This window comes from Kitasatospora sp. NPDC088548, from assembly GCF_044753005.1.
In the GTDB taxonomy this organism is placed as follows: domain Bacteria; phylum Actinomycetota; class Actinomycetes; order Streptomycetales; family Streptomycetaceae; genus Kitasatospora.
Window position 1 is genome coordinate 55,801 of record NZ_JBIVMI010000011.1, and the last position, 55,180, is coordinate 110,980.

Sequence of the window (55,180 nt, forward strand, 5' to 3'; positions counted from 1 at the left end):
AGCGGCTGGACTTCTGCCAAACGGAGCCGGCCATGATTGCTTTGCACCTGTCGGCTCCTCCGGCAGTTGCGCGACTGCCTGAACCGGGAGATCGACGAGGAACTGCTGGTTCGGTATCGAGTGCTTCTTCGGGCGCGGGGCGGGCATCAGGTCGTTTGAAGCTCGGTGAGCAGCCGTGCGGCCTCCTGGCGCGCGGGCTCGACCCGGGGGTCCTCCGGATGAGCGTCGGGCTCGGCGAATTTCGCGAACACGAACAGCTTCATCACCTTGCCGTCCCGGCTCTCCAGATCGTGGTGTCGTTCCCGCCGCACGCGCTCCGCGAGAGCCGGGACGGCCATGGAAGCCGCCAGTAGTGAGGCGGCGTCCAGGCCGCGTGGCGCGTTACCCCAGTCCTCCCAGTCGAACAGGCAGAAGCACGGACCGGTGACGTTCGCCCAGTTGAGGTCGGCGTGAGCCGGAAGCCACTGGCGGACGGCCGCGTCGGCCCGGCCCGGAAAGGCGGTCCGGATCGTCTCGGTGACGAGAGACTGTGTGATCGGTTCGGTGTCGGGTGTCGCGATGCGCGTCCGCTGCCTTCCGAGCGAATCCAGCGTGGTGCCCAACTCCTTCCACCACGCGTCCGGAAGGCGCGGATCGGCGGAGAGCACGCTGGTACTGACCGGAGTCCCGGGCAGCAGGGTGGTTTCGTCCGCCCGCCACAGCGCGGCGTCCACGGAGTCGCGCCAGGACACGGACTGCCGCCAGTAGGGCTTGGCGATGCCGGTCAGCGTCTCGGCACACTCGGTGCCGTTCCAGCCCTGCCCGAGAACCTTGTGCAGAGGTCGTCGCTCGACACGAACCCAGGTCTCGCGGCTCGTCCGCGCCCCGACCGAGCGTCGCTTGCGTACCACCGTGTCCGTGTCGAGCCGGACTTGAAGCGTCCGTGCGACGCGATCGAGCACCTCATCGATCGGTTCGACCCGCAGATCCACGACGCGGCCATTGGCTACCGAGGGCGTCATGCCGGTGACCGTAACAGCGGAGTCGGCTCCGTGGAGCGACTTCGTCCCCGAGCATTCCGGACGACCAAGAGCGGAGTCTCGTCGTCGGGACGGGCGACGACGACGAGCAGGCGGGCGGCCATTCGTCGTGACGCGGCGGCCCCTCGCTCGGATGAGCGAGGGGCCGCCTTCGTATGCGGCGCGGGCGGTTGTCCGTGGGGATTCGGCTGCCGCGACGGTCGGAGTTGTGCACGATCACGTTATTCCCCACGGCTGCGGTCACGTAATTCCCCAGGATCTGGTTGGGACTGTATACCCATGCCTGTCGGGTGATCATGAGCCGTGCGATGATGTGGAAATGAGCATTTCTCGAAGGGGCCGTGCCTCGTAAGAAGCCTGTGTCGCTCCGGACTCACGACGTCCCGCGGACGAGTCCCTGGGTGCGCTACCGCGATGTCCGCGGCCTGTCCGGGGCGGCCAACGCCGCCATCCGGCGGCTGGAGAGCCAGCGGTGGCTGCCGGGACATCTATCTGCTGCCGTCAGCGTGTGGACTGCCCACGTCCACGGCACTCAGCGCCGCTGGCGGCCGTGGGAGGCCGAATTCACCTGCCCATGTTGCGGCGAGGAATGGGCCCGAGACTCTCTGGCGGATGCTCTCACCATGCTGCCACCACGATCTGCACGTGAACTACGGCGGGTGGTCGACGCATTGGATGAGGTTCTGCACCGGCGAACCTGCCACGATCCCCATGCACCGTCGGAGTTGCCCTGGTGGCGACGTCGATGCTGAACGTGTCCGTGCTCGATGTCGACTCGATGCGCAGAGGCCTGCGGCGGGGCCAGCTGTTTCCTCGGCGCCGTCACCGCCGCAGCCCTTCTTAACTGGCCCCGATCATGATCGCCCGGACTGAGTCTGGCTGATCGGCGGCTTGTCGGTGGGGTTCTTGGGGCGTTTGTTCGGCCTGTAGCTGGGGCCGTTCATGATGACCTGGTGACTGGTGTTGATGAGCCGGTCCAGGAGGGACTCGGCGACGACGGGGTTGGGGAAGAGCGGATACCAGTCGCTGGGTGCCCGGTTGCTGGTGATGATCAGGGACCGACCCTGCCGCTCGCTGACCAGCTCGTAGAGGTCGTCGGCCCGGGCCGCGGTGAGCTGGCGCATCGCGAAGTCGTCGAGGATGAGGACGTCGGGTCGGATCAGCTCGCGGATCCGCTTCTCCCAGGTTCGGTCTGCGTGGCCGCCGGCCAGGTCCGCCAGGATCCGGCTGGTCTTGGCGAAGCGGACGTTGGCGCCCTGGCGGACGGCCAGGTGGCCTAGGGCCTGAGCGATGTGGGTCTTGCCGACGCCGACCGAGCCGAACAAAATTACGGACTCGCCGGCGTGCAGCCAGCGCAGGGCGGCGAGGTCGCGGATCTGGGCTGCGGGCAGCTTCGAGGAGGCTGCGAAGTCGAACTCCTCCAGGGTGACCTGCTGCTCGAACTTCGCTCTCTGCAGACGCCGTTGGAAGGCGACGGTCTCACGGCGGGTGATCTCGTCCTGGCAGAGGACCTGTAGGAAGTCCAGGTGCCCGAGCTCACCGCCGTGGGCCTGAAGCAGGCGGGCGTCGAGGGTCTCCAGCATCCCGGATAGCCGAAGCGCCTTGAGTGACTCGCGAAGGGCCGTGTTCATCACGCTCATCGGGCGGCCTCCTGACTGTCGTCGCGACCCTGGTCGTCGCGGAGTTCGCCCTGCGTCTGGGTGGGGATGGCGGAGGCGAACAGTTGCTGGGGCCCGTGGAGGAAGGCCGCCGCTCCGGCGTTGCCCGTCTCTGGCTCCGGGTCGGTCTCGGTGTCGGCGATCAGGATGCCTTTGATGGTGCGGTAGGACGGGTCGCCGACCGTCATTGCCTTGGCGCAGGCCGCCTCCAGCCTGCTGTCGCCGTACTTCTTGCGCAGGGCGATCACCCCCTGGGCGGCGCGGAGCCGGTAGATCGCGTTGACCTCCAGCAGCTGGCCGATCACCATGCCGCAGGCGTCGCCGACCTCGGCCGCCTGGGTGCGGCACCAGATCGGCGTGCGCATCTGGAAGGCGATCTTCTCCGGCGGGTAGTCGCTCTTGTCGGTGCGCTTGCCCTGTTCGAGGGCGGCGTGGGTCTTGACCAGCTCGCCGTCGTGGAAGATCTGGACCATGGCGGCGGTGGAACGGACGTCGCCGCACCGACCGATCAGCTTCCAGGGCACCGAGTAGAGGGTGCGGCCGACCTTGATGTGGATGTCCGGGCCCACCGTGGCGGTGGACCAGCAGGCCAGGACGAACGGTGTGTCCGGCAGTGGCAGAAGGGCCTGGACCTCGATGGCCTCGAACACCGACAGCGGGGCGGCCCCGCCCGGCGGCCGGCACTGCCGCCCGCCGGCGACGCCCTTCGCCCGGGTGACGGCCTCGGACTGCATGTGCTCGACCGAGGTGAACTGGCGCCCGCTCCAGAACGAGTCGCGGAGGTAGGGCATGGGCCGCTCGACCCGCGGCTTGCCCTTCGGACGCAGGGCTCTCGCCGGGTCCACCAACGCCCCGTAGTAGGTGGCGAGTTCGGCATACGCTCTGTTGATCTTCGGGTGGTAGAGGTCGGGCTTGTCGACACCCGTGCGCAGGTTGTCCGGCACCAGCCGACGCGGGACGCCGCCGAAGAACCGGAACGCCTCGACGTGGGCCTCGGTCCAGGCGTGCTGGTTCATGTGCAGCACCGGGCGGACGAACATGTGCCGCGAACATGGCAGCACCATCACGAACGCCCAGACCCGGTGCCGCTTGCCGGTGCGCGGGTTCGTCCACTGCCCCATGAACCCGTAGTCGATCTGGGCCTCCGAGCCCGGCTCGACGACTCTCCTGAGGTGGAGCAGGGGGTTGGCGCTCGCGGGCCGACCCCACGCGGTGCGCTCACCAGTGTGTCTGGGCCGCGGGCCCCGGGGCGATGGATGACACGGCCGGCAGCCCACGCCCGGACAGGTTTCGGGGCGAGCTGGGCACTGACGCGAGGTAGGTCAGTGCGAGATGGCGTCGATCAGGTCGCGGGCACCGTCGCGGATCAAGGTGGCGGCGACTCCCATGCCGAGGGCCTCCGGGCTGAGCCGGCCAGCCGATTGCCGGGCCTCCAGCACGGTGGCGCCGTCCGGCGAGAAGACCATCGCGCGAAGGCCGAGGCGCCCGTCTGCGAAGGACCGGGCGAACCCGGCGATCGGACTGTTGCAGTGCCCGCGCAGGACGTTCAGCAGGGCCCGCTCGGCGGTGATCTCCCGCGTTGTCGCGTGGTCGCCGAGCGGGGTGAGGAGGTCGATCAGCTCGGTGTCGTCCTCGCGGCACTGCAGGCCGAGCACGGCGGCGCCGAGCGGCGGGCACATCTGCTCGACGGTCAGGATCTCGCTGATCCGGTGCTGTTCGCCGATGCGCTCCAGCCCGGAGGCTGCCAGCACCAGGGCGTCGACCTCCCCGGCGTCGAGGGCCGCCAGCCGCAGGTTCGCCGTCCCGCGGATCGGCACCAGGTCCAGGTGGGGGTGGCTGCGGGTGAGCTGGGTGATGCGCCGCACCGCCGAGGTGGCGACCCGGGTGCCGGGCGGCAGCTGGTCGATGGTGAGGCCGCCTGGGTGGATCAGGGCGTCGCGGATGTCCGCGCGGGCGGGGTGGGCGGCGAAGACGGTGCCCGGGGTGACCAGCGGGTCGCCGGCCACGTCCTTCATGCAGTGCACCGCGAGGTCGCAGACGCCGGTCTGCAGGGCGTCCTCGATGTCGCCGGTGAAGGCGCCCTTGTCGTGGAGCTTGGCCTGTTCGCCGGGCTCGCGATCGCCGGCCGCGACGAACGGCACCAGCTCGGTGGCCACGTCAGGATGGAGGGTGGCCAGGTCGGTGCGGACCTGGGCGACCTGGGCGAGCGACATGGCCGAGGCGCGGGCGCCGATGCGGATGGTGCGGCGGGTGGAGGGCATTCGATCTCCATTCATGATTCCGACATACCGTCGGAAAAAGGTCGGGCCATGCTCAAGTAACATGCGGTCAACATCTGCTCAGATGCTTGGAGTTGGGGAATGCGGACGCTGATTGTCGGATCGCGGGCCAGTCACCTCGCGCGAGCGCAGGTCAGGGAGTTCCTGGCGCCGCTGCGGGAGCGCTTCCCCGACGTCGAGTTCCGCCACCAGGTGATCCTTGAAGGCGGTGACCGGGACCGGAAGGCGGCCCTTTCGCAGGTGTCGGCCCGCTCGGGTGGCAGCGCGTTCTCCACCGAGCAGGAAGCCGCGCTGGCGCGGGGCGAGGTGGACGTGATCGTTCACTCGCTGAAAGACCTGCCGACCAGCAACCCGCCCGGCCTGGTGCTGCTGCCCCCGCCCGGCCGCGAGGACGTGCGGGACGCGCTGTGCGGCTCCACGCTGGCCGGCCTGCCGCAGGGCGGGCGAGTCGGCACCTCCGCGGCCCGCCGGATCGCCCAGTTGCTGCACCTCCGTCCGGACCTGGCGTTCGTGCCGATCCGCGGCAACGTCCCGCCGCGGCTGAACAAGCTCAAGACCATGAACCTGGACGGCGTCGTTCTGGCGGCGGCCGGGCTGGTGCGGCTCGGCCTGGACGACGCGATCGGCGAGCTGCTGCCGCTGGACCAGTTCCCCCCGAGCCCCGGCCAGGGAGCGCTGGGGATCCAGATCCGCGAGGACAACGAGTCGGCCCGCGAGATCCTGGCCGGCACCGGGGACGCAGTGGTGGACGCGGAGGTGCGGGCCGAACGGGCGATGCTCGGCGAGCTGCACGGCGGGTGCTCGGTGCCGGTCGGCGCCTACGCGAAGGCCACCGGCGAGACGCTGTCGCTGCACGCGCAGGTCACCTCCCTGGACGGGACGAAGCAGGTCGAGGCCCGCCTCTCCGGCCCCGTCTCGGAGCCGGAGAAGCTGGGCATCCAGGTGGCCGGCCTTCTCCTGGACCAGGGCGCCGAGGCGATCCTGGCGGAGATCCGCCCGGCCGGTTAGCCGGTCAGCAGCCGGGCGAGGTCACCGGCGGCGTAGGTGATGATCCGGTCGGCGCCGGAGCGCTTGAGCATCGTGAACAGCTCCAGCAGTGGCCGGAAGTCCCGCCGCCCGGTGCCCGGGTCGATCGGGGCCAGACGCGTGTACTCGCCGGAGACGGAGAACGGCACCAGCGGCGCCGACGTCTTCTGCTTGAGGCTGGTGAGCACGTCCACCGAGAACATCCCCGGCTCCAGCAGCAGCATGTCCGCCCCCTCGCCGACGAAGGCCAGGCCGGTGTCCACCGCGGTATCCGGCTGGCGCGGACTGATCTGGAACGGCCGGTGGGTGCCGGAGGCGGGGGTGGCCCGCATGGTGGCCCGGTAGCCCTCGTAGAGGGCGGAGTCGAAGATCAGGTGCGGCATGGTCGCCACGTCGCGATGGCCGTGTTCGTCCAGGGCCTGACGCACGCAGGCGGTGGTACCCCGGATCATCGCGGCCGGTCCCACGATGTCGGCGCCGGCCCCGGCCTGGATGACGGCCTGGGCGGCGATCATCGCCGCCGTGCGGTCCAGGTCGATCCGTCCGCCGCTGGTCAGGTGGCACTCACCGGTATCGGTGTGGCCGCACAGGCAGTTCTCGGTCATCACCGCGATGCCCGGCTCGGCGTCCTTGGCGGCGTGGATGGCCCGCACCATCAGGCTGTCCGGTGCGCCGGCCCCGGACGCCTCGGCGTCGCGATGCAGGCTGTTGGCGAACACCTTCACCGAGCGGATGCCCAGGGCGGCGAGGTCGCGCACCGTCTGTGGGATCTCGGCCACCGTGACGGTCGGCATCGGCCGGTCGGCGTCCTCGTTGCCCTCGCGGACCAGCAGGACCATCGACAGGTCGGCCGCCGTCAGCGAGGGACCCTCCAGGAAGCTGCGGACGGCGGCCCGGCCGTGCAGCCGGGCGACGTCCGTGATCGCTGTGCCGTGCTGGGTGGTGGTCATGTCGTCCTCTCGATCGTGGCTGCGGGCGCGTGAATCAGCGGGCGCCGGAGGCGGCCAGGGCGGGCGGGTGTATCGGTGGGCGGCGCGGGCCCGGCAGGCGGCGGATCGCCGTGCGGGCCGCCCGGCGGGGGTGGACGAAGAGCCGGCGGCTGGTGGGAACGGAGGCGGGGTCGCGGACCAGGAAGAAGCTGCTGCTGCATACGCGCATGTCGAAGGAACCGGGCGTCAGGCCGGTGCTGGGGGCTTGGATGTGCCGTGCAGAGGGAAGGGACCGATCTCGCCCGGCCGCCCGCTTGGCTGGTACATAGTCAACTACCTTCCGTAGTGATACCGGTGGTGCCAGCAGGGGGTGCATTTCTCGCGCGGGGGGCCGCTTTGGGGGGCCAGGATCGGGCACCAGTCAGTCAAAGGTTTGGGGGACGGGCATGATGGCACCAGACGGCATCGGCACCGTGCTGAGGCGGATTCGGGAGGCGGCCACACTCACCCGCGAGGAGCAGGCCCTGCTCTTACAAGCGGCTCCGCAGGCACCCCGAGTGGGGCTACCTCACGCCACTCGAAATCCGCCAGCGGCGCCAGCAAGGCCACACCCTCGCGGCGTAGATGGAGAGTGTCCGAGCCGAGGGTGGAACTTCAACGCGCACCCATGGTGTGTGCAGTGTGGTCGTACTGCTGTCGTTGCCGCCCCCTTCCTGAGTCGCGCCGCTGTCGGTCACCCGGAGGGTGCCCGATCCTGAAGCCCGGATCGGGCCAACGTAGTTGTGCGCGCAGTGCCGCGGTCGGGAGGCCACCGTTCATCGGTCCGGAGGCTGGGCAGCGGGGTGCGTCAAGCCCATACGTCGCTTCGACCCGGACATCTTGGAGCGGACGCAGGATGCCATCCGAGCTGCCGGCTTCGAGGTCGCCCCGGACCCGAGCCCGCTGGTCGCTTCTCCAAGGCCGTGTCGGGTTGTTGCCGCGGTTACCAGCGAAGGTGGACCGGCCGTGCCACGAGGCAGTGTGTCGCGTCATCAGCTATTGGGTAGTGCCGACAAAGCGCGAGTACCCGCAACCGGCTCGACACAGGAGATGGCCATGAGCCTAGAGTTCTTCGGGATCGACCCTGAGACGGAGAAAGACGGCTCGCCCACGGTGTGGGTCGAGGACGAGACGGCGGATCTGATCTTTCAGGGCGAGACAGCAGATGCGTTGCTGGCCGCTGAAGTTGGCAGCAAGAGCTGGGCACCCGGCCACTCGGCAGGGATCCCCGTTCACGAGTCGGTCATTCGGATCCCGGCACGTATGGTGCCGATCATCAGGGAGGCGTGTTGTGTCGCAGAACGCAGGGCAGCCGGTGGTGCCCGGCTTTGATGACCTGCTGGCCGGGGCTCAACGGTCGGCGGTGCATCTGGAGATGCGAGACGCCTACGGCGTGGGTGGCGAGTCCTCCGGTTTCAGGCGGTGGCAGAAGACCGGCGAGCGGGACAACGACCCGAGCTCGGACTACTGGCGGCCGTGGGTCGAGCAGATCGCGGCGACTGTTGCCCGTGGCGTGGTGATCCGCCGCGCCCGGATCGTGTCGGAGCCTGTGACCGACTACATCCGGTACGAGTACGGCGGCACCGTTGTCAACCTCGCGTCCGGGGAACAGGTCCGGTGGTTGCCGAGGCGTCAGGCGTCGGACCTGGTACTTCCGGGGAACGACTTCTGGGTCTTCGACGGGGGGACGGTTGTCTTCAACCACTTCACCGGTGACGGGGACTGGGCTGAACCTCCGAAGGAGCTCCGGACCGAACCGGCTGTGGCGAAGCTGTGCGTGGACGCCTTCGAATCGGTCTGGGAGCGGGCCACCCCGCACGACCAGTACAACGTCTGACCCTCGCCGCAGCAGCTACGAACACCGGACAGCCAGCTCATGCCGTCAGCTTCCCCGTCATCCAGCGCTCAAGCCGCACGGAAGGCGCTCGCAGATCGACTTCAGGGCATCCGGAAGGATGCGGGGATCAACGGGCGTGAACTGTCTGCCCGGTGTGGCTGGCACCCTGCCAAGACCTCACGCATCCAGGATGGCCAAACCGCCCCGTCCGAAGCCGACATCAGGGCGTGGTGCGAGGCGTGCGGAGCCGGAGATCAGGTGGACGACCTGATCGCGGTGTCAAGGGCCGTCGAGTCCATGTACATGGAGTGGCGAAGGCTTCGGGCCGGCGGCCTTCGGAACCTCCAGGACTCGTACGCCAAGCTGTACGAGGAGACCAAGGCGTTTCGCTTCTACACCTCGGACGTGATCCCTGGTGTTCTCCAGACCTCGGCTTATGCGACAGCGATCATGTCCCGCTTTGTTGATGCGAGCCGGACGTCCGATGACCTGGAGCGGGCTGTCGCGGCCAAGATGGAGCGGGCGAAGGTGATCCATACTGGTGATCACCGCTTCGTTTTTGTCGTTGAAGAGTCCGTGCTGCGCTACCGGCTCGGGAACGCGGAGGTGATGGCAGGTCAACTTGGGCATTTGCTCGCCGTCATCTCACTGCCGCGTGTCAGCCTGGGGATCATTCCATTCACCGCTGAGCGGACCATATGGCCCGTGGAGTCCTTCCGGGTCCACGACGATCAGCGAGTGCAGGTCGAACTCGTCTCAGCTGCCGTGAACGTGACGACGCCCGGTGAGGTGCGCGAGTACGTACGAACGTTCGCTGAGCTGCAATCACTTGCCGTCTATGGGGCAGAGGCTCGGGCTCTTATCGTGGCGGCGACAGAGGCACTGGGCTGATCAGAGCGCAACTATCCGCAACTTTCTTGAGGCCGGCTTCTGGCTCTTCCTACGCTCGTCACGAGAGGTGAATCCCGAGCGAAGAGGAGCCGGCTATGTCTGGCTGAGTACGACTCCAGCGTCGCCGCTGCTGTGTGCTCGAAGCCGTGTTCGTCCGGCTGGCCGTTCTGCGAGTGAGGCGAAGCGAAGTGCCTGCGCAAGGGGCCGGCCGAGGAGCACGCTGGGTGGCTGCTGTTCGATCTCTGCACCCCGGCTCTCTGGGTCGTCCACCGCCCCAGGAGCGTAAGTTCCCGTAGCTGCCGCCGCAGCCGCGCAAGCGGTCGCGCATACGAAGCGCGGGCGCTATCGGCACCGCCGCTGACATTACGTAGGGTGATCAGAATATCACGGATTTGGTGTGCGGGTCGTCGGGTGCGGGATGGTGGGTCGACCGCGCGAGCGGCGTGCGGACGTGGAAGGGGCCGAACGTTGAAGAAGATCGCTGCGAAGCTCTGGCGGATCATCAGGGGTCCGATGCAGTGGCGCGTTCTGTGGCTGTGGCACTCGAAGTTCATGGTCGGCGTGACGGGCATCGTTCGTGACCAGGACGGCCGAGTGCTGCTGCTGAAGCACCGGATGTGGCCGGAGGGTCGGCAGTGGGGCTTGCCAACCGGCTACGCGAACGCGAAGGAGACCTTCGAGGACACCATCGTGCGCGAGGTCCGCGAGGAGGCCGGGCTCACGGTGAAGGTGTGCGAGCTGGCGCACCTGAAGAGCGGTTACAAGCTGCGTGTCGAAGTCGCCTACGAGGCCCTGTACGTCAGCGGCCGGATCAAGGTGGCCTCGTTCGAGATCCTGGAGGCTCGATGGTTCTCACCGGACAATCTTCCCGAGGGAGTGCAGGAGTCGCACCAACAGTTGATCGGACGTCGGCGGTTCTGACCCTCGGTCGATCGCTCACGCCCTCGTGCCTGGGGCCGAACGAGCACCTGGCCGGCGACCTGGCCGAGCAGTCCGAGCTGGCGTATCTGCTGGCCGCGCGACGGGCGACGACGGCGCTCGACCAGGCGCACCCGCACGTGACGTTCTCGCTGCTGCACTGGGTGCTGGACACCTGGGTGGATGACGCGGCGCGGGAGGTGTTCCGGCAGGGCGCGTATCTACTGGCCGACCGGTACCGGGAATTGGGATTGAGTCAGCTGTTGCCGATTGATCGGGTGTGGGTCGGGGTGCGCTCGATCCGGTCCGATGCGTTCGGCGGGTTTCACCACCCGAACCAGGGTTACCGGCATCTCCAGTTGGCGTCGGTGATCACGCGGTACGGGCGGCTGAGCGATCCCCGGTTGGCCTCACCGGAGCTGGTGGCGCTTGACTTGCTGCGGTCCTACGCTCATGACTGCCTGCACTTCGGTTCGTTCCGTGAGTACCGGCTTCACGAGGGGCAGGTGATACGCAGCCGGTACGGGATCAACTGGCGTGACCTACAAGGGCGAACGTACTCCGCCCGCGATAGGGACGACGCCACGTCGACGCGGAATCTGGGCATCGTGATGGAGGGGGCCACTGATCGGGAGGCCCGGACGATCGCAGCTGCGGTGGCCGACCGCCTGGGCCTGGCCGGGCGCGTCGCCGTGCATGACCGCCTGGCTTTCCGCGATACCACGGGGCGGCTGGAGCCGGCCGACTTCGACCACGTCGAGCCCGGTGTTGCGACCCTGTTCCACCTGGCGATGGCCGGATACGAACACGGCGTCGGGGCTCGGTACCAGTGCTTCCTCGCAGAGATGGGCGGGGCCGACGCGGAGACGTTGCACGAACTGATAGTCGGGGCCGTGATCACCGGTGATCTGGCCAAGCTGGCGGGGTGGCTCGATCAGCGGCACGGTTCACGAGCGTTCCCCCGTATCTTCCGCTCGCCGGCCTACACGGGACCTGACCCCGGAGAGTAGGACCGGGACAGACCCTCGGTACGCCGGGCTGGTCGACCGATACCGGAGGGACCTGGAATCACCGGGCTCGACCCCTGTCTATCCCGCGTCTCTTGGCCCGTCTCACTGTCGGTTCGGACCAGCTTTCGGCGCTAGGTTCCGCGGACACCTTTCCGGCGGCCACCTTGGCCGCGCTGAGCTCTTCCTCTGTCTGACGGCTGGCGATCAGGGGCCCCGGTGTGTCGGACTCGCTGTTGACGCGTGCGGTCACGGCGGCCCCTCGCTCGGGTGAGCGAGGGGCCGCCGGTGGGTGTGGGGGTCAGGCGGTGGGTCAGGCGTGGTGGTCGAATTCGCCGGCTTTGGCGCCTTGGAGGAACTTGGCGAATTTGGTGGGGGTGGTGCGGACGATGATGTCGCCGGTGTCGGATTCGCGTAGTTCGACCAGGCCGTTGACGGTACGCACTTCGATGCAGTTGTCGCTTGCGGCGGAGTAGCTGGATTTCTGCCAGTTGGTGTTGAACATCTCAGCCCCAGGTCGTGAGGGGTGTTGCTGGTTGGCGTGGGTCAGGCGTGGTGGTCGAATTCGCCTGCCTTGATGCCTTGGAGGAACTTGGCGAACTTGGTGGGGGTGGTGCGGACGATGATGTCGCCGGTGTCGGATTCGCGTAGTTCGACCAGGCCGTTGGCGGTACGCACCTCGACGCATTCGTTGGTCGCGCCGCTGTAGCTGGATTTCTGCCACTTGGATTCAGACATACCTGTCTTCCACTTCTTTTTTGATGAATCGAATGAAGTCCCGCGACTCTTCATCAGAGAGTGCAATGGAGTCCATACGGTTGAAGATGGCGCGGTGCTTGGCCAGGTCTGCCGGGGCGTCGAAGAACAGTACGCCGTGGGCGACGTCCAGCTGAACGGTATCCAATTCGGAGACACTCGCCTCGGCGAAGGTAAGATTCTCGGCCGCGCCAGGGAACGTGTCGACGGCGAAAGGCATCACGCGGATCGAGATGCCGGCCTGCTCCGAGTCTTCGACAAGGGCGTCGAGCTGATCGGCAAGTACTTCGGGGCCGCCGAACTGCATGCGCAATGCAGCCTCGTGGATGAAGGCGCGGAGAGGCGTCGTGCCGGAGCGGACAAGCTGCTGGCGTTGCACACGGAAGGCGGTCCGGACGTCGATGTCCTTGCGGGGCAGAGGCGGGTAGACCCGAGTGAAGACGGCGGAGGCGTAGGCGCCGGTCTGGAGCAAGCCGGGAATGTAGTTGGTGGTGCATGTCGAGAGCTTCTTCGCGAAGCTCTCGATCTCCGCGACTTCAAGGAAGTGTGTCGTCAGGACCTCGCGGTACTCCTCCCACCAGCCCTTCCCGCGTTCCGTGATGATGTTGGCGAGCGCATCGATCAGCGGCCGATTGTCGCAGTTGCACGCTGCGGCGATGGTGTGCAGACGGTCGACACTGATGCCGATCCGCCCTGATTCCATCTGGGTGACCTGCGCGGGACTCATTCCGACGATGTGGCCGAGTTGAGAGCCTCCGAAGCCAGCCTGCTCGCGCATCCTTCGTAGTTCGATGCCGAGCCTGCGCTGGCGGAGGGTTGGGCTGGGGCGCGGGGGCATGGCTTCCTTCCAAGCGCGCAGTCCAGACAAGTGTGCCGCGCTGACTGAGTGAAGGTCCATCTTGGGCGGCTGCGTACCACCATAGAGTGAAGAAAATCCACAAGCACAAAAACTGGATACTGACGTGCGCTATGGTCGTCTTCACGGTCGGTCCGACGGATCGTCAGTAACGCCTGTTTCCCGGGCAGTAGGCGCCTGCTGCCCCCGCACCGCAGAGCAGCCATGCGTGGCGTCACCAGTCCCGTTCTGGCCTGGCTCACGGCGATGTTTCCGCCGGTGAACGACGAACCCCACACCCGCACCCTCACGGAGGTTCCCCTCATGTGTGCCTTCAGCCTGCCCGAAATCCCCGACTGGTCCGCTGCCCGTGCGGAGCTGAGTGACGCGATGTCCCTCGCCGGATGGCCGGACGACGCCATCTACGACGCCGAACTCGCCCTCCATGAGCTGTACTTCAACGCCTGGAAGCACGGCGGGAGCCCCGCGCCGACCGTCGTCATCCTCCTCCTCGAAGGCCGCAGCCTGCGTGTCTGCGTCAGCGACGACAACCCCGTGCTGCCCGAGCCGCGCGAGTGCGCCGACCCCTACGCGCAGTCCGGCCGGGGCCTGCACCTGGTCCGCGAGCTCACCCACCGCTTCGGCACCACGCCCCGCAAGAACGGTAAAATCGTATGGTTCGAGCTGGACGCCGCCGCGTGAGCGCCCGCCACCGGCCCCTCGCCCCGGACGACCCCCGGATGCGCGAGTACACCGAGGCCCAGGTCACCGCGCTCCTCGGCGAACTCCGCGAGCGAGGCCGCCCCCACGGCATCCTCTGGGGCTCCGCCACCACCCACAACGGCACCGTCGACGGCCGCGTCCTGATCGACTTCGGCAACGCGCCCGTCAGCACGCTCCTCAACCTCCTCCACCTGCTCCGCGAAGCCGGGCGGGGCGGTGACCCGTGGGAGTCGTGATCCCCCTCGCCACCAGCTCCACCCAGCCGGCCCACGTCGAGCGCACCACCGTCCCCTACCTCACCGTCGAACACGTCCCCGACGCCACCGTCCAGCTCCGCCTCGCCGTCGACCTCGACGTGGCCGCCGGACCGGGGGAGCAGCTCGCCTTCCCCCTCACCCGCGACCAGGCCGAGGAACTCCTCCACGGCCTCGCCGCCCACCTCGGCACCCGCGTCCTTGGGATCCGCCGATGACACCCGGCACCGTCAACTTCCTGATCGGCGCGGCGTTCGTGGCCCTCCTCGCCCTCGCGATCGCCACCGTGATCCTCGGCGTCCTCGCGACCCTGAGGATGCCGCACCCCGGCGAACGGGCAGCCACCCCGCCACCGCCCCCGATCACCCGCCACGGCCGCTGGGAACTGCGCCAACTCCCCGACGGCACCGCCGAATACGCCTGGATCGCCCGCCAGGCCGGCCACTACGGCCCCGAAACCCACAACCCCACCCCCCAGGGGCGTCACCGCATACCCGCCTGACCCCGCAGACAGCGAACGGGCCCTCGCCGAAGCGGCGAGGGCCCGTCTGCTCTGTGTCCGGCGACCGGTCGCCCGTCGTCGCCCCCGCTCACTCCCAGCGGAAGAAGCGGGCGGCCGCGGCCAGGGCGAGGACGGCCCAGCCGGTCAGGATGCCGAGGTCGGCCCAGGGGACGCCGGCGCCGGTCTGGAGCACCGAGCGCAGGCCGTCGGAGAGGGCGGCGATCGGGAGGAGTTCCAGCACCGACTGGACGGCGGACGGGAACTTGCTCAGCGGGACGATCACCCCGCCGGCCAGCAGCAGCAGGATGAAGACCAGGTTGGCGGCGGCCAGCGTGGCCTCGGCCCGCAGGGTGCCGGCCATCAGCAGGCCGAGCCCGGAGAAGGCGGCGGTGCCGAGGACGAGGAGGGCGAGAACGGCGAGGGGGTTGCCCTGCGGGGACCAGCCGAGGGCGAGGGCGATCACCGAGAGCAGCGCTACCTGCAGCGCCTCGGTGACCAGCACACAGCCCGTCTTGGCGGTGAGCAGCGCCCAGCGGGGGAGCGGGCTGGCGCCGAGCCGCTTCAGCACCCCGTAGCGCCGTTCGAACCCGGTGGCGATGGCCTGCCCGGTGAAGGCGGTGGACATCACGGCGAGCGCGAGCAGCCCGGGTGCCAGGAAGTCGACCCGCTTGCCGGGGCCGTCCACGGCGACGATGTCCACCGAGGAGAACAGCACCAGCAGCACGGTCGGGATGATCACGGTGAGCAGCAGCTGCTCACCGTTGCGCAGCAGCATCTTCGTCTCGAAGGCGGTCTGGGCGAGCAGCATCCGGCCGACGGGGGCGGCGCCCGGCCGCGGCGAGTAGTCGGTGGTCGTGGTCACGAGCGGAGGTCCCGTCCGGTCAGGTCGAGGAAGACGTCTTCGAGGCTGCGCCGCTGCACGGTGAGGCGCTCGGGGAGGATGCCGGTGGCGGCGCACCAGCCGGTGACGGTGGCCAGCAGCTGCGGATCGACGGGGGCCTCCACGCGGTAGCTGCCGGGGGCGGTCTCGGCGGCGGTCGCGCCGTCCGGCAGTTCCTTGAGCAGGGTGGCGAGGTCGAGGCCGGGCGGGCCGTCGAAGCGCAGGCTGCTCTCGGCGCCGCCGCGGCAGAGCTCGTCGGGGGTGCCGGTGGCGATGACCCGGCCCCGGTCGACGATCGCGACCTGGTCGGCGAGCTGCTCGGCCTCGTCCATGTGGTGCGTGGTGACGACCACGGTCACGCCGTCCCGGCGCAGGTCGCGGACCAGGTCCCAGGTGGCGCGGCGGGCCTGCGGGTCGAGGCCCGCGGTGGGCTCGTCCAGGAAGACGAGTTCGGGGCGGCCGACCACGGCCATGGCGAGGGCGAGGCGCTGCTGCTGGCCGCCGGAGAGCCGGCGGTAGGTGGTGCGGCCGCAGGAGTCGAGGCCGAGGCGTTCGACCAGGGCGTCCACGTCCAGCGGGTGGGCGTGCAGCTTCGCGGTGTGCCGGAGCATCTCGACGGCGCGCGCGCCCGCGTAGACGCCGCCGGACTGCAGCATCACGCCGATCTGGGGCCGCAGCCGCGCGCTCTGGGCGACCGGGTCGAGGCCGAGGACGCGGACGGTGCCGGCGTCCGGGCGGCGGTAGCCCTCGCAGGTCTCGATGGTGGTGGTCTTGCCGGCGCCGTTGGGGCCGAGGACGGCGGTGATGGCGCCGCGTGCGAGGGTGAGGTCGAGACCGTCCACCGCGGTCTTCGCGCCGTAGCGCTTGACCAGCCCGGTGATCTGGACCGCGGGTCCGGAGTGCATACCGGCGAGTGTAAGAGGCACGCACGCCGCACCCCGACGGCGGCCTCTTTGATCGTTTTTCCAGGCCAGGTAAGGCTTGCCTGCGTGACAGATGCCACCGATGAGGCATCGGTCACGGCTTGTCCCGACGGAAGTAATTACGCAACACTGGTGTTGTGAAAAACATGCGCGAGCACACCACGCACCAGGAGGCCGAGACGGCCCCCGGCTGCGCCGTGCCCGCGACGGCGGCCGAGGTGCTGCTGGACGGCCACCGCGCCACCCGGGACCGGGTCGCGCGGTCGATCCTCGACCACGGCCCCTCCTCCGCCGCCGACCTGGCGAACCGGCTCGGTCTGACCACCGCCGCCGTCCGCCGCCACCTGGACGGCCTGACCGTCGCCGGCCTGGTCGAGTCCCGCGAGCAGCGGGTCTACGGCAGCCGCGGCCGGGGCCGCCCGGCCAAGGTCTTCGCCCTCACCGACGGCGGGCGGGACGCCTTCTACCAGGCGTACGACCAGCTCGCGGCCGACGCGCTGCGCTGGATCGCCGACTCGGTGGGCGGCGGCAAGGCGGGCGAGGAGGCGGTCGCCGCCTTCGCCCGGGCCCGGTTCGGCAAGCAGGGCGAGAAGTATCTCGAAGCCCTGCGGCAGGCGGCGGCCGGCGAGCGCACCGAGGCGCTCGCCCAGGCGCTGAGCGCGGACGGGTACGCTGCCACGGTGCGGCGGGTCCCGTCGGCCGCGGCCAAGGCCCCGGCGGGCGCCCAGCTCTGCCAGCACCACTGCCCGGTCGCGCACATCGCCGAGCAGTTCCCCCAGCTCTGCGAGGCGGAGACCGAGGTCTTCTCGCGGCTCCTGGGCACCCATGTGCAACGACTGGCCACCATCGCCCACGGCGACGGGGTCTGCACCACCTATGTGCCGGCACCCGGTGCCGCATCGTCGTCCACCCCGCGTACCGCAGGCGAGGACTCCGATGCAGTGCCGACTGCCGGTACGTCCACCGAAGATTCAGCGTCCGCGCGTTAGGAAGCTCGCATGACTGACACCGTTTCGCACCCGGAGCTCGAAGGCCTGGGCACCTACGAGTACGGCTGGGCGGACCCGGACACCGCCGGTGCCACCGCCAAGCGAGGGCTCAGCGAGGACGTCGTCCGCGATATCTCGGCGAAGAAGAACGAGTCCGAGTGGATGCTCAACCTGCGTCTCAAGGGCCTGAAGCTGTTCGGCAAGAAGCCCATGCCGACCTGGGGCTCCGACCTCTCCGGCATCGACTTCGACAACATCAAGTACTTCGTCCGCTCCACCGAGAAGCAGGCCGAGTCCTGGGAGGACCTGCCCGCGGACATCAAGGCGACCTACGACAAGCTGGGCATCCCGGAGGCGGAGAAGCAGCGCCTGGTCGCCGGTGTCGCCGCGCAGTACGAGTCCGAGGTCGTCTACCACCAGATCCGCGAGGACCTGGAGCAGCAGGGCGTCATCTTCCTGGACACCGACACCGCGCTGCGCGAGCACCCGGAGATCTTCAAGGAGTACTTCGGCACCGTCATCCCGGCCGGTGACAACAAGTTCGCCGCGCTGAACACGGCGGTCTGGTCCGGCGGGTCCTTCATCTACGTGCCGAAGGGTGTCCACGTCGACATCCCGCTCCAGGCCTACTTCCGGATCAACACCGAGAACATGGGCCAGTTCGAGCGGACGCTGATCATCGTCGACGAGGACGCCTACGTCCACTACGTCGAGGGCTGCACCGCGCCGATCTACTCCTCCGACTCGCTGCACTCCGCGGTCGTCGAGATCATCGTCAAGAAGGGCGGCCGCTGCCGCTACACGACCATCCAGAACTGGTCGAACAACGTCTACAACCTGGTCACCAAGCGCGCCGTGGCGTACGAGGGCGCGACCATGGAGTGGGTCGACGGCAACATCGGCTCCAAGGTCACCATGAAGTACCCGGCCGTCTACCTGATGGGCGAGCACGCCAAGGGCGAGACCCTGTCGATCGCCTTCGCCGGTGAGGGCCAGCACCAGGACGCCGGCGCCAAGATGGTCCACATGGCGCCGAACACCTCCTCCAACATCGTCTCCAAGTCGGTGGCGCGAGGCGGCGGCCGCACCTCCTACCGCGGCCTGATCGAGATCGGCGAGGGCTCCAAGGGCGCCAAGTCCAACGTGCTCTGCGACGCGCTGCTGGTCGACACCATCTCCCGCTCGGACACCTACCCGTACGTGGACGTCCGCGAGGACGACGTGTCCATGGGCCACGAGGCGACGGTCTCCAAGGTCAGCGAGGACCAGCTGTTCTACCTGATGAGCCGGGGCATGACCGAGTTCGAGGCGATGGCGATGATCGTCCGCGGCTTCGTCGAGCCGATCGCCCGCGAGCTGCCGATGGAGTACGCGCTGGAGCTGAACCGGCTGATCGAGCTGCAGATGGAGGGCTCCGTCGGCTGACGAACGGCCGCACGCAGTCCAGTCCGCACTTTTTGAGGAAGAGAGCACCACGACAGCCATGGCTGACGTCAACACCCCCACCGGCTCCACCACCGCCGGTTCGATCGAGGTCGGTACGGCCGGCGCGGGCGCGCAGCTCGCCGGCCCCGGCACCGGCCGCGCCACCGTCCAGCAGCCGATCGACGCCCGCGTCGCCGTCGAGCCCTCGTACGAGGTCGGCGACTTCCCGGTGCCGACCGGCCGCGAGGAGGACTGGCGCTTCACCCCGCTGCACCGGCTGGGTGGCCTGCACGACGGCTCCGCGGCGCAGGCCGCCCAGGGCGAGGACAAGGTCGAGCTGAGCCTGCCGGACGGCGTCACCGCCGAGACCGTCGGCCGCGACGACGCCCGCCTGGGCAAGGCGGGCAAGCCGGTCGACCGGGTCGCGGCGCAGGCGTTCAGCGGCTTCGAGCAGGCGCTCGTGGTCACCGTCCCCAAGGAGACGGTGCTCACCGAGCCGGTGAAGATCGACGTGCACGGCGAGGGCGGCACCCGCTTCGCCCACGTGGTGATCGACGTCAAGCCGTTCGCCGAGGCCGTGGTCGTGATCAACCACACCGGCACCGGCACCCGCGCGGCCAACGTCGAGCTGCTGGTCGGCGACGGCGCCAAGCTCACCTTCGTCTCCGTCCAGGACTGGGACCGGGACGCGGTGCACGCCGCCCAGCAGACCGCCCTGATCGGCCGGGACGCCTCGCTGAAGTCCGTGGTCGTCACCTTCGGCGGCGACCTGGTCCGCATCCACCCGCGGGTCAGGTACGCCGCGCCCGGCGGCGAGGCCGAACTCTTCGGCCTCTACTTCGCCGACGCCGGCCAGCACCTGGAGCACCGTCTGGTCATCGACCACGACACCCCGCACTGCCGCTCCAACGTGGTGTACAAGGGCGCGCTGCAGGGCCAGGACGCGCACGCCGTCTGGGTCGGCGACGTGCTGATCCGCGCCGCCGCCGAGGGCACCGACACCTACGAGCACAACCGCAACCTGGTGCTCACCGACGGCGCCCGGGTCGACTCCATCCCCAACCTGGAGATCGAGACCGGCGAGATCGTCGGCGCCGGCCACGCCTCCGCGACCGGCCGCTTCGACGACGAGCAGCTCTTCTACCTGCAGGCCCGCGGCATCCCGGCCGGCGAGGCCCGCCGCCTGGTCGTCCGCGGCTTCTTCGCCGAGCTGGTCCAGCAGATCGGCGTCGCCGAGATCCAGGACCAGCTGATGGAGAAGATCGAGGCCGAGCTGGAAGCGGCGGTCTGATGAGTTTCCTGCGTGCCTGCGCGCTGAGCGACCTGCAGGAGGACGTGCCCAAGCGCGTCGACCTCAACGGTGTGCCGGTCTCCATCGTCCGTACCGACGAGGGGGTGTTCGCGATCAACGACACCTGCTCGCACGCGAACGTCTCGCTCTCGGAGGGCGAGGTCGAGGACTGCATGATCGAGTGCTGGCTGCACGGCTCCAGCTTCGACCTGCGCACCGGCAAGCCCTCCGGCCTGCCCGCCACCAAGCCGGTCGCTGTCTACCCCGTAAAGATCGAAGGGGACGATGTGCTCGTCTCCGTCAACCAGGAGTCCTGAGTACACATGGCAACCCTTGAAATCCGCGACCTGCACGTCTCCGTCGAGGCCGAGAACGGCCCCCGGGAGATCCTGAAGGGCGTGGACCTGACCGTGAAGCAGGGCGAGACCCACGCGATCATGGGTCCGAACGGCTCCGGCAAGTCCACCCTCGCGTACTCGCTGGCCGGTCACCCGAAGTACACCGTCACCAGCGGCTCGGTGCTGCTGGACGGCGAGGACGTCCTGGAGATGTCCGTCGACGAGCGCGCCCGGGCCGGCGTCTTCCTGGCCATGCAGTACCCGGTCGAGGTCCCGGGCGTCTCGGTCAGCAACTTCCTGCGGACCGCCGCCACCGCCGTCCGCGGCGAGGCCCCGAAGCTGCGCACCTGGGTGAAGGAGGTCAAGGAGGCGATGGCCGCCCTCCAGATGGACCCGGCCTTCGCCGAGCGCAACGTCAACGAGGGCTTCTCCGGCGGCGAGAAGAAGCGCCACGAGATCCTCCAGCTGGAGCTGCTCAAGCCGAAGATCGCGATCCTCGACGAGACCGACTCCGGCCTGGACGTCGACGCGCTGCGGGTCGTCTCCGAGGGCATCAACCGGGTCCGCTCGACCGGCGAGGTCGGCACCCTGCTGGTCACGCACTACACCCGCATCCTGCGGTACATCAAGCCCGACTACGTCCACGTCTTCGCGGCCGGCCGCATCGTCGAGTCCGGCGGCGCGGAGCTGGCCGACAAGCTGGAGAACGAGGGCTACGAGGCTTACGTGAAGGGCGGCGCTTCCGAGTGACCAACCCCCTGTCGGGCCTGCTCGACACCGACGCGATCCGCAAGGACTTCCCGGTCCTGCAGCGCGTGCTGCACGGCGACAAGCCGCTGGTCTACCTGGACAACGCGGCCACCTCGCAGAAGCCGCGCCAGGTGCTGGAAGCCCTGACCGCCTACTACGAGCAGCACAACGCCAATGTGCACCGCGGGGTGCACGTGCTGGCCGAGGAGGCCACGGCGCTGTACGAGGGCGCCCGCGACAAGGTCGCGGCGTTCGTCAACGCGCCCAGCCGCAACGAGGTGATCTTCACCAAGAACGCCTCGGAGTCGCTCAACCTGGTCGCCAACATGCTCGGCTGGGCCGACGAGCCCTACCGGGTGGACGCCGACTCCGAGATCGTCATCACGGAGATGGAGCACCACTCCAACATCGTCCCGTGGCAGCTGCTCTCGCAGCGCACCGGCGCGAAGCTGAAGTGGTTCGGGCTGACCGACGAGGGCCGGCTCGACCTGTCGAACATCGACGAGCTGATCACCGAGAAGACCAAGGTGGTCTCGTTCACCCTGGTCTCCAACCTGCTGGGCACCGTCAACCCGGTCGAGACCATCGTGCGCAAGGCCCAGTCGGTCGGCGCGCTGGTCGTCATCGACGCCTCGCAGGCCGCGCCGCACATGGTGCTGGACGTGCAGGCGCTGGAGGCCGACTTCGTCGCCTTCACCGGCCACAAGATGCTGGCCCCGACCGGCATCGGCGTGCTCTGGGGCCGCCAGGAGCTGCTGGAGGACCTCCCGCCGTTCCTGGGCGGCGGCGAGATGATCGAGACCGTCACGATGGGCTCGTCCACCTACGCCCCGGCGCCGCACAAGTTCGAGGCGGGCACCCCGCCGATCGCGCAGGCGGTCGGGCTCGGGGCGGCCATCGACTACCTGTCGGGCATCGGCATGGAGAAGATCGCCGCGCACGAGCACGCCATCACCGAGTACGCGGTGGAGCGCCTGCTGGAGGTCCCCGACCTGCGGATCATCGGTCCGCGCACGGCCGTGGACCGGGGCGCCGCGATCTCCTTCACGCTCGGCGACATCCACCCGCACGACGTGGGCCAGGTGCTGGACGAGCAGGGCATCGCCGTGCGCGTCGGCCACCACTGCGCGCGGCCGGTCTGCCTGCGGTACGGAATTCCGGCGACCACGCGGGCGTCGTTCTATCTGTACTCGACGCCGGGCGAGGTCGACGCGCTGATCGACGGTCTGCACCACGTCCGGAACTTCTTCGGCTGACGGGACTGGGCCCACCACATGAAGCTCGACTCGATGTACCAGGACATCATCCTGGACCACTACCGCAACCCCCACGGCAAGGGGCTGCGGGACGGCGACGCCGAGGTGCACCACGTCAACCCGACCTGCGGTGACGAGATCACCCTGCGGGTGCGGCTCGACGGCGCCACGGTCGCGGACGTCTCCTACGAGTCACAGGGCTGTTCCATCAGCCAGGCCAGCGCCTCGGTGCTGAACGACCTGGTGGTCGGCAAGACCGTCGGCGAGGCGCAGGCCGTCCAGGAGGCGTTCCTGGAGCTGATGCAGAGCAAGGGCCAGGGCGAGGGCGACGAGGAGGTGCTGGAGGACGCGGTCGCGTTCGCCGGTGTCTCCAAGTACCCGGCCCGGGTCAAGTGCGCCCTGCTCAGCTGGATGGCCTGGAAGGACGCCACCGCCAAGGCGCTCGCCGGGCAACCCGCCGTCAACGACTGACACCGCAGAGGAGGACAGAACCATGAGTGACACCGACACCACCGACATCGCCGACATCGCCGGCACCACCGGCGCACCCGCTTCCCCCGCTGCGGAGGAGGGCCAGGGCCTCATCGCCGGCACCACCGCCGGCACCGTCTCCGTCGAGGACCTGACCGAGGCCCTGATGGACGTCGTCGACCCCGAACTGGGCATCGACGTCGTCAACCTGGGCCTGATCTACGGGATCCACATCGACGAGTCCGACGTGGCCACCATCGACATGACGCTCACCTCGGCGGCCTGCCCGCTGACCGACGTCATCGAGGACCAGGCCAAGTCCGCCACCGACGGCCTCGTCCAGGACCTGCGCATCAACTGGGTCTGGATGCCGCCGTGGGGCCCGGACAAGATCACCGACGACGGCCGCGAGCAGCTCCGCGCCCTCGGCTTCAACGTCTGACGGACGGGCTTCAACGTCTGACGGACGCCGCTCGTCAACCCACTGCCGCGTGACGCTCCCCTTCGGGGGAATGTGTCACGCGGCAGTGGTATATCTGCGAGTGGGTGGTCACGCTGGCCCTGCGACCGTGAAGGGAGCGATGTGATGTCTGTGGTTGCGTCCGGACGGTGGACGTTGCCCGACTCGCCGTACGCCATGTGGGTCCGGGACGAGCTTGCCGCGTATCTGCGGATCCCGGAGGACGGCACACGGGTCGAGGTGATCGGAGGGGAGTTCGTCGTGTCGCCTGCGCCGGTGTTCACGCATGCGGTGATTCTCTCCAACATCCAGCGCGCGGTGGACTACGCGGAGTTCACCGACCCCTCGTTCCCCTGGCGGGTGGTCCAGGGCGTCAACGTCGACCTGGTCGAGATCGGCGACGGCTATGTCCCGGACCTGGTCGTCCTGCACCGGGACACCGTCGACCACGGCTGCGCCGAGGACGTACGTCACCTGTACCCGCAGCAGGTGAACCTGGTGGTGGAGGTGACCTCTCCCTCCAATGCCTACAACGACCGGGAGCCGGTGCTCAGCCGACGGATGCAGGCCACCAAGTGGAACGGGTACGCCCGGGGCGGTGTGCCGCACTACCTCCTGGTCGACCGTGACCCCGAGCGGCCCGGCATCACGCTGTTCGGTGAGCCGGACCGCGGGGCCGGTACGTACGGTGTGCTCGAGACCTGGAAGTTCGGTGAAACGGTCTCATTGCCCGAGCCGTTCCGGTTCGAGATCCCGACGGACCGCCGGCGTCCCTGGTCCGACTAGCGTTTGCGGGCCACCGCCAGGGCCAGGGCGAGGCAGAGTGCGGCGGCCAGGGCGGTGAAGCCGCTGGTGGCGGGGAGGAGGCCGTAGCGCTGGACGAGGGCGCCGACGGCGACGATGGGGAGGGAGCTGCCGAGGTAGACGATGACCCAGAGGGAGCTGAGTTCGGAGCCCCGGCGTTCGGGGTTCATCGCGGCGACGGCGGTGGTGAAGAGCGAGCGGAAGGCGATGCCCTGGCAGGCGCCGCCGAGGACGCTGCCGATGAAGAGCAGCGCGGGGGTGCCGGTGTACTGGGCGGCGACGACCAGGCCGAGCCCGGCGGCGAGGCCGGCCATGCCGAGGGCGACGACCAGCCGGTCGGCGGTCGGCGGGACGAGCAGCTGGGCGGCGGCCGAGGAGCCGAGCAGCAGGGCCGCCACCACGGCACCGACCAGGTGCGAGTCGGTGTGCAGCAGCTTGGCGGAGAAGGCCGGGGCCAGGCTGAGGTAGACACCGAAGACGGCGTACGAGACGAAGCCGGCGCCGGAGGCCAGCAGGAACTCGCGACGGCCGGAGGCCGGCAGGGCGAGCCGCTGCGGGCGTAGGTGGGCCGGGGTGGTGATGCGCGGCGGGGAGGCCGGAGGGCGGCGGCGGCCGGGCATCCTGGGGTGGACGAGGGCGAGCGGCACACAGAGCGCCAGCAGGGCGACGGCGTGCAGCAGGAAGGGCGTCAGCAGCGGGTCGGAGCCGTCGGCCAGCAGTGCGCCGACGACCGGGCCGAGCGCGACGCCGCCGGCGGAACAGGCCAGAGTGAGTTTGGCGGCGAGGGTCGGCCGGTCGGGCAGCAGGTCGCCGAGGGCCGCTCCGGCGGCGCCGGTGGACAGGCCCACCGCGATGCCCTGGACGGCCCGGCCGAGGGCCAGCTGCCAGAAGCTGCCGGAGGTGGCGAAGACCACGTCACCGGCGGCGGCCAGGGTCACGGCGGGCAGGATCAGCGCCCGTCGGCCGAGGTGGTCCGACCAGTGGCCGACCACGGCGAGCACCGGGACCAGCGCGAACACGTACACCGTGAACAGGACGGTGGTGTCGAGCGGGGTCAGCGCGAGCCGCTGCTGGAGCAGGGGGTAGATCGGCGTGGCCAGATTGGCGCCGATCAGCATGAGGAGCAGGGCGGCGGCGACAAGGCCGACGCGTATCCCGCGCAGCGCGTTCCAGCGGCTGATCGCGGAGAGCTGGAGCTGGGTGCGGGGCGCGAGCTCCAGGGGAAGCAGGGCCTCCGACAGTCGGCGTCCGTCGAACTGCGCGGTGCGCAGGCCGGAGCCGGCGGGGGAGAGGTCCGCCATGGCAGGGGTCTCCTGTGGCCGGGCACCACCGGGGTCGGCTGGGTGTGCCGGTGCGCCCGTCCTGCGGCGCTGTGGTGGTGGCCTCGGTGCGGGGCTCCCTGGTGGAGCGGGTGAGCGTGGGCCCCTCCTGCCCGGACCGGGCGAGGAGGGGAAAGGGCTTCGTCGCCCGGTGGTCCGCGCGGGGTGTGCGCGGTACTGATTCGAAGGATAAGGGGTGGGCGCACTGTTGCGGCGCGCGCCCCTTGGGGCCGGGCGTCGGCGCTGCCAGGCCTATACGCTGAGGTGATGGACCGGCACACGGAGCTCATCCGTTCGGGCCGGGCACTGATCGACCGACTGCTGGCTGTAGGGAGAACGCGCAACGATGGCCGGACGACGTCGTAAGAACGCTGGGGTTTCGTCGGCGGGTGCGCCGGGTGAGGGGCCGGGCGAGGCGGTACTGCCCGCCGACCTGGAGCTGGAGGACCTCTACGGGGCGTTCGCCGCGCACGGGATGGACGACGAGGACCTCGACGACGCTGCCGTGCTGGTACCGCCGGTGAAGCTGCCGTCCGAGGAGGAGCTGGCCGAGCAGGCCAAGGCCGTCCCGATGTTCGGGTACGCGCTGACGCTGGCCCGCTGGACCGCCCCGCACCGGGCGGTGGACGAGTTCGGCGACCTCACCGGCCCGGACCGGGCGCCGGCGGCCCGGCTGCTCGGCCTCGCCCCCGAGGAGGGGGAGGTACCGGAGGAGGCCGTGGTCGAGGCGATGCGGGCCTGGTCGCTGGCGTGCGACCTGGACCTGGTCGAGATCGGCACCACCGCCGAGGGCGAGCACGTCGCCGTCCCGGGGCCGGATCTGGAGCCCGCCGAGCAGGGGGACGCGGAGACCGTCCTGGAGCTCTGGCTGACGGCCGCCGGGATCGTCCGGGAGCTGGCCGCGGAGGCGGACTCGCTGCCGGAGGAGGAAGGGGCCGAGGGCGAGGGCGAGGCAGAGGAGGACGAGGACCGGCTGACGCAGGTCGAGGAGGCCCGGGACGAGGCCGCCGAGCTGCTCGACGAGGCGCTCCAGGTGCTGTACGAGACCACCGCCTTCGCCGACCCGGGCAGTGAGACCGTGCCGCTGGGCGTGCTGGCCGCGCTGCTGGTCGTGCCGGAGGGCGAGGAGCCGAGCGAGGAACTGCTCGGCGACATCACCGATGTGATGGTCACCCTGGACCCGATGCTCGGCGACCTCGCCGAGCTGGGCCTGCTGGACTACCGCCCGATCGACCCGGAGCTGTTCGACGAGGAGGAGCCGGAGGGCGGCGCCCCGGCCGGGGAGGAGCCGCTGGACGAGGAGGAGTCCGCGCGCTTCGGCCTGGTCCGGCTCACCCCGCTCGGCCAGTACGGGATCCGGCAGTGGCTGCTGGAGGACGGGTACGACGCGCCGCTGGTCGGCGAGCTGGCCCAGGGCGACGCCGTCGAGCTGCTGCGGACGGTCTGCGAGGCGGCCAATGTGCTGCCCGAGGAGGAGCTGCGGGTCTGGGTCACCGGCCGGGAGCCGGTCGAGGCGGCGCGCGAACTGCTCGCGGCGGCGCGCGGCGACGACACGTACGCTCCGCTGCGCCGGATGCTCTGCCAGCTGGCGCTGACCATGCTCGGCGGGGCCGCCGAGCCCGCCGTCCGGGAGGTGCTGGACGACCCGGAGCTGGGCGGCGGAGCCCGCGCCTGGCTGGCCTCCATCGGGGCGGCGGACGTGCCGACGCCGGAACGGGCGATGGTGCTGTGGACGGTGGTCGACACCTTCGCCGCCCAGCTGCTGGACAGCGGCGGCGACGCGGAGCTGCTGCGCGAGCTGATCGCCGGGCTGCCGGTGACGGACAATCCGGCGAGTTACTTCGGCGAGCTCTGGCGGGTCGACCACCCGTACACGGCGGACGTGCTGGAGGCCGTCGGCGAGCTGCACCTCGACCGGGCGGTGGCCAAGGAGGCCCGCAAGGCGGCCTTCAAGGCGCGGTCGAAGAAGTGAGCCCGGGGCGGTGAGCCCGGGCCCGGACGGGCCCCAGGACGTGTCCGACGGTTCGCGCATGCGGCGGGAACCGTCGGACACGCCCTACGGGAGGTCGAGCGAGCCGTCCTCGGCGAAGGGGAAGAACGGGTTGTGGGCCAGCTCCCAGAGGTGCCCGTCCGGGTCCTCGAAGTAGCCGGAGTAGCCGCCCCAGCTGGTCGTGGCCGGCGGCTTGACCACGCTGGCGCCCGCCTCGACGGCCGTCCGCAGAGCGGCGTCCACCAGCTCGGGGGACTCCAGGTTCACCGCGAGGGTGACGCCGCGGAAGGCCGGCTCGCCGGTGGCGGGCACGCCCGCGTCGGCGGCCAGCTCGTCGTGCGGGAAGAGGCCGAGCACGGAGTCGGCGGTGCGGAACCAGACGATCTCCGGGCTGGAGACGGACGACCGCTTCCAGCCGAGGCCTTCGTAGAAGCGGGTGCTGCGGTCGAGATCACTCACCCCGAGGGTGACGATGCTGATCCGGGCCGGAACGTTGCTGTTCGCTGTCATGCCCGACAGCGTAGGCAGGGCGACTGACAGGGGCCCGCCCTGACACGGCCCCGCCCTGCCCGTCCGCCCCCGGTCGGGCCGGTCGTCCGGGCCGGTCGTCCGGGCCGATCAGCCGGGCGTGCAGCGGGAGCTGATGACCCGGCAGGTACCGGCCACGTATCGTTTCCCGAGGCGGCGCGAGGGCGGCGAGGACTCGGGGGTGCGGCACAGCATGATGCGGGAGAGCGGCGGCAGGCCCCAGGAGCAGAACGGCCCCCGGGCGGACGGCTCCGCCGGGGGCGGACCCTTCGGGGGCGGGACCGCGGCGGGTGGTTCCGCGATGGGCGGTTCCGCGGCGGGCGGTCCTGCGGTGGGTGGTCCCGCGGTGGGTGGTCAGGTCGGCCACGGCCCGCGCGGGACGGACCCGCGCGGCCAGGAGGAGCGGCTCGCCGACCAGGAGGAGTTCGCGCGCCGCACCCTCGCCGCGGCGGACTTCCCGGTGTACGGGGTGGCGGCCGGGGCCGGCCGGGACGGCGACGCGCTGGCCGCGTTCGAGACCGCCGACGGCGAGCTGTGCTGGGTCGAGGTCCACTCCGGCGACCGGACCAGCGCCGACGGCCCGTACGTCACCGTGCGCACCTACCGGCCCGGCGCCGAGAACCGCGGCCGGCTGCCGGAGCTGGAGGACGTGGTCGAGGACGAGCGCGACCGGGTCTACGAGCAGCTCGGCGTCGACGAGGGCGAGGGCCCGGGCCGGGTCCGGGCGCTGCGCGAGTGGATCACCGTGGAGGGCGAGCCCCGCGCGGTGGAACTGCACGAGGACCGGCGCGAACTCTGGCACCGCCCGGACGCCCCCGGCACCGGCCCGGTCTGGGCGGCCCGGCTGCGGGTGGACGGGCTGACCGTCACGGTCTGCGGGCGGGGGGTGCCGCCCGGCGGCGTCGAACTGGCCCGGATCGGGGACTTCGAGCGGTACCTGCTCGGCCGGACCGGGCTGCTGCGCGCCCTCGCCTCCCGGCGCGGCCGCCATGTGCCGGTGGAGGAGCGCGACCTCGCCCCCGCCGTCGGGCTGGAGGCGCACCGGGCGGTGATCGAGCACAGCATCAGGGAGTCCGCCGCCGTCGAGGCGCAGGTCCGGGCGGGGCGTACGCCGCGGCTGCCGCGCGGGCTGCGCGGGGAGAACGGCGCGCTGCGCTGGGAGGCCGCGGTGCGCCAGCAGATGCGGCTCGCCACGGAGACCCGGGAGGAGGCGGTCGCGGCGGTGACGGCGATGGTCAACCACCTCAACCGGCTCTCCCGGCAGACCCAGTGGGTGGTCGGCACGCCGGAGGGGCAGGCCGCCGTCGAGGAGGTCATCCGGTACACGGTGTTCGCCAGCGAGGTGGCGAGCCTGCCGGCGCAGCGGGCGTGGGAGCAGCTCTGGCGGAACCGGCCCGGCGGGGGAGACCCGTTCGACCGGGAGGAGCAGCGGCGGATCGAGGAGCAGCTGTGGCTGTCGGCCTGGGAGCAGTGGCGGTCGGCGCGGGCGGGGAGGTAGCCGGGGGGTGGTGCGGCCGGGCGGTGCGGCCGGGAGGTGTGGCAGGCGGGATGCCCGGCGGCAGGACGGCAAAGGGGCGGTCATGGATTGGCATACGGTCCGCAAATGACCACCCCGACGAGGTGTCCACGTCACCGGGAGTTCACCGGGGCGGCGGAGTCTGCTGGGCGTCGACGGTCTGCCTCGACAACTCGTACGCCACGCACCGGGCACCGTCCCGGTCGGCGGCCCACCCCTCAGGAGTGACTGCCATGTCGCTGTCCCGCCGGGACTTCGTCAACCGTTCCACCCTCGTCGGGGCCGGCGTTCTGATCGCCGGCAGCGCCGAGGCCCTGGCCAGCGCCCCCGGCGCGATCGCCGCCCCGGTGGGCGGCGAGGTGCAGGCCGCCGCGACCGCCGACGCCGAGCGTGCCGCCGTCGGTTACGGTCCGCTGGTCCAGGACCCGCAGAACCTGCTCTCGCTGCCCAAGGGCTTCAAGTACACCGTCGTGAACCGGACCGGCGTCACCAAGCTGCGCACCGGCGAGTTCACCCCCAGCAACCACGACGGCACCTCCGCCTTCGAGGACGAGCGCGGCGGCAACCTGCTGGTCGTCAACCACGAGCTGAGCGGCGCCCGCGCCAACTGGCCGTACCCGGTGCCGCTGACCGAGGGCCACGTCTACGACCCGGGCGCGGCCGGCGGCTGCACCATCGTGCACGCCAAGGCCAACGGCAAGGTCGAGCAGTGGGTCGGCATCGCCGGAACCTCCACCAACTGCGCCGGTGGCGTGACCCCGTGGGGCACCTGGCTGTCGGGCGAGGAGACCGAGGACAAGGCCGGCAAGAACGGCTTCACCAAGGACCACGGCTACATCTTCGAGGTCGACCCGTTCGACGACGAGTACAACCAGAACCCGCAGCCGGTGAAGGCCTTCGGCCGCTACGCGCACGAGGCCGTCGTCGTCGACCCCAAGCGCGGCCAGGTCTACCTGACCGAGGACGCCTCCAACCCCAACGGCCTGCTGTTCCGCTGGACCCCGCCGGCCGGTTTCAAGCACGGCCGCTACCAGCTGCGCAAGCTCGCCGCCGACGCCGGTGTGCTGGAGGCCTTCAAGGTCTTCGACTCGCAGGGCAAGTTCATCGACGACCTGTCGCGCGCCACCAAGGTGGGCACCACCTACGGCGTGGACTGGGTCAAGGTCGAGGACCGCGACGCCCGTACGGTCTCCGTCCGCAAGCAGTTCAAGGACGGCGAGGTCACCCGTGCCCGCAAGCTGGAGGGCATGTGGTGGGGTGACGGCGGCTTCTACTTCGTCTCCTCCTTCGCCCGGTCGGAGAGCCCCGTCCAGCACGACGGCCAGGTCTGGTTCTTCAACCCGGCCCGCCGCACCATCACCCTGAAGGTGCTGCTCGGCGTCAACACCGATGTGTTCGGCGACCACGACAACTACGACGGCCCGGACAACATCACCGTCTCGCCCTACGGCGGCATCGTGATCGCCGAGGACGGCGAGGGCGTCTCGCACCTGTTCGGCGCCACCGAGGACGGGCTGACCTACCCGATCGCCCGCAACGAGCTGAACATCGGCACCGCCGAGAAGCCCGAGTTCAGCGAGTTCACCGGGGTGACCTTCTCGGACGACGGCAAGACGCTGTTCGCCAACATCCAGGTGCCGGGCATCCAGCTGGCCATCACCGGTCCCTGGCACCGGCTGAACGAGCACAAGCGCGGCCAGGGCTACGGCGCCTGACCCGAGGTGTGACGGGAAGGGGTCCGCTCCGGCGGGCCCCTTCAGTCGTCTTCAGTTGTCTTCAGTCGTCCGCGGGCAGCCGCAGTTGCAGCATCGCCAGCAGCCGCTGCTGCGGCTGGGTCAGGTCGATGCCGGTCAACTGCTCGGCCCGGCGCACCCGGTAGCGCAGGGTGTTGGGGTGGATGTGCAAGGCGTCCGCGGCGACCCGGACCTCGCCGAGCGCGTCCAGCCAGGCCAGCACCGACTCGGCGAGCCGGGTGCCGTGCCGGCGGTCGTACCCGGCCAGCGCGGTCAGCCGCGGGTCACGCAGGCCGCTCCGCTCCTGCAGCAGCGCCAGCATCTCGCTGACCAGCACCTCCGCCTGGACGTCGATCAGCGCCGCGACCTCCAGGTCCACCCCGCCGCGGCCCATCGCGTCCAGGATGCGGTCCGCCTGCGCACGGGACTCGGGCACCTGGGCCAGGCCGTCCACCGTCGAGCCGATCGCCGCCCGCAGCGGCACGCCCAGGTGCTCCCGGGCGGCCTCGACCACCCCCCGCGCCCAGTCCCGGACCGTCGTCATCGGCAGGCCGGCCGGCAGCTCGGGCAGCAGCACGTACACCCGGGACTCGATCGGCGCGAGCAGCGCGGCCCGGTGCCGGGCGGCGGTGTGCACCGAGATCAGACCGGTCACCTCGGCCCGGGTGAGGGCCTCCGTGGTGTGCGCGCTGTACGCCAGGACGGTGGCCGGGCGGCGCAGGTCCAGGCCCAGATGGGTGGCCAGGGACTGCGGGCCGGTCGAGCCCTCCAGCAGCCCGGTGAGCAGGGTCCGGGTCAGCCGGACGTCCGCCGACAGCTCCCGGCGCCGTCGCACCAACTGCGCCGCCGCCACCCGGGCCGCGCCGACCAGCGCCTGCTCGGCGAGCGGCGCGAGCGGCTGGGCGCCCTCCTGCACCCAGATGGTGCCGAGCGGCTGCGCCCCGGCCCGGATGCCGATCGCGAGCCGGCGGCGCAGGCCCAGCTCCGGGTGCGGGTCGACCGCGATCGCCGTGTCCGAGCTGCGCAGATGCTGGAAGATGCCCCACTCGCGGAGCTTGGAGAGGTACGGCTCGGGCCCCTGCCAGCCGAGGATGGAGAGCCGCCGGAGGTCGTCCACCTCGTCGGAGTCGGAGGAACGGGAGTAGGCCAGCACCCGGCTGGAGGTGTCCTCGATCGAGACGATGCCGTTGGTGAGCACGGCGACGGTCTGGGCGAGCGAGAAGAGGTCGCCCGCGTTGTGCTCGGGGGCGCCCGGCCCGTCCGGTGCGTCCGGCCCGGCGATGATCGCGCGGGCGAGCGAGTCCAGGTGCTCCCAGCGGGTCTCGCGGCGGACCGAGAGCAGCGCGACGCCCGCCTCGGTGGCCGCCTCGCGCAGCGCGTCCGCCTGGCCGGGGCCGTCCAGCTTGACGGCCACCGCCGCCGCGCCGGCCCGGCCGGCCGCGCGCAGGGCCGGCAGCGCGGCCCGGCCGCGGGCGCCGATGGCGAGGACCAGCTCGCCCGGTGCGGCGACCGGCGGGTCCTCCGGGTCGAGGATCACCACGTCGCGGACCGGTACGTCCAACCCCTGGGGGGCGGCCTGGAGTTCGACCAGCGGCTCGCCGAGGGACATCAGCAGTTGCCGGAGCGGGAGGCCGAGGGGCTGGGACACCGGGCCTCCTTCATCCACGCGGACAACTGTGTACGGACGATTTTAGCCGGGCGGACGAAACCGGGAGCCGGGCCGCCGGACCGGCCGGCGCCGGGCAGCCGACGCGGTGGCCGGGGCGCTGACCAGGGGACAACCGTGACCGCCCCGTGATCCCTTCGTCGGGCCGGACAACGCCGTACGGGGGACTTTAGCCGCCCGGCCAATCAAGTGGGCCGCCGGGCAGGAATAGCGTTCGTGCTGTGGCCGACGCGCGACCCGCGTCGGCATCCCCCCGCGAACCGAAGGAGAGCGTGCGCTCATGGATGCTGTGACCCAGGTCCCCGCGCCGGTGAACGAGCCGGTCCACAGCTACGCCCCGGGCAGCCCCGAACGGGCCCGTCTGGAGGCCAGGCTGAAGGAGCTGGGCGGCCAGGAGCCGGTCCAGCTGACCATGACGATCAACGGTGAGCGCCGCCTCGGCGGCGGCACCGAGATCCACGTCGTCCAGCCGCACAACCACGCGGCGAGGCTCGGTACGCTGCGCAACGCCACCCAGGCCGACGCGCAGGACGCCATCGACGCTGCCCTGGCCGCCGCCCCGGCCTGGCAGGCGCTCTCCTTCGACTCCCGCGCCGCGATCTTCCTCAAGGCCGCCGACCTGCTGGCCGGCCCCTGGCGCGAGACCCTGGCCGCCGCCACCATGCTCGGCCAGTCCAAGACCGCGCAGCAGGCCGAGATCGACACCCCCTGCGAACTGGTCGACTTCCTGCGCTTCAACGTGCACTTCGCCCGCCAGATCATGGCCGAGCAGCCGCTCTCCTCCGAGGGCGTGTGGAACCGCAGCGACCACCGCCCGCTGGAGGGCTTCGTCTACGCGATCACCCCGTTCAACTTCACCGCCATCGCGGGCAACCTGCCGACCGCGCCCGCGCTGATGGGCAACGTGGTGCTCTGGAAGCCCTCCCCGACCCAGCAGTTCTCCGCGCACCTGCTGATGCAGCTGCTGGAGGAGGCCGGGCTGCCCAGGGGCGTCATCAACATGGTGACCGGTGACGGCCTGGCGGTCTCGGACGTCGCGCTGAAGCACCCCGCGCTGGCCGGCATCCACTTCACCGGCTCGACCGCCACCTTCCAGCACCTGTGGCGCGAGGTCGGCACCAACATCTCCGGCTACCGCACCTACCCGCGGATCGTCGGCGAGACCGGCGGCAAGGACTTCCTGGTCGCCCACCCGTCCGCCGACCCGGCCGTGCTGAAGACCGCGATGACCCGCGGCGCCTTCGAGTTCCAGGGCCAGAAGTGCTCGGCGCTCTCCCGGGCCTACGTCCCGGCGTCGGTCTGGGCCGGCCTCAAGGACGCGTTCCGCGACGAGGTCGAGGGCCTGACCATGGGCGACGTCACCGACCTGGCGAACTTCATGTCCGCCGTCATCGACGAGCGCTCCTTCGCCAAGAACAAGGCCGCGATCGACCGGGCCCAGGCGGACCCGAAGGTCGAGGTCCTGGCCGGCGGCACCTACGACGACTCGGTCGGCTACTTCGTCCGCCCGACCGTGCTGGTCTGCGAGGACCCGGCGAGCGAGTACTTCCGGGACGAGTACTTCGGCCCGGTCCTCGCGGTGTACGTCTACGAGGACGAGAAGTACGAGGAGATGCTGGCGCAGATGGAGTCGGTGTCCTCGTACGGCCTGACCGGCGCGATCATCGCCCAGGACCGGGCCGCCGCCCAGGACGCCATGCACAAGCTGCGGTTCGCGGCCGGCAACTTCTACATCAACGACAAGCCGACCGGCGCGGTCGTCGGCCAGCAGCCGTTCGGCGGCGGCCGGGCCTCGGGCACCAACGACAAGGCCGGCGCCAAGCAGAACCTGGCGCGCTGGACCTCGACCCGCTCGGTCAAGGAGACCTTCGTCCCGCCGACGGACTACCGCTACCCGCACATGGGCTGAGCGCCCGCCCACGTGGCGGGCGGGCCCACCCCACAGGCCCGCCCGCCGCTTTCCTTCTGCCACCCTTAGAAGCACCAGCTCCAGGAGTCACGATGCTCCGTTCCGCCCTCCTCGCGGCCTCCCGCTCCCCGCAGGTCCGCACCGTCGTCGAGAAGTTCCCGCCGACCCACGCGATAGTCGAACGCTTCGTCGCCGGTGAGGCCCTCGACGACGCCGTCACCGCCTGCGACGACCTGGTCGCCACCGGCCGCAAGGTCACCCTGGACCACCTCGGTGAGGACACCCAGGACGCCGCCCAGGCCGCCGGCACCGCCGAGGCCTACGAGCACCTGCTCACGGCGCTCAAGGAGACCGGCCTCGCGGCGGGTGCCGAGGTGTCGGTGAAGCTGTCGGCCGTCGGCCAGTTCCTCCCGGTGGACGGCGAGAAGATCGCGCTGGAGAACGCCCGCCGGATCTGCGAGGCGGCCGCCGTGGCCGGCACCACGGTGACGCTCGACATGGAGGACCACACCACCACGGACTCCACCCTGGCCATCGCGCGTGAGCTGCGCGCCGACTTCCCGTGGCTGGGCGTCGTCCTCCAGGCCTACCTGCGCCGCACCGAGGCCGACTGCCGCGAGTTCAGCGGCCCCGGCTCGCGGGTGCGCCTCTGCAAGGGCGCCTACAAGGAGCCGGAGTCGGTCGCCTTCCAGGGCAAGCACGAGGTCGACCTGGCGTACGTCCGGGCGCTGAAGGTCCTGATGGCCGGCGAGGGTTACCCGATGATCGCCTCGCACGACCCCAACATGATCAAGATCGCCGGGCAGCTCGCCCAGTGGAACGGCCGCAAGCGCGACTCCTTCGAGTACCAGATGCTCTTCGGCATCCGCCCCGAGGAGCAGCTGCGGCTGGCCGCCGAGGGCAACACCATGCGGGTGTACCTGCCGTACGGCCAGGAGTGGTACGGGTACTTCATGCGCAGGCTCGCCGAGCGCCCGGCCAACCTGACCTTCTTCCTGCGCGCCATGGCGACGCGCGGCTGAGGCTCTCCCGTGCTCGTACGGCCCGCACCCCCGGTGGAAGGGGGGTGCGGGCCGTACGGCGTGGCGGGGCGGTGCTCAGAGGAACGGCTTGGTGTCCAGCTCGAAGCCGAACGGGGCGGGCAGCGCGAGCGGTCGGCCGAGCGGGGCGAGGTGCACTTCGGTGTACTCGTCGCCGTGCGGCGTGCTGAAGATGCTGACCTGGGACCTGTCGCGGTCGATCAGGAGGTGGAGCGGGACGGCGGCGCGGGCGTAGCAGTGCCGCTTGGTGATCCGGTCCCGGTCGTAGGCCGGCCTCGGGCCTGGTTCAGAGTGCGCGGTGCATGATGTGCAGGCCGACGTAGCCGTGGACCGGGTGGCGGAAGCCCTCGGGGAGGGTGCCGAGGATGTCGAAGCCGAGGGACCGGTACAGCCGCACCGCGGGCTCGTTCGAGGCCACGACCGCGTTGAACTGCATGGCCCGGTACCCGGCCCGGCGGGCCCACTCCAGCGAGTACCCGGCGAGGGCGCGGCCGACGCCCCGGCCGGCGTGCGCCGGGTCGACCATGTAGCCGGCGCTCGCGATGTGCGAGCCGTTGCCCAGGTGGTTGCGGTTCATCTTGGCGGTGCCGAGGACGGTGCCCGCCTCGTCCACGGCGACCACCGTCCGGTACGGGGCGGCCAGCAGCCACCAGTCACGGCCCTGGTCGGAGGAGAGGTCCAGCGGGTAGGTGAAGGTCTCGCCGGCGGCCACGATGGCGTGGAAGAAGGGCCAGATGGCCGGCCAGTCCTCGGTGGTGGCTTCCCTGATCAGCATCCGGACAGGATGACGGCCGGGTGGCGGCGCCGCCACCGGTTTTGCGCCCGGCGCGGCGGCCCTGGGCGGTGGTCCTGGGCGGTGGTCCTGGACGACGGCCCTGGACGGCGGCCCGCCCCCGGTGCCCGGGAAAGGGGCTTCGGGGGCGGGCCGGACGACGCGCGGGGGGAGCCTGCTCAGAGCATCGCGGCGGCGGGCTTGACCATGGCGCGGGCGGTCTTGGCGTCGACGTACTCGCCGATGGCGGTCATCACCCATTCGCCGGAGTACTGGCGGACCAGCTTGCACATCACCACACCGGTGTGCGGCTCGGCGTGGGTGAGGTCGAAGCGGACCAGCTCCTGGCCGGAACCGGCGTCCACCAGGCGGCAGTAGGCGTTCTTGACGTCGGTGAACTTCTGGCCGGAGAAGGAGTTCACCACGAACACCAGGCCGCAGACCTCCGGCGGCAGGCCGTCGAGGTGGACGGTGATCGACTCGTCGTCGCCGCCGCCCTCGCCGGTGAGGTTGTCGCCGGAGTGGGCGATGGCGCCCTTGAAGACGGACAGCTTCATGAACCAGGCCGTCTCCAGCTTCTCGCGCTTGCCGTCGAAGGCGATGCAGGAGGCGTCGAGGTCGATGCTGCGGCCGCGGCCGGCGGGCTCCCAGCCGAGGCCCATCCGGACGGAGGAGAGGAAGGGCTTGCCGTTCTTCTCCAGGGAGACCGAGCCGCCCTTGGTGAGGTTCACCCGGCCCTTGTCCAGGGTGATCTTGGTGAGCGAGGGCGCGGGGGGCGCCGGGGGCGCGGGCGGGGCCGGGGGTACCGGGGGAGCGGTCTGCGGCATCGGCGGGGCGGCCGGCGGCGGGGCCATGGGCGGCGCGACGGGCGGTGCGGGGGGCGCGACGGGCGGTGCGGCGACGGGCGCGGCGGTGACCGGCGCGGGCTCGTCCTCGACGTTGACGCCGAAGTCGGTGGCGATGCCGGCCAGGCCGTTGGCGTAGCCCTGGCCGACCGCGCGGACCTTCCAGGCGCCGCCCCGCTGGTAGACCTCGACCACGATCAGCGCGGTCTCGCGGCCCAGCGCCGGCGGGGTGAAGGTGACCAGCACCTGGCCGGTGTCGGCGTCGCGGACGGTCGCGGTCGGCTCGATGCCCGCGAAGGTGGCGCCGGCCTCGTCGGGGCTGGCCGTCACCACGACCTTGGTGATGCCGGCCGGGACGGCGCCGGTGTCGATGGTGATGGCGTCCGGGGTGCCGCCGCCGGCCGGGCGGTGGGTCACACCGGGGCCGTCGGGGGCGTTGAAGAACACGAAGTCGGCGTCCGAGCGGACCTTTCCGGCGTCGGTCAGCAACAGGCCGGAGACGTCCAGCGCCTTGGGTGCGGTGACCTCGACGGTCACCCGCGCGGCGGTCAGCGGGGCGTTGCCGCCTTGGGTCAGGACCGTGGACACGAACTCCTCCTCGGATGCGGTGGCACGGCGTTCGGGGCCCGAGTCGGGGCCCCTGTGCCGATTGGTACCCACAGTAACGAACGGGGTTGCCGGGACGAGCCCGAGAAGGGCCGTGACCTGTCGGATTGTCGGATCGCGGCCGGGTGCTGGTTCGGTGGACGGCGGCTCAGCGGGACGGCGCGGTGAAGGTGCCGAGGGCGGCGACGGCCCGGGGGCGGTGGATGCCGAACGCGGCGGCGTTCCAGCTCTCGGTGCTCCGGCTCCCGGCCGCCCGGTGCTCCGGCCCGGCGGTCCGTTCCGGGGCGGCGGCCGGGCGGGTGCCGCGCACGCCGAAGGTGTAGTGGCCGGGGCGGACGTCGGTGCCGGCCGGGGTGGTGAACCGGTAGACCAGCACACCGCGTTCCTGGTGGGCGGTGACCACGGTGCCGGGCAGATCGGTCCAGGCGGTGCCGGTGCCGGGGGCCAACTCGCCGGGGGCGAGCCGGAACTCGGCCTGGAGCGCGGTGAGCGGCTCGGCGACGGTCAGGGAGAGCAGGTGCCGGAGGCCGTCGCGGCCGACCGGCTGCACGAGGGCGCGGCCGGTCAGGGCCGCGTCGGTGGCACCGTCGTCGGCCGGATCGGCCGGATCGGCCGGATCGGCGGGCTCGACGGGATCGTCCGGGACTGACGGGTCGGCGGGGTCCTCGTCGGTCGAGCGGCTGTCGGGTGCGGCGGGCGCGGGCGAGGACTTGGTGAACGGACGTGGGGTGGCGGGCGGTTCGGCGGCCGGGCCGGCAGGGGGTGCGGTGGGCCGCTCCCGGACCGGGCCGAGGGCCTCGGCGGACGGATCGGCGAAGGCGCCCCGGCCGGTGTCGGAGGGGGCGGCGAGGGGCCCGTGGACGGCGGCCCCGGGTGTGTCCGTCCCCTTGCCGTGGGTGTCGGCGTCGTGCGTACCGGGCGAGGGGGAGCCGGCCTCGTACGGGCCCGGGCGGGGCGCGTCCGGGCGGGGCGCGGTGGAGACGCTGGGCGAGGCCGTCCCCGAGGGGCCGGCCGAGGGCCGCCGCGACGAGGGCGCGGCCGGGGTCCGGTCGGCGGCGCCGTCGGCCTGATCGGTGGTGGACTGATCGGCGGCGGCCTGGCCCGTGGCGGCCTGATCGGGGGCCGGGCTGGGCGGGGGAGGGCTGGAGCCGACCCGGGCGACCCCGGCCCGGCGGCCGACGCCCTGCTGCTCGTTGAGCAGGTAGGTGGTGGCGATGCTGATGCCGACCACGGTGGACATCGCCATCGCGGCCCCGGAGAAGCGGAGGGTGGGCAGCCGGAGCCGGCCGCCGAACGGCTTCCGTCTGCCGTGCCGGCCGTGGCGCTCGTGCCACTGGTCGCGCTCGTGGCGTACGCCCCGCTCGGTGTCCTCGCGCAGAGCCACCGGACCCTCCCTCCCCGAAGTCGGCGTTGCGGTCGCCGTATCCTCCCACGCGCTGCGGGAAGGCCCGAATCGCCGTCACGGGCGGACTGCCGCCGGGCGCGCCCGTGCGGGTCCGCCGGTGTTCGCGCGCTCGCGCGCGCCGGCAGGGGGACGAGCGTACCAGCGGGTGGCCGGGCCCGGACCAGACCTTGAACCGAATTGATCCAATACGTGGACAGCCTTCTGGGGAAAGGAAATTGACGATCCGTCCGACAAGGCCGGTAAGGGCCGCCCGGCCGGGTCGGGGATTATTGCAACCTCCTTGCAACCCTTGCCCGGCGGTCGTCGGTGGCGCACCCTGGTGACATCCCACGCCGTCCCGGAGAGACCGTCATGCCGTCCGACCCGCTGCCCGCACCTTCCAGTGCCCCTCTCGCCGCTACCCCCACGGGCGGCGATGAGGCAGGCTCCACCGCCGCTCCGGCGGCGGTGGAGGAAGTGCTGACGCTGCGGATCTCGCTGGGTGAGGAGGTCGTCGGGGAGGTTCGGACCAGGTTCCGGTTCGACACCGAGCGCCCGTACGAGGTGCTGCTGACGTTCCATCTCGGGCGGCCGGACGAGGCCGACTGGGTGTTCTCGCGTGACCTTCTGCGCGACGGCCTGCGCTCCTTGAGCGGCCAGGGCGACGTCAAGCTGTGGCCCGCGTACTGTCCCTGCCACGGCTCGACGTTGCACCTGGCCCTCGAATCCCCGCACGGCAGCGCCCTGTTGGAGGCCTCCAAGCCCCGGGTGCAGGCCTGGCTGGACCGTACCTACGCGCTGGTCTCGGAGGAGGCCGAGCGAGCCTGTGGTCCGACCGACGCCCAGCTGTCCACGCTGCTCGGCGGCTGAGCGGGCGGCCCCGGCGGCCGTGGGGGTTCGCCGGGCGGTGGGAGCTCACCCGTTCGTGGGAGGTCGTCCGGCAACGGGAGATCGTCCGGCGTGCGCGGACCGGGTAAGGGCGGGGTGCCCGGCAGCCGGACCGTCCCGTTCGCCAGACCCACCCGCAGCCGGCGCACGGCCGGCGCCGAGGAGACCGGCAGCAGGTCGTACGGGTCGTCCGGCCCGACCACGCTGACCAGCACCGATTCGGCGAACCGGTACGGCCGGTGGGCCAGGAGGCCGCCCAGGTAGCGGCGGAGCCGGGAGAGTTCGGCACGAACCGTCACCGTCCGGCCCGGGTCGCCGAAGAGGGCGTCCGCGAGCTGGGCCGCGGTGTGGCCGTCGCGCTCGGCGGCGAGCAGGAGCAGCAGTTCGGCATGGCGCGGGCTGAGCGCGTGGGACCAGCCGCCGGCCGCGCCGTGCACCGAGAGCTCCGGCCGGTCGGGCCGGCGCAGGTCGAGCCGGAGCCGGGCGCCCTCGGCCTGTTCGGCGGCGCCGTCGTCGTCCTCCGCCCGGGCATCGTCCTGCGGCCGGACCGGGCGGACCAGCCAGCCGTCGGCCAGCGGCTCTATGACGCACTCGCCGAGGCTGGGCAGCCAGTGCACGGCGGCCGAGCCCCAGCCCTCGGCGGGCAGTCGCAGCCGGGTGGGCGGCGGCAGGCCGGCCGCGGCGGCGGTCCAGCCGGCGGCGTCCACCACCAGCGCCGGGCCGTTCACCCGGGCCAGCAGCGGGGCGGCCAGGGTGCGCAGGTGGTGCAGCGACTCCAGGCGGCGGGCGCGCAGTTCGGTCTCGGCGAGCCGGGCGGCGGTGGCGGTCAGCTGCAGCAGGTACGGCCGGACGCTGTGGGCCGGGCCGCTGAGGTCGATGGCGCCGATCAGCCGCCCGGTGCCCGGGTCGCGCACCGGTGCGGCGACGCAGGTCCAGGAGTGGTGGCTGCGCAGGTAGTGCTCGGAGGAGTGGACGTGCATGGGGCGCTGGGCGCGCAGGGCGGCGGCTATGCCGTTGGTGCCGACGCTCTCCTCGACCCAGCGGGCGCCGGTGAGGAAGCCGATCCGGTCGGCGCTGCGGCGCAGCCCGCGCTCGCCCTCCTGCCAGAGGACGTGGCCCTCGGCGTCGGCGATGGCGAGGATCAGCGGGGTCTGGCCGACCGGTTCGAGCAGGGTGTCGCGCAGGACGGGCAGGACGGCGTCGAGGCCGCTGGTGCGGCGGCGGTGCTCGATCTCGGCGGGGCCGAGGTGGACGGCGGCGGCGCCGGCGTCCGGGTCGAGCCCCAGGCGGCGCAGCCGGGCCCAGGAGTCGCCGATCTCGGGGCGGGGCTGGAGCCGGGCCGGGTCGTCGTCGAGCGGGGCGTCCGGGGCCAGGTCCCTGGCGGTGGCCTCGGCGAGGGTGCGGTCGTGGACCTTGGCCAGCTCCGCCGCGGTCTGCGGAGTTCGACGCTCGGGTCGTCGGGTCTGCCGTCCGGTCTGCCGCACTCGGGTTGCTCCTCGCCGCCGTTCGAGGACGCGTCGGGGCCGACGCGCTGACGAAAGCGTACGGGGGCTGTTCGATCCTGGGCATGGGGTCTGCCAAGTCGGCATACCCGACGGTATGAAAATGGACATGTCGTGTTGCTGGGGCGGTTGGTGGCGCCTGCGGTACCTGCGGGTCGGGGATCGCGGTGAGGATCGCGCTGGGGGTGCGGTAGGGGTGCGGCGGGGGTTGGGGCGGGGGCTTCCGGCGGGTGGTTACCGGTCGGTCGCGGCGCCCTGCTGGGCGGCCTCGACCGTGTGGTGGAGGTCGGCGGTGGCGTCCAGCGCCGCGGCGGTGGTGAGCGCCAGGCAGGCGGCGAGCGCGAACGCGGCGGCGCGGCGGCCGGTGCCGGACCGGGCCGCGGGCGCGGCGGTGGTCGGCTGCAGCAGGGCCGCGACCCGGCGCGGAACCGGCCCGGAGTGGGCGGCCGGGACCAGCCGGGGCCGGGCCGGCCAGGGCGAGCGGCTGGCCGCCAGGGCGGCGCGGCCGACCGCGCGGGCGGTGACGGTGCGGTCGCCGACCCGTTCCGCGGCGACCTCGTCGGCCCAGCGCTCCAGGTGGTAGCCGAGCGGCGCGCGCAGCGGCCGCAGTGCGGGGTGGACGGCGGCGGCGTGCTCGGCGAGGGCGAGGAAGACGTGGTGGCGGCCGGCGAGGTGGGCGCGCTCGTGGGCGAGCAGCGCGGCCCGTTCCGGGGCGGTGAGGGCGCGCAGCATTCCGGAGGTGACCACGATCCGGCCCGGTTCGCCCGGCCGGCCGGGGCGGCGGAGCCGTCCGGGGAGGGCGAAGGCGTCGGCGCACTCGTCGTCCAGGACGGCGAGCGGGTGGTGGTCCGGGCGGAGCAGGGCGCGGGCCCGGTCGAGGAGGGCGCGGAGGGCGCGGAGGCCCCGGGGGTGCTCGGTGCGCGCCCGGCGCACGGAGGCGCGTGGGGGGCGCATGTCCGGATGCCGGTCGGGGCGCGGGGTCTCGCGGTGTGCGTCGTCGGGGCGCGGGTCCCCGGGGTGCGCGGCCGGGGCGGGCAGTGCCGCCCGGGCGGTGCGCAGGTCGAGCCGGCGGTGCCGCGCGGTCCGGACGGCCAGCGCCGCCAGGGCCACCAGCGCCAGACCGGCCGGCACGGCCGACAGCGCGGCGGCGGGCGCGGCCGAGGTCAGCCAGGGCAGTGAGAGGTGGCCGAGCGCGGCGACCGGCGGCAGCTGGAGCAGTCCGGCGGCGGCGAGCAGGCCGAGCGAGCAGAGCGTGCCGCCGGCCAGGACGGTGGCGGTGCCGGCCAGCGTCCACGCGGCCGCCCGGGGCGACAGCGCGTCGGCGAGGCGGCGGGCCAGCGGGGCGGCGAGGAGGGGGAGCAGCAGCGGCGCCCAGACGGCGATCATCATGACGCGGCCGCTCCGGGCGCGCCCCCGCCGTACTGGTCGGGGCCGGCCGGGCCGGCCGTGCCGGTCATGTGGCCCGCTTCGGTCGGCTCGCCGTCGCCGTCGCCGTCGCCGTCGCCGAGAAGTTCGCGGAGGAGCCGCTCGTCCTCGACGGAGAGGTCGGAGACGAAGCGGGCCAGCACGGTCGAACGGTCCGGTTCGCGGCCCAGCTCGGTGTGCATCCGGCGGGCGGCGAGGCCGGCCGGGTCCTGGACGGTCGGGATGTACGCGTAGGCGCGGCCCGTCCGGGTGCGCTCCACGGTGCCCTTGTCGTGCAGCCGGGCGAGGATCGTGGCGATGGTGGTCCGGGCGAGGTCACCGCCGAGGGCCGCCTGGACGTCCTGCGGCGTCAGCGGGTGACGCGCTGACCAGAGGGCGGCCAGCACCTCGGCCTCCAGCTCCCCGGCGGGCCGGCGGGCGGACGGTACGTCGGACATGGCGGCGATTCCTCCAGGTTTCGTCTACAGTCATGTAGACCGTCTACGTCACTGTAGACGGTCGAGGGTGCGCCTCGCGGGCGCGCCCTCCAACGTACGGGAGGTCCGCCAGCCTTGCTCCAGTCGCCCGCCGTTCCGGCCGTTCACGCCCTCGCCGTGAACCTGCTGGACGCCTCGTCGCTGCTCGCCGCGTTCGGCGCGCTCGGCATCGCCGTCGTGCTCTTCGCCGAGACCGGCCTGCTGGTCGGGTTCTTCCTGCCCGGCGACTCGCTGCTGTTCACCGCCGGCCTGCTCTGTGTGCCCGGCGCGACCAAGGGGCCGCAGCTGGAGCTGTACCAGGTGCTGCCGGCCGCCCTGATCGGGGCGCTGGCCGGTGCCCAGGTGGGCTATGTGATCGGCAGGCGCGGCGGGCGGGCGCTGCTGCGCCGCTCCAGGCGGCAGAGCCTCCAGCAGGGCGTCGAGCGCGCCGAGGAACTGCTCACCAAGTACGGCTACGGCAAGGCGATCGTGCTCGCCCGGTTCATCCCGGTGGTCCGAACGGTGCTGAATCCGCTCTGTGGCGTGCTGGAGGTGCCGGTCCGCTCGTTCACCTTCTGGCAGGTGACGGGCGGGGCGGTCTGGACCGTCGGAGTGGTGCTGGCCGGGTACGCGCTCGGCTCGTCCGTACCCAGCATCGACCGTTATCTGCTCCCCATCATCGGTCTGGTAGTAGTTGTCTCCGTGATCCCGATTGTTCTTGAACTGTTCCGCGCCCGTACGGCGCGGCGTCACGGAGGTGACGCGTGATGTCCTCCCGGGCGCTGGCCGTGTACGACGGCAGCGGTATCGACGGCGGCCTCTACACCCGGGTGATCGGGTGGGCGGACGCCGCGCCGCACTGGCTGGATGAGCTGGTCAAGGTCTGGTCCGCGCTCGGGCTCGGCCTGTTCGCGGTCTTCATGGTCTACGCGTGGTGGCGGGCGCGCGGCACCGGGTCGGCGCTGATGGCCAAGGTGCTGGCCTCGCCGCTGATCGTGATCGTCGCCTATGCCGTCAACTCGGTGTTCAAGGGGGCGGTGGAGGAGGTCCGGCCGTGCGCGCAGATCGCCGGCAGCGTCTCGCTGGAGGCCTGCCCGGGCGCCGGTGACTGGTCCTTCCCGAGCAACCACACGGTGATCGCGTTCTCCGCCGCGACCGCGCTCTGGTTCGTGAACCGGCGGCTGGGCCTGATCGCCGGGATCGCCGCCGTGCTGATGGGCGCCTCCCGGGTCTGGGTCGGTGTGCACTACCCGCACGACGTGCTGGTCGGCGCGCTGGTCGGCGTCCTGGTCGCGATCCCGCTGGCACTGGCCGCCGGGCGCGCGGCGCCCCTGGTGGACCGGGCGCGCAGCGGCCCGCTGCGGCCGCTGCTCTGCACGGGCGCCATGGCGACGGGTGGCCGCGGTGCGCCGCTGGAGGCGCAGCGGCGCTGATTCCCTTGCCCCGCACGGCCCTTGTGCGGCCGGGGCGGCGGGGAGAGCATGTGAGCCGGGCGTGGGGCCCCTCCCGAGGGGCGCCCGCCCGGCTCAGTCGTGCCAGGGGCGCGCCGTGGGCGTGCCGGCGGGAGGGATGTGCCAATGCCGTACCGACTCGACGTCACCCAGGGGGACCGGCCCGCCGAGGAGCTGCGCAAGGGCGTGGAGGGGCTGCTGGCCGAGGCCATGGTGCTCACCCTCGCCACCGCCGGCCACGAGCGCGGCCCGCACGCCAACCTCGCCTTCTTCGCGCACGACGACGACCTCGTCCTGTACTTCGTCAGCGAGCGCTCCACCCGGCACAGCCACCACCTCGCGGAGGAGGCCCGGGCCGCCGCCACCGTCTTCCTGCCGCCGCCGGTCTTCGGCGAGCAGCTGCGCGGTGTCCAGCTGTCCGGCAGCGCGGGCGAGGCGTGGGGGCGGCAGGCGGAGGCGGCGCTGGCCGCGTACCAGGGCCGGTTCCCGTCCTTCGCCCAGGACGCGGAGGTGCGGCGGCAGTTCCTGACGGGCGGCGGCGCGGCGGCCCTGTACCGGTTCCAGGTGGAGGAGCTGACGGCGGTGGACGAGCCGGTCTTCGGGCGGCGCAACTACCTGCGGGCGGGCGTGCTGCGGTAGCGGTGCGGTGGGCGTGGCCCCCCGGGCCGGGAGGGGTGCGGTTCCCGGCCCGGGGGGCCTGTCCTGTCGGGCTTCGTCGGCCGGTCCTCGTCGGTGGCCCCGGCTCTTCTCCGTGGGCGCGGGCGTTCAGAGCTCGTCGTAGACCTCGGCCAGGCCGCGCAGGACGGTGGTGACGGTGTCGACCTCGGCGGCGTCGAGGCCGGCCGTCAGCCGTTCCAGGGCCTGCGCCAGTGCCTGCTGGCGCAGGCGGTGCCGCTCGCGGCCGTCCGGGGTGAGGGTGACCACGACGGACCGGCGATCGTGCTCCGGCCGCTCGCGGGTGACGTAGCCGGCCTCCTCCAGGCCGTTGACCAGCTGAGTCGCGGCCGCGGCGGTGGTCTCGGTGCCCGCCGCCAGTCGGCTGACCGGCAGCGGCCCCTCGTCGGCGAGCACGCGCAGGGCCCGCGCGTGGGTGAGCGAGAGCGCGCCGCGGGTGCGGGTGGCCCGGCCGCGCAGCCGGGCGTCCGCCGCGCTGAGGCTGTAGGCGGCGCGGGCCAGCCCGTCCAGCGCGAGGGCGCGGGTGCCGCCCCGGTCGGAGGGCCGGTGGTCGGCGCTGGGTCGAGGGTGTTCCGGGTCGGTCATGAGGGTGCTCCTTCGGCGGCGGGTTGACAGCACGGCAAGTGTAAGCACTTAATGATTAAGTACTTATGTAATTGCGCCGAACGGAGCGTACCTCCCATGACCATGCGATCGACCGGACAGAGCTGGGCCCTGGACATCGCCCTCGCGCAGGGCGGCTTCGACGCCCTGCACCCGCAGGCCAAGGGCACGATGGAACAGCTCGGCCACGACCACACCGACTTCGACAAGGTCTTCGCCCTCGTCCGGAGCGGCGCCATGCTGCCCAAGGCGTGGGCCACCGTGGCCGGCCAGGCCGAGGAGCGGGCCGCCCACCACGAGGCCGGCGGCTACGACCGCACCGCCGCCGACCTCTACCTGCGTGCCGCCGTGATGTGGGGCCGGGCGCAGTACTCCGTCTTCGACGCCGCCGACCCGCGCAAGCGGGCGTTCCGGGAGCGGACCAGCCACTGCGTGGCGCGGCTCGGCGAGCTGCGCGGCCGCCGGGTGCGCCGGGTGGTGCTGGACTTCGAGGGCTCGCACATCCACGCCCTGCTCCACCTGCCGGCCGGGGCCGTCGAGGACGCGCCGGCGGTCATCCTCGGCCCGGGGATGGACATGATCAAGGAGGACTACATCTACGCCGCGGAGCGCTACTACACCTCCCGCGGTGTGGTCGCGCTCTCGATCGAGGGGCCCGGCCAGGGCGAGTCCCGGGCCGGTGGGCTCACCGTCGACCTCACCAACTACGAGCGTGCCATCGGCCGTTACATCGACTACCTGGCCGACCTGCCCGAGGTGGACCCGCGGCGGATCGGCATGTTCGGCATCAGCATGAGCGGCTACTGGGGGATGCGGGCGGCGGCCACCGACCCGCGACTGGCCGCGCTGGCCGGCTTCGAGGGCGTCAGCGGCGACTTCGAGACGATCTTCAACCGGGCGCAGCCGACCTTCAAGAACAACTACATGTTCATGGCCGGCTATGAGGACGAGGAGGCATTCGACCGCGAGCTCGCCTCCCGGATGCCGCTCGGCGACCTCGTCGCGGACATCACCTGTCCGGTCCTCGTGGGCATCGGCGAGTTCGACGAACTGACCCGGCTGGAGCAGGCGATGGCGACCTACGACCGGATCCGCGCGCCCAAGGAGATGCGGGTCTACGAGAACGAGTTCCACCCGTTGGGCGGCACCGCCGCCGAGGTGTTCCGCTTCGGTGCGGAGTGGCTGGAGCGCGCCCTCGACGGTGAACTGCGCGAGCCCGGCCGCGATGTGCGGCACTACGTGCACGCGGACGGCCGCACCACGGACGGCACCGCCGCCCCGGCCTGGTGGCTCGGCACCGACCCGGTCCGGGCCGCCTGACCGGGCGGGCCGTGGGTGACATCGCGGGCCGCCGCGGTGTCACCCGGCGCACCGGCCATGGGTTGTCTGTACAACTTTTCGGCCGGTTCACCTCGGCGCCGCTGCTCGGACTCCCCTCGGACACCTCGCCGCACCAGTCTGGCCGCATGAGAGTCATCGTCGTAGGAGCGGGCGTGCTCGGCACCATGCACGCCTGGCAGGCCGTCGAACGCGGCCACGAGGTCGTCCACCTGGAGCGCGAGGCCGAGGCGCGCGGCGCCTCCGTGCGCAACTTCGGCCTGGTCTGGGTCAGCGGCCGGGCGGAGGGCGAGGAACTGGACACCGCGCTGCGCGCCCGCGAGCTGTGGGAGCGGATCGGCGCCCGGGTGCCCGACCTCGGCTTCCGGGCCAACGGATCGCTCACCGCGATCCGCACCGAGGCCGAACTCGCCGTCGCGGAAGAAGCGTTGACCCTCCCCGACGCCGAGGCGCGCGGCTACCGGCTGCTCGACGCCGACGAGACGAGGGCGCAGAACCCGGCGCTGCGTGGCAGGCTGCTCGGCGCGCTGGCATGCGAACGGGATGCCGCCGTCGAACCCCGCACCGCCCAACCCGCCCTGCGCGCCGCCCTGCTGGCCAGCGGCCGCTACACCTTCCTGTCCGGGCGCGAGGTCCGCGAGGTGATCGGCGAGAACGCCGTCCGCGACGACCACGGCGACGTGCACACCGGCGACCTGGTCGTCCTCTGCACCGGCGCCTGGCTGGGCGGCCTGGTCCGCGAGCTGGCGCCCCGACTGCCCGTCCGCAAGGTGCGGTTGCAGATGATGCAGACCGACCCGCTGGGCGAGACGCTGACCACCTCGGTCGCCGACGGCGACAGCTTCCGCTACTACCCCGCCTTCGCGGGCGCCGCGCTGGAGCGGCTGAAGGCCGTCCAGCCGCAGCCGTCGGTCGCCGCCGAACACAGGATGCAGCTGCTGATGGTCCAGCGCCGCGACGGGGGCCTCACCATCGGAGACACCCACGAGTACGACCAGCCGTTCGGCTTCGACGTGGTCGAGGACCCGTACGACCACCTGGTGGGCGTGGCCGAGGAGTTGCTCGGCCGCCCGCTGCCCCGGGTGCGCCGCCGCTGGGCCGGGGTGTACGCGCAGTGCGTGGACACCACCCGGGTCGTCCACCGTGAACGGGTCCGCGACGGCGTCTGGCTGGTCACCGGCCCGGGCGGCCGCGGCATGACCTGCTCGCCCGCCATCGCCGAGACCACCGCCGACCTCGCCAACCTGTAGGAGGAACCGAACATGTCGCTTGACATCCGCCTGGTCGTGCTCGACATGGCCGGCACCACCGTCGCCGACGACGGCCTGGTCGAGCAGGCCTTCCAGGCCGCCGCCGGCTCGCTCGGCGTCGAGGCCGGCAGCCCCGAGCACGCCCGCATGCTGGAGCACGTCCGGGCCACCATGGGCGAGTCCAAGATCTCCGTCTTCCGCCACCTGTTCGGCGCGGAGGACAAGGCCCAACGGGCCAACGCGGCCTTCGAGGCCGCCTACCACGACCTGGTCGACGCGGGCCACTGCGCCGCACTGCCGGGCGCGGCCGAGGCGATCGCCGAACTCCGCGGCCAGGGCCGGAAGGTGGTCCTCACCACCGGCTTCTCCCGGGCCACCCAGGACCGCATCCTGACCGCCCTCGGCTGGCAGTCCGTCGCCGACCTCACCCTCTGCCCCGCCGAGGCCGGCCGCGGCCGCCCGTACCCCGACCTCGCCCTCACCGCCCTGCTGCGCACGGCCACGGACTCCGTCCGCCAGGTCGCGGTGGCCGGGGACACCGGCTACGACATGCTGACCGGCACCCGCGCGGGCGCCTCCGTCGTCGCCGGCGTCCTGACCGGCGCCCACGACGAGGCCCGCCTGCGGGCGGACGGCGCGACCCACGTCCTCGCCTCGATCGCCGAACTGCCGGGCCTGCTGACCGGCCGCTGAGCGAGCCCGGGCACGAGAGCCACCCGGTCCGCCGAGCCGTAGTCGAACGGCTCGGCGGACCTTGTCGCGTGGGCACCGTTCCAGTTCTCCCGTTCCGGTACACGGGGATCTGGCGCAGTGCTCTTGAGACGGGTGGTGCTGGCTACTCAACCGAGGAGGAGTACGGACCAGCAAGATGGTCACCGATCTGCTGACACATGCTGGGGTGGTCGTTTTAGCTGAACGAAGCGGGCGCTGTCGTCCTCGTCGCTGGTGGTCGCTCCGCCGCCCGCGTGACGGCCGGTACAGGTGTTCGTACTGCTGGCGGAACTCCCCGTCGGGGACCGTTCCGGTCCGGGAACATCAGGCGTGCGGCAGGGGGCCGGCCTGGCCGCTGACGCGCGACAAAGCTGCGGCGGTCGGCGGCGTCCGAGGTGCGTTTCACCAGCCTGGCCCGGCTGAAGCGGTCGAGCGGCTCCCCACGCGGCCGATCGTGACGTCACGAGGGTTCAGCGCTCTCCGGAAAGAGCGTCGTTCAGTCCGTGTGCGTCCACGCGGTAGAGGCCATCGATGATGCCGAGGCACTGGGTCCGGATCGCAGGATCCCCCTGCCGGTACAGACGCAGCACCGTCTCGATCAGGTACCGCTGAATCAGAGCGTACCCGCGTCGGCCCTCCCTGCTGCCCTCTTCCGAAACCGCTGCCAGTGCCTGACACGCTTCGAGTCCCCGGGAGGGCAGGCGCAGTGTCGACCGGGAAAGTGACTGAGCCAGGGCTTCGGGGTGCTCGGAGAAGGCGGGGCTGGAGAGGAAGGAACCGATGAGGTCGTCCGCGACCTCCGGTGGCAACTCGGCCACGGCGCGCATGGAGCGTGCTGCCGCTTCACGCACCGCCGTGTCACTGTCATGGAACATGCCTCGGAGCAGCGGTGCGCCATGAACGGGATCGCTGGCAGCCATCTCGGCGGCCCCCTGACGTGCCGCCGAGGTCAGTGCGTCAGGTCCTATGGGCAGGCAGGGAATCAGGCGTCCCTGCATAGCCAGAACGGACCAAGTCGCTCCGGCGTGTCGTGCTGCTTCTGCGGGGCCTTCGAGCGCCCGGATCAGTTCCGGTGCGAAGCGCTCGGTGTCGTGAAGGAGGACCCAGGTGAGCAGCTCGTGGGTGGTGAGGGCATCGTGGACGTCCACCGGGACTCCGGTGAAGAGGCATTCTGCGAGATCCAGCGCTTCCCTCGGAGCAAGGCGTAGGAGCGCGGTCACCGGCTCCGCGGCGCACACCCGAACGGCCATGACCGGGTCCCGAGCAAGCCGGTCGAGCAATGGGAGGAGATCTTTTACAGGGGCGTCTGCTGCCCTGAGGAGGGCACCGATGGCGAGGGCAGCCTCCCCCCGTGTGGAGTTCATTCCCGCTGTCAGGAGGTCCCCGCCGTAGTAGTACTGCCCTGGGTGCGACTCGGTCCGCGCCGATTCAGAAGCGGGATGGGGATCGTTGGCACAGCTGTTCAGCAGACGGATCGTGGCAAGGTGCGTCGCGGCGTGCGGCGCTGCGGTGAGGATCGCTCCGCAAACGGCCCGGCCTACGTGCTCTCCAACGAGGTGGCGGGCATGGGCGCAGAGGTCCAACAGGTTGCTGACCTGCACCTTTCCGGCGACCCCGTTGATCAGGGCGGTGAACGCAGGAGGCGGGATGCTTTCGTCGAATGTGAAGCCCAGCCGGACGAATCGCTCCGGCTGGCGACTGGCCAGAGACCCCAGCAGAGAGGCCAGTTCGCGGGCTCCGCCCTTCGGGCGGCCCCTGCTCCAGTCGACGCCTTCCTCGGTGTACTTTCTCAGTGCGCTCAGCCAATGAGCATCCGTCATGTGTTCGCCGGCGGACGAGGCGATCGGGGGGCCGACCCAGTGGGCCTCCACATGGCGCGGCCCAACTGGGGGATACCGCGCGAACTTGCGTTCCAACTCGCCGAGACGTCTCGCCACCTCCGGGCTTCGGCGTCTCTCGTCGACTGCTCCGAGGAGCACGTACTGCGTGCGCCCGAACATGTGGCGGTGCTCGGGGCGACGCTCCCAGCTCGGGTAGTGGCGGAGAAGCAGCCGGACGAGCCGGCTCAAGGTGTCGTCCCGGCAATCCCGCGTCGCCCCGGCGATGAGTTCACGCGAGGCCCAGCACGCGCTGTCCCGCCAGTCGAGGTGCAAGCGTCCGGGGTCCGCCATCAGCCACGCGAGCGCTTCGTCCGGTTGGTTCCACACGGTATAGGTCCGACAGGTGAGCAAGGCCAGGGCCCGCCCGCCACTTGCCGCCAGGACTCCCATGGCTTCTGTGACAGAGGAGGGATCCTGTTGAGCCAGTGTGCGCAGGGTGTCATGCGCCGCCGTGTACAGGGCTTCATCGAAGTCAGGATCGAACGGGGAGGGGGGAAAGGACCACCGGGGGCGCACCGTGTCCCTGTCCGCATGGGCCGCGTGGCTCGCCTCTGCGACGGCGATCACGAACGGCAGAACGTGTTCGAGTGTTTCTTCGGGGGCCGCCGCGGCCGTTTCGGAGACAAGGGTGCCCACATGGGAGCCTCCGGTCATGGAGAGATGACCGGAATCGAACGGATCACCGTGCCCGGCTGCCACGGCCCGTTGGAGCCCCCGCGCGAGGAAGGATCCCAGCAGGCGGGTCGCGGAGGCCGCCTCCTGTTCGGCGAGTTGTTCGAACAGATACCAGAAGTCAGCGCCGGTGTCGGAGGCCCCGGCGTGCCCGCTGTCGAAGTCACCGCGGTCGATGAGCGTGCGGACCAGGTCCATGGAGAACACCGAAGGCCACGTGCAGACCCAGCCGAGGAGTCGCTGACGCCACGATTCGTCGGCGTCCGAGTACGGCGCGACGAGTTCCAGCACGCGCGCGGGATGATGCGGGGTGCACCATGTCAGTTGCGGGAAGACCAGAGGGACCAATCGGGGGGTGGCGAGCCACTGTTCCCACCTCCCGGTGTCGGCCGCATCGAACCATGCGGGCAGGGCCAGCAGAACGCGTAGCTTGCCTGCGGTGACTCCCTCGTCCCACGCGAGAGGGTCCAGGGCTGCCCAGTCCTCGCTCGTGGCATCGAGTTGTTCGAGTACGGCGAGGACGACGAACCGCAGATGAGGCCGGACCAGGTCCGACGTGAGCAGGCGGACGACCGTGCGTCTGAACTCCGCCCGGTCCGTATCACGTAGATGCTCCAGCACCTGCCGGGTCTGGGCCCGACGGAACAGGGCCTGACCGCTCGCCGCGAGGAAGTCGTGGAGATCCTTACCGGACTGGACGAAGGACCTGGCGAAGAGGTAGTCGAAGTACGTCTCGTGGAAGAACCCGATGCGGTCGTTGTCCGCATGGAGCAGGACCCCCGCCGAGACGAGCACGGCCAGGTCGGTCCTGGCGAACCGGTCCAGAAGCGCATACGGGACAGTGACGGTCTCGCGTCGGCTCATCTCGTCGACCAACTGACGGGTGATGTCCGGCCAGGCATCAGCGGGGAGTGACCGTTCGACCTCGCGGCGGGACTCGTCCGTGTACTGGGCGTAGAGCTCTTGCAGGCTCCGGTACGGCGTCGTCCGTGCCCTCTTCGAAAGTCTGCTGAAGACCGCGAGGTGCAGGGGGGTGCGAAGGAGATCCAGGGTGTCCCTGCCGAGTACCTGCGAAGATGTACCGCCCGCTTCAAGGACGTTACTCACGGCCTGGTCGTCGAGAAGTCCCAGCCGGAACCGCTCAGCCGTTCCCTCCTTGCCGACCAGGCTCGTCAGGCGCGGGTCCTTCTCGACATCGATGGTCCGGGCTACCAGGACGACCCTGATGTTCGGCGAGGCGGCCAGCGCCTCCAGCATGTCGTCCACAGCCTCGAAGACATCGGGGATCCGGCCGCTGTAGCTGCTCGCCGCATCTAGCTGGTCCACGACGAGCAGTGCCGGAGCGCCCTTCGCTACCCGGGCGATCAGCGTGGCGGGAGAAGCGGGGAGCCCCAGCCGCCGTCCCACGGCTTCGGCAGTCCGGTCGTCCGCCTCCACCTCGTCCATCCGGAAGGGCAGGACGGGCCACCCCCGGTCTTCCGCCATGGTGATGACCTCTCCCGCCACCGTCGACTTCCCCATGCCCGCGGGACCCTCACACACGATGGTTGTCGGCCCGTCCACTGCGACCAGACGTCCGAACAGTTCTTGCGCATGGGAGCGGACGGCCAGACCGAACGGTGGTCGCACCCGGTCGGCGCGCCGCAGGAAGCGCCGTTGCGCCGCGTGAACAGCTCGCCGATCGGCGTCGGTGGTGTCCGGACAGGGAGAAGCGTTCTCTTCGGCCTGGTGTGGTCCGACGAAAACGTACTGGGTCCAGGAGCCCACAGCAACGCTGTGGTCGGATGCCTGTACGGTGCCTGACGGGCCAGCTGCCGCAGCCCCGGCTGTGGTGGGGGGACGAACGCGATGATCAGCATGATTCGTGTGGATTGGGACTGAATTACCCGGTCCGCTCAGCCCCGTGACGGATCCGGGATGGGAGGGAAACCGATGTGCACGTCCCCGTTCACCATGCCTGCGGCGAGCGAACTGCGGTCGGCCTGGATGCGTACGTTCTGACCGGTGATGACGCCGGGGCCAGTGGTGGCTCCGGTGTTTCCGGTGGAGTGATCACGTACGAGACGCTGCAGACGCGCTGCCGCCGGATCGCGCTCAGCGGTACCGAGCTGCTCCAGCAGGGCGATGAAGCGGTCCTGCCAGACTACTGCGTGGCGGGCGGCGATGCTCCGGGCTTCCGCGTCGCCGGCTGCCCGCAGAGCAGCAGCGGTTTCTGCCAGGCGGGCCAGCTCCGACCGTTCGGCCTGCCCGCCGTCCTGGGCGAGCCAGGAGGCCACCTGGTACCGAAAAGGCGGCCAGAGATCGGTGCCTGCTGTATCGATGATGGCAAAACCCGCATCTGCCGCGATCGCGCGTAAGGCTTCTGACAACACGTGTCCCCCTGGTTGGTTCGTCGTCACGATAGTCGGTCTGTGCAGTCGGCAGAGGTAATTCGCGGGCCCCGGCGGATGCGGAGTGGTGCCCCGCCCTCCGAGAGTGCCGCTACGCCGTCGCGACCTCAACGGGTTCCCGCAGGTCGAACGGTCGGTGCCCGCAGACGACAGGGGTATGGACGCGTATGCGCGCGACGGTTCCGCCCAACCGTGAAGAAGGAGGAAACATGAAACATCGCTCTACTCGGCAGAACAGCGTCCGGCCGTGCCAGAATCTTCAGCAGAGGTGGCCTAAGGGTGATCCGGCGGCCTATCAGGGCAATGGGGAGAGGCAGGTTCATGGACATCTCGTTACGTTTCGGTCCGGAGCTGCGTCGGTTGCGTGAGGGC

General features: G+C 71.3%; 56 protein-coding genes and 1 pseudogene (2 of these 57 running past the window's edge). 32 read left to right on the forward strand and 25 right to left on the reverse strand.

Going from position 1 to position 55,180, the window contains the following annotated elements; genetic code table 11:
- The 5 genes from ACIP82_RS16270 to hemC (ACIP82_RS16290) all read right to left on the reverse strand — a co-directional run.
- Positions 1–34, reverse strand: the beginning of a protein-coding gene (locus tag ACIP82_RS16270; RefSeq protein WP_400653828.1) for a DUF397 domain-containing protein. The gene continues 170 nt to the left of window position 1, outside the view; 34 of the gene's 204 nt are visible here — the first part of the coding sequence; its start codon is at positions 32–34; its stop codon lies off the left edge, out of view.
- Positions 35–146: 112 nt separating this feature from the next.
- On the reverse strand, positions 147–1,001 hold the full coding sequence (locus ACIP82_RS16275; protein WP_400653830.1) for a hypothetical protein: 855 nt from the start codon (positions 999–1,001) through the stop codon (positions 147–149).
- Between the two features lie 872 nt (positions 1,002–1,873).
- Positions 1,874–2,659: an IS21-like element helper ATPase IstB gene (gene istB, locus ACIP82_RS16280; RefSeq protein WP_400653832.1), complete on the reverse strand. Its 786-nt coding sequence runs from the start codon at positions 2,657–2,659 to the stop codon at positions 1,874–1,876.
- A complete protein-coding gene (locus tag ACIP82_RS16285; protein ID WP_400653834.1) occupies positions 2,656–3,798 on the reverse strand; it encodes a Mu transposase domain-containing protein in 1,143 nt (380 codons plus the stop codon). The genes istB and ACIP82_RS16285 overlap by 4 nt, the downstream gene beginning before the upstream one ends.
- A 201-nt stretch (positions 3,799–3,999) precedes the next feature.
- Positions 4,000–4,938: a hydroxymethylbilane synthase gene (gene hemC, locus ACIP82_RS16290; RefSeq protein ID WP_400653836.1), complete on the reverse strand. Its 939-nt coding sequence runs from the start codon at positions 4,936–4,938 to the stop codon at positions 4,000–4,002.
- Between the two features lie 99 nt (positions 4,939–5,037).
- Here hemC (ACIP82_RS16290) and hemC (ACIP82_RS16295) point away from each other — a divergent pair, with 99 nt between their 5' ends.
- Positions 5,038–5,964, forward strand: a complete 927-nt coding sequence (gene hemC / locus ACIP82_RS16295; RefSeq protein ID WP_400653838.1) for a hydroxymethylbilane synthase — start codon at positions 5,038–5,040, stop codon at positions 5,962–5,964.
- Here the strand turns inward: hemC (ACIP82_RS16295) and ACIP82_RS16300 are convergent.
- Both ACIP82_RS16300 and ACIP82_RS16305 read right to left on the reverse strand, forming a co-directional pair.
- Positions 5,961–6,932, reverse strand: a complete 972-nt coding sequence (locus ACIP82_RS16300; protein WP_400653840.1) for a hypothetical protein — start codon at positions 6,930–6,932, stop codon at positions 5,961–5,963. The two genes, hemC (ACIP82_RS16295) and ACIP82_RS16300, sit on opposite strands and share 4 nt — an antisense overlap.
- A 34-nt stretch (positions 6,933–6,966) precedes the next feature.
- A complete protein-coding gene (locus tag ACIP82_RS16305) occupies positions 6,967–7,140 on the reverse strand; it encodes a hypothetical protein (RefSeq protein ID WP_400653842.1) in 174 nt (57 codons plus the stop codon).
- Positions 7,141–8,006: 866 nt separating this feature from the next.
- Between ACIP82_RS16305 and ACIP82_RS16310 the strand changes: the two genes are divergently transcribed.
- The 5 genes from ACIP82_RS16310 to ACIP82_RS16330 all read left to right on the forward strand — a co-directional run bounded on the left by ACIP82_RS16310 (position 8,007) and on the right by ACIP82_RS16330 (position 11,606).
- Entirely contained in the window at positions 8,007–8,282 is a 276-nt protein-coding gene (locus ACIP82_RS16310) for a hypothetical protein (RefSeq protein WP_400653844.1), read from the forward strand.
- Entirely contained in the window at positions 8,242–8,787 is a 546-nt protein-coding gene (locus ACIP82_RS16315; RefSeq protein ID WP_400653846.1) for a DUF6879 family protein, read from the forward strand. The genes ACIP82_RS16310 and ACIP82_RS16315 overlap by 41 nt, the downstream gene beginning before the upstream one ends.
- A 39-nt stretch (positions 8,788–8,826) precedes the next feature.
- A complete protein-coding gene (locus ACIP82_RS16320; RefSeq protein WP_363612008.1) occupies positions 8,827–9,678 on the forward strand; it encodes a helix-turn-helix transcriptional regulator in 852 nt (283 codons plus the stop codon).
- 468 nt (positions 9,679–10,146) lie between these two features.
- A complete protein-coding gene (locus tag ACIP82_RS16325) occupies positions 10,147–10,599 on the forward strand; it encodes an NUDIX domain-containing protein (RefSeq protein WP_363612010.1) in 453 nt (150 codons plus the stop codon).
- Complete coding sequence (locus tag ACIP82_RS16330; RefSeq protein ID WP_400653849.1) at positions 10,524–11,606, forward strand: hypothetical protein; 1,083 nt, start codon at positions 10,524–10,526, stop codon at positions 11,604–11,606. Before ACIP82_RS16325 ends, ACIP82_RS16330 begins: the two co-directional genes overlap by 76 nt.
- A 310-nt stretch (positions 11,607–11,916) precedes the next feature.
- Here the strand turns inward: ACIP82_RS16330 and ACIP82_RS16335 are convergent, their stop codons facing one another.
- The 3 genes from ACIP82_RS16335 to ACIP82_RS16345 are packed head-to-tail and all read right to left on the reverse strand — an operon-like array spanning position 11,917 to position 13,257.
- Positions 11,917–12,108, reverse strand: coding sequence for a DUF397 domain-containing protein (locus ACIP82_RS16335; RefSeq protein WP_400653851.1), 192 nt, complete (start codon positions 12,106–12,108; stop codon positions 11,917–11,919).
- A gap of 41 nt (positions 12,109–12,149) precedes the next feature.
- Positions 12,150–12,341, reverse strand: coding sequence for a DUF397 domain-containing protein (locus tag ACIP82_RS16340; RefSeq protein ID WP_400653853.1), 192 nt, complete (start codon positions 12,339–12,341; stop codon positions 12,150–12,152).
- The gene (locus ACIP82_RS16345) at positions 12,334–13,257 is read right to left on the reverse strand and encodes a helix-turn-helix domain-containing protein (protein WP_400653855.1); all 924 of its coding nucleotides are present in this window, start codon (positions 13,255–13,257) and stop codon (positions 12,334–12,336) included. Before ACIP82_RS16345 ends, ACIP82_RS16340 begins: the two co-directional genes overlap by 8 nt.
- Before the next feature lie 261 nt (positions 13,258–13,518).
- Here ACIP82_RS16345 and ACIP82_RS16350 point away from each other — a divergent pair, with 261 nt between their 5' ends.
- The 4 genes from ACIP82_RS16350 to ACIP82_RS16365 are packed head-to-tail and all read left to right on the forward strand — an operon-like array spanning position 13,519 to position 14,673.
- Complete coding sequence (locus ACIP82_RS16350) at positions 13,519–13,896, forward strand: ATP-binding protein (RefSeq protein ID WP_400653857.1); 378 nt, start codon at positions 13,519–13,521, stop codon at positions 13,894–13,896.
- Positions 13,893–14,153 (forward strand): hypothetical protein, encoded by a 261-nt coding sequence (locus ACIP82_RS16355; RefSeq protein ID WP_363609343.1) that lies wholly within the window; start codon positions 13,893–13,895, stop codon positions 14,151–14,153. The genes ACIP82_RS16350 and ACIP82_RS16355 overlap by 4 nt, the downstream gene beginning before the upstream one ends.
- Positions 14,141–14,389 (forward strand): hypothetical protein, encoded by a 249-nt coding sequence (locus ACIP82_RS16360; RefSeq protein WP_363609341.1) that lies wholly within the window; start codon positions 14,141–14,143, stop codon positions 14,387–14,389. Before ACIP82_RS16355 ends, ACIP82_RS16360 begins: the two co-directional genes overlap by 13 nt.
- Complete coding sequence (locus tag ACIP82_RS16365; protein WP_400653859.1) at positions 14,386–14,673, forward strand: hypothetical protein; 288 nt, start codon at positions 14,386–14,388, stop codon at positions 14,671–14,673. The genes ACIP82_RS16360 and ACIP82_RS16365 overlap by 4 nt, the downstream gene beginning before the upstream one ends.
- A gap of 88 nt (positions 14,674–14,761) precedes the next feature.
- On the opposite strand, the gene ACIP82_RS16370 is transcribed toward ACIP82_RS16365, so the two are convergent.
- Positions 14,762–15,481 carry an ABC transporter permease gene (locus ACIP82_RS16370; RefSeq protein WP_363613565.1) on the reverse strand — a complete coding sequence of 240 codons (720 nt, stop codon included), beginning with the start codon at positions 15,479–15,481 and terminating at the stop codon, positions 14,762–14,764.
- Between the two features lie 50 nt (positions 15,482–15,531).
- Positions 15,532–16,458, reverse strand: coding sequence for an ABC transporter ATP-binding protein (locus ACIP82_RS16375; RefSeq protein WP_400653861.1), 927 nt, complete (start codon positions 16,456–16,458; stop codon positions 15,532–15,534).
- 164 nt (positions 16,459–16,622) lie between these two features.
- Between ACIP82_RS16375 and ACIP82_RS16380 the strand changes: the two genes are divergently transcribed.
- From ACIP82_RS16380 to ACIP82_RS16420, 9 genes are all read left to right on the forward strand, one after another.
- On the forward strand, positions 16,623–17,465 hold the full coding sequence (locus ACIP82_RS16380) for a helix-turn-helix transcriptional regulator (RefSeq protein WP_400653863.1): 843 nt from the start codon (positions 16,623–16,625) through the stop codon (positions 17,463–17,465).
- 9 nt (positions 17,466–17,474) lie between these two features.
- The gene (gene sufB, locus ACIP82_RS16385) at positions 17,475–18,890 is read left to right on the forward strand and encodes a Fe-S cluster assembly protein SufB (RefSeq protein WP_400653865.1); all 1,416 of its coding nucleotides are present in this window, start codon (positions 17,475–17,477) and stop codon (positions 18,888–18,890) included.
- A 58-nt stretch (positions 18,891–18,948) separates the two neighbouring features.
- Positions 18,949–20,181: a Fe-S cluster assembly protein SufD gene (sufD, locus tag ACIP82_RS16390; protein WP_363613505.1), complete on the forward strand. Its 1,233-nt coding sequence runs from the start codon at positions 18,949–18,951 to the stop codon at positions 20,179–20,181.
- Positions 20,181–20,498: a bifunctional 3-phenylpropionate/cinnamic acid dioxygenase ferredoxin subunit gene (locus tag ACIP82_RS16395; protein WP_188303622.1), complete on the forward strand. Its 318-nt coding sequence runs from the start codon at positions 20,181–20,183 to the stop codon at positions 20,496–20,498. The genes sufD and ACIP82_RS16395 overlap by 1 nt, the downstream gene beginning before the upstream one ends.
- Before the next feature lie 6 nt (positions 20,499–20,504).
- Complete coding sequence (gene sufC, locus ACIP82_RS16400; protein ID WP_363613507.1) at positions 20,505–21,269, forward strand: Fe-S cluster assembly ATPase SufC; 765 nt, start codon at positions 20,505–20,507, stop codon at positions 21,267–21,269.
- Entirely contained in the window at positions 21,266–22,525 is a 1,260-nt protein-coding gene (locus ACIP82_RS16405) for a cysteine desulfurase (protein WP_363613509.1), read from the forward strand. Before sufC ends, ACIP82_RS16405 begins: the two co-directional genes overlap by 4 nt.
- Positions 22,526–22,543: 18 nt before the next feature.
- On the forward strand, positions 22,544–22,996 hold the full coding sequence (gene sufU, locus ACIP82_RS16410) for a Fe-S cluster assembly sulfur transfer protein SufU (RefSeq protein WP_363613511.1): 453 nt from the start codon (positions 22,544–22,546) through the stop codon (positions 22,994–22,996).
- A 22-nt stretch (positions 22,997–23,018) separates the two neighbouring features.
- Positions 23,019–23,438, forward strand: a complete 420-nt coding sequence (locus ACIP82_RS16415; protein ID WP_400653869.1) for a metal-sulfur cluster assembly factor — start codon at positions 23,019–23,021, stop codon at positions 23,436–23,438.
- A gap of 144 nt (positions 23,439–23,582) precedes the next feature.
- A complete protein-coding gene (locus ACIP82_RS16420) occupies positions 23,583–24,242 on the forward strand; it encodes a Uma2 family endonuclease (protein WP_400653871.1) in 660 nt (219 codons plus the stop codon).
- Here the strand turns inward: ACIP82_RS16420 and ACIP82_RS16425 are convergent.
- On the reverse strand, positions 24,239–25,561 hold the full coding sequence (locus ACIP82_RS16425; RefSeq protein ID WP_400653873.1) for an MFS transporter: 1,323 nt from the start codon (positions 25,559–25,561) through the stop codon (positions 24,239–24,241). The two genes, ACIP82_RS16420 and ACIP82_RS16425, sit on opposite strands and share 4 nt — an antisense overlap.
- A 364-nt stretch (positions 25,562–25,925) precedes the next feature.
- Between ACIP82_RS16425 and ACIP82_RS16430 the strand changes: the two genes are divergently transcribed.
- The gene (locus tag ACIP82_RS16430; RefSeq protein WP_363613519.1) at positions 25,926–27,551 is read left to right on the forward strand and encodes a hypothetical protein; all 1,626 of its coding nucleotides are present in this window, start codon (positions 25,926–25,928) and stop codon (positions 27,549–27,551) included.
- A gap of 84 nt (positions 27,552–27,635) precedes the next feature.
- Here ACIP82_RS16430 and ACIP82_RS16435 read toward each other — a convergent pair whose 3' ends face one another.
- Positions 27,636–28,079, reverse strand: coding sequence for a VOC family protein (locus tag ACIP82_RS16435; protein WP_400653875.1), 444 nt, complete (start codon positions 28,077–28,079; stop codon positions 27,636–27,638).
- Between the two features lie 364 nt (positions 28,080–28,443).
- Between ACIP82_RS16435 and ACIP82_RS16440 the strand changes: the two genes are divergently transcribed.
- Positions 28,444–29,595 carry a hypothetical protein gene (locus ACIP82_RS16440; RefSeq protein WP_363613523.1) on the forward strand — a complete coding sequence of 384 codons (1,152 nt, stop codon included), beginning with the start codon at positions 28,444–28,446 and terminating at the stop codon, positions 29,593–29,595.
- A gap of 251 nt (positions 29,596–29,846) precedes the next feature.
- Positions 29,847–31,328, forward strand: a complete 1,482-nt coding sequence (locus ACIP82_RS16445) for an alkaline phosphatase PhoX (RefSeq protein ID WP_363613525.1) — start codon at positions 29,847–29,849, stop codon at positions 31,326–31,328.
- A gap of 61 nt (positions 31,329–31,389) precedes the next feature.
- Here the strand turns inward: ACIP82_RS16445 and ACIP82_RS16450 are convergent, their stop codons facing one another.
- Positions 31,390–32,994 (reverse strand): helix-turn-helix domain-containing protein, encoded by a 1,605-nt coding sequence (locus ACIP82_RS16450; protein WP_363613527.1) that lies wholly within the window; start codon positions 32,992–32,994, stop codon positions 31,390–31,392.
- Positions 32,995–33,292: 298 nt separating this feature from the next.
- Between ACIP82_RS16450 and pruA the strand changes: the two genes are divergently transcribed.
- Both pruA and ACIP82_RS16460 read left to right on the forward strand, forming a co-directional pair.
- Entirely contained in the window at positions 33,293–34,921 is a 1,629-nt protein-coding gene (pruA, locus tag ACIP82_RS16455) for an L-glutamate gamma-semialdehyde dehydrogenase (RefSeq protein WP_363613529.1), read from the forward strand.
- Positions 34,922–35,013: 92 nt separating this feature from the next.
- The gene (locus tag ACIP82_RS16460; protein ID WP_400653879.1) at positions 35,014–35,943 is read left to right on the forward strand and encodes a proline dehydrogenase family protein; all 930 of its coding nucleotides are present in this window, start codon (positions 35,014–35,016) and stop codon (positions 35,941–35,943) included.
- 75 nt (positions 35,944–36,018) lie between these two features.
- On the opposite strand, the pseudogene ACIP82_RS16465 reads toward ACIP82_RS16460, so the two are convergent.
- The 4 genes and pseudogenes from ACIP82_RS16465 to ACIP82_RS16480 all read right to left on the reverse strand — a co-directional run.
- Positions 36,019–36,216: pseudogene (locus tag ACIP82_RS16465) on the reverse strand (Uma2 family endonuclease); the annotation flags it as partial.
- 31 nt (positions 36,217–36,247) lie between these two features.
- Entirely contained in the window at positions 36,248–36,736 is a 489-nt protein-coding gene (locus tag ACIP82_RS16470; RefSeq protein WP_400653881.1) for a GNAT family N-acetyltransferase, read from the reverse strand.
- Positions 36,737–36,912: 176 nt separating this feature from the next.
- Positions 36,913–38,154, reverse strand: coding sequence for a TerD family protein (locus ACIP82_RS16475; RefSeq protein WP_400654044.1), 1,242 nt, complete (start codon positions 38,152–38,154; stop codon positions 36,913–36,915).
- Between the two features lie 178 nt (positions 38,155–38,332).
- Positions 38,333–39,568, reverse strand: a complete 1,236-nt coding sequence (locus tag ACIP82_RS16480) for a hypothetical protein (protein WP_400653883.1) — start codon at positions 39,566–39,568, stop codon at positions 38,333–38,335.
- Positions 39,569–39,940: 372 nt separating this feature from the next.
- Here ACIP82_RS16480 and ACIP82_RS16485 point away from each other — a divergent pair, with 372 nt between their 5' ends.
- Positions 39,941–40,438, forward strand: a complete 498-nt coding sequence (locus tag ACIP82_RS16485) for an SsgA family sporulation/cell division regulator (protein WP_400653885.1) — start codon at positions 39,941–39,943, stop codon at positions 40,436–40,438.
- Here the strand turns inward: ACIP82_RS16485 and ACIP82_RS16490 are convergent.
- The 3 genes from ACIP82_RS16490 to ACIP82_RS16500 form a co-directional block, all read right to left on the reverse strand.
- Complete coding sequence (locus tag ACIP82_RS16490; protein ID WP_400653887.1) at positions 40,360–41,940, reverse strand: GAF domain-containing protein; 1,581 nt, start codon at positions 41,938–41,940, stop codon at positions 40,360–40,362. The genes ACIP82_RS16485 and ACIP82_RS16490 overlap by 79 nt on opposite strands.
- A gap of 252 nt (positions 41,941–42,192) precedes the next feature.
- Positions 42,193–43,347, reverse strand: coding sequence for a M48 family metalloprotease (locus ACIP82_RS16495; RefSeq protein WP_400653889.1), 1,155 nt, complete (start codon positions 43,345–43,347; stop codon positions 42,193–42,195).
- Positions 43,344–43,820: a BlaI/MecI/CopY family transcriptional regulator gene (locus tag ACIP82_RS16500; protein ID WP_400653891.1), complete on the reverse strand. Its 477-nt coding sequence runs from the start codon at positions 43,818–43,820 to the stop codon at positions 43,344–43,346. The genes ACIP82_RS16495 and ACIP82_RS16500 overlap by 4 nt, the downstream gene beginning before the upstream one ends.
- Positions 43,821–43,934: 114 nt before the next feature.
- On the opposite strand from ACIP82_RS16500, the gene ACIP82_RS16505 reads away from it, so the two are divergent.
- The 3 genes from ACIP82_RS16505 (at position 43,935) to ACIP82_RS16515 (ending at position 45,928) form a co-directional block, all read left to right on the forward strand.
- Positions 43,935–44,606: a DedA family protein gene (locus ACIP82_RS16505; RefSeq protein WP_400653893.1), complete on the forward strand. Its 672-nt coding sequence runs from the start codon at positions 43,935–43,937 to the stop codon at positions 44,604–44,606.
- On the forward strand, positions 44,606–45,271 hold the full coding sequence (locus ACIP82_RS16510; protein ID WP_400653895.1) for a phosphatase PAP2 family protein: 666 nt from the start codon (positions 44,606–44,608) through the stop codon (positions 45,269–45,271). Before ACIP82_RS16505 ends, ACIP82_RS16510 begins: the two co-directional genes overlap by 1 nt.
- Before the next feature lie 144 nt (positions 45,272–45,415).
- A complete protein-coding gene (locus ACIP82_RS16515; RefSeq protein WP_363613549.1) occupies positions 45,416–45,928 on the forward strand; it encodes a pyridoxamine 5'-phosphate oxidase family protein in 513 nt (170 codons plus the stop codon).
- Positions 45,929–46,054: 126 nt separating this feature from the next.
- Here the strand turns inward: ACIP82_RS16515 and ACIP82_RS16520 are convergent, their stop codons facing one another.
- Complete coding sequence (locus ACIP82_RS16520) at positions 46,055–46,549, reverse strand: MarR family winged helix-turn-helix transcriptional regulator (protein WP_400653897.1); 495 nt, start codon at positions 46,547–46,549, stop codon at positions 46,055–46,057.
- A gap of 96 nt (positions 46,550–46,645) precedes the next feature.
- Between ACIP82_RS16520 and ACIP82_RS16525 the strand changes: the two genes are divergently transcribed.
- The 3 genes from ACIP82_RS16525 to ACIP82_RS16535 all read left to right on the forward strand — a co-directional run bounded on the left by ACIP82_RS16525 (position 46,646) and on the right by ACIP82_RS16535 (position 49,848).
- Entirely contained in the window at positions 46,646–47,887 is a 1,242-nt protein-coding gene (locus tag ACIP82_RS16525) for an alpha/beta hydrolase (protein ID WP_400653899.1), read from the forward strand.
- 146 nt (positions 47,888–48,033) lie between these two features.
- Positions 48,034–49,155: a TIGR03364 family FAD-dependent oxidoreductase gene (locus tag ACIP82_RS16530; protein WP_400653901.1), complete on the forward strand. Its 1,122-nt coding sequence runs from the start codon at positions 48,034–48,036 to the stop codon at positions 49,153–49,155.
- A 12-nt stretch (positions 49,156–49,167) separates the two neighbouring features.
- Complete coding sequence (locus ACIP82_RS16535; RefSeq protein ID WP_363613557.1) at positions 49,168–49,848, forward strand: phosphonatase-like hydrolase; 681 nt, start codon at positions 49,168–49,170, stop codon at positions 49,846–49,848.
- 488 nt (positions 49,849–50,336) lie between these two features.
- Here ACIP82_RS16535 and ACIP82_RS16540 read toward each other — a convergent pair whose 3' ends face one another.
- Positions 50,337–54,185, reverse strand: a complete 3,849-nt coding sequence (locus ACIP82_RS16540; RefSeq protein ID WP_400653904.1) for a hypothetical protein — start codon at positions 54,183–54,185, stop codon at positions 50,337–50,339.
- 128 nt (positions 54,186–54,313) lie between these two features.
- A complete protein-coding gene (locus tag ACIP82_RS16545; RefSeq protein WP_400653906.1) occupies positions 54,314–54,817 on the reverse strand; it encodes a hypothetical protein in 504 nt (167 codons plus the stop codon).
- A 312-nt stretch (positions 54,818–55,129) separates the two neighbouring features.
- Here ACIP82_RS16545 and ACIP82_RS16550 point away from each other — a divergent pair, with 312 nt between their 5' ends.
- Positions 55,130–55,180: the 5' end (the start) of a helix-turn-helix domain-containing protein gene (locus ACIP82_RS16550; protein WP_400653908.1), read on the forward strand. 1,173 nt of this gene lie beyond the right edge of the window; the window shows 51 of its 1,224 coding nt (coding positions 1–51); it begins with the start codon at positions 55,130–55,132; the stop codon falls past the right edge of the window.

Coding starts and splice junctions, on each gene's coding strand:
- sufU (WP_363613511.1), top strand. CDS start 22,544: ATGAAGCTCGACTCGATGTACCAGGACATCATCCTGGACCACTACCGC.
- ACIP82_RS16375 (WP_400653861.1), bottom strand. CDS start 16,458: ATGCACTCCGGACCCGCGGTCCAGATCACCGGGCTGGTCAAGCGCTAC.
- ACIP82_RS16510 (WP_400653895.1), top strand. CDS start 44,606: ATGTCCTCCCGGGCGCTGGCCGTGTACGACGGCAGCGGTATCGACGGC.
- ACIP82_RS16470 (WP_400653881.1), bottom strand. CDS start 36,736: ATGCTGATCAGGGAAGCCACCACCGAGGACTGGCCGGCCATCTGGCCC.
- ACIP82_RS16460 (WP_400653879.1), top strand. CDS start 35,014: ATGCTCCGTTCCGCCCTCCTCGCGGCCTCCCGCTCCCCGCAGGTCCGC.
- ACIP82_RS16285 (WP_400653834.1), bottom strand. CDS start 3,798: ATGGGGCAGTGGACGAACCCGCGCACCGGCAAGCGGCACCGGGTCTGG.
- ACIP82_RS16415 (WP_400653869.1), top strand. CDS start 23,019: ATGAGTGACACCGACACCACCGACATCGCCGACATCGCCGGCACCACC.
- ACIP82_RS16365 (WP_400653859.1), top strand. CDS start 14,386: ATGACACCCGGCACCGTCAACTTCCTGATCGGCGCGGCGTTCGTGGCC.
- ACIP82_RS16520 (WP_400653897.1), bottom strand. CDS start 46,549: ATGACCGACCCGGAACACCCTCGACCCAGCGCCGACCACCGGCCCTCC.
- ACIP82_RS16485 (WP_400653885.1), top strand. CDS start 39,941: ATGCCGTCCGACCCGCTGCCCGCACCTTCCAGTGCCCCTCTCGCCGCT.
- ACIP82_RS16425 (WP_400653873.1), bottom strand. CDS start 25,561: ATGGCGGACCTCTCCCCCGCCGGCTCCGGCCTGCGCACCGCGCAGTTC.
- ACIP82_RS16320 (WP_363612008.1), top strand. CDS start 8,827: ATGCCGTCAGCTTCCCCGTCATCCAGCGCTCAAGCCGCACGGAAGGCG.
- ACIP82_RS16495 (WP_400653889.1), bottom strand. CDS start 43,347: ATGATGATCGCCGTCTGGGCGCCGCTGCTGCTCCCCCTCCTCGCCGCC.
- ACIP82_RS16370 (WP_363613565.1), bottom strand. CDS start 15,481: ATGCTGCTCGCCCAGACCGCCTTCGAGACGAAGATGCTGCTGCGCAAC.
- hemC (WP_400653836.1), bottom strand. CDS start 4,938: ATGCCCTCCACCCGCCGCACCATCCGCATCGGCGCCCGCGCCTCGGCC.
- ACIP82_RS16435 (WP_400653875.1), bottom strand. CDS start 28,079: ATGACAGCGAACAGCAACGTTCCGGCCCGGATCAGCATCGTCACCCTC.
- sufD (WP_363613505.1), top strand. CDS start 18,949: ATGGCTGACGTCAACACCCCCACCGGCTCCACCACCGCCGGTTCGATC.
- ACIP82_RS16335 (WP_400653851.1), bottom strand. CDS start 12,108: ATGTTCAACACCAACTGGCAGAAATCCAGCTACTCCGCCGCAAGCGAC.
- sufC (WP_363613507.1), top strand. CDS start 20,505: ATGGCAACCCTTGAAATCCGCGACCTGCACGTCTCCGTCGAGGCCGAG.
- ACIP82_RS16340 (WP_400653853.1), bottom strand. CDS start 12,341: ATGTCTGAATCCAAGTGGCAGAAATCCAGCTACAGCGGCGCGACCAAC.
- ACIP82_RS16305 (WP_400653842.1), bottom strand. CDS start 7,140: ATGCGCGTATGCAGCAGCAGCTTCTTCCTGGTCCGCGACCCCGCCTCC.
- ACIP82_RS16275 (WP_400653830.1), bottom strand. CDS start 1,001: ATGACGCCCTCGGTAGCCAATGGCCGCGTCGTGGATCTGCGGGTCGAA.
- pruA (WP_363613529.1), top strand. CDS start 33,293: ATGGATGCTGTGACCCAGGTCCCCGCGCCGGTGAACGAGCCGGTCCAC.
- sufB (WP_400653865.1), top strand. CDS start 17,475: ATGACTGACACCGTTTCGCACCCGGAGCTCGAAGGCCTGGGCACCTAC.
- ACIP82_RS16350 (WP_400653857.1), top strand. CDS start 13,519: ATGTGTGCCTTCAGCCTGCCCGAAATCCCCGACTGGTCCGCTGCCCGT.
- ACIP82_RS16535 (WP_363613557.1), top strand. CDS start 49,168: ATGTCGCTTGACATCCGCCTGGTCGTGCTCGACATGGCCGGCACCACC.
- ACIP82_RS16380 (WP_400653863.1), top strand. CDS start 16,623: ATGCGCGAGCACACCACGCACCAGGAGGCCGAGACGGCCCCCGGCTGC.
- ACIP82_RS16420 (WP_400653871.1), top strand. CDS start 23,583: ATGTCTGTGGTTGCGTCCGGACGGTGGACGTTGCCCGACTCGCCGTAC.
- ACIP82_RS16500 (WP_400653891.1), bottom strand. CDS start 43,820: ATGTCCGACGTACCGTCCGCCCGCCGGCCCGCCGGGGAGCTGGAGGCC.
- ACIP82_RS16515 (WP_363613549.1), top strand. CDS start 45,416: ATGCCGTACCGACTCGACGTCACCCAGGGGGACCGGCCCGCCGAGGAG.
- istB (WP_400653832.1), bottom strand. CDS start 2,659: ATGAGCGTGATGAACACGGCCCTTCGCGAGTCACTCAAGGCGCTTCGG.
- hemC (WP_400653838.1), top strand. CDS start 5,038: ATGCGGACGCTGATTGTCGGATCGCGGGCCAGTCACCTCGCGCGAGCG.
- ACIP82_RS16530 (WP_400653901.1), top strand. CDS start 48,034: ATGAGAGTCATCGTCGTAGGAGCGGGCGTGCTCGGCACCATGCACGCC.
- ACIP82_RS16300 (WP_400653840.1), bottom strand. CDS start 6,932: ATGACCACCACCCAGCACGGCACAGCGATCACGGACGTCGCCCGGCTG.
- ACIP82_RS16430 (WP_363613519.1), top strand. CDS start 25,926: ATGGCCGGACGACGTCGTAAGAACGCTGGGGTTTCGTCGGCGGGTGCG.
- ACIP82_RS16310 (WP_400653844.1), top strand. CDS start 8,007: ATGAGCCTAGAGTTCTTCGGGATCGACCCTGAGACGGAGAAAGACGGC.
- ACIP82_RS16345 (WP_400653855.1), bottom strand. CDS start 13,257: ATGGACCTTCACTCAGTCAGCGCGGCACACTTGTCTGGACTGCGCGCT.
- ACIP82_RS16330 (WP_400653849.1), top strand. CDS start 10,524: ATGGTTCTCACCGGACAATCTTCCCGAGGGAGTGCAGGAGTCGCACCA.
- ACIP82_RS16525 (WP_400653899.1), top strand. CDS start 46,646: ATGACCATGCGATCGACCGGACAGAGCTGGGCCCTGGACATCGCCCTC.
- ACIP82_RS16395 (WP_188303622.1), top strand. CDS start 20,181: ATGAGTTTCCTGCGTGCCTGCGCGCTGAGCGACCTGCAGGAGGACGTG.
- ACIP82_RS16445 (WP_363613525.1), top strand. CDS start 29,847: ATGTCGCTGTCCCGCCGGGACTTCGTCAACCGTTCCACCCTCGTCGGG.